This window comes from Halorubrum lipolyticum DSM 21995, assembly GCF_000337375.1.
Classification (GTDB): domain Archaea; phylum Halobacteriota; class Halobacteria; order Halobacteriales; family Haloferacaceae; genus Halorubrum; species Halorubrum lipolyticum.
Window position 1 is genome coordinate 115,344 of the sequence record NZ_AOJG01000009.1, and the last position, 51,713, is coordinate 167,056.

Genomic DNA, 51,713 nt, shown 5'->3' on the forward strand with positions numbered 1-51,713 from the left:
TCCCGGCGCGACCGGGGTCGCCGTGGGGGTCCGGGAAGACGGTAAACACGGATCCGGGCGAGCCCGTCGCGTCGCCGAAGTAGAGGTGGTACTGATGAACGTCCTCGTAGTTCACGGTCCGGCGCAGGAGCCGGAGCCCGAGGGCCTCCGCGTAGAACGCGGCGGCGGCCGCCGCGTCGCCGACGATTCCCGTCACGTGGTGGAGCCCGGACGTGTCAGAGGGCATGCACCCACGGTGGGTCGCGCGCAGCAAACCGGTGTCGGTCGGGGAGGGAGCGGGCGGAGACCGTCGGCCGGCGATCGCCTCAGGCGATCCACAGCAGTCGGACGTTGCTCGCGGTGAGGTAGGTACCGACGAGCGTCAGGAGAACGGGCGGGAAGTAGTAGAGGAGCGCGTCGCCGTCGCGGGCGCCCGCGACGCTGATCCAGAGCATCACGAGGTAGACGGCGATTTTCAAGAGGACGAGCCCGCCGAGCCCGAACGAGTCGAGCGCGACGGCGACCACCGGGTTCGCCTCTCGGATCGCCGGCACGTACTCCAAGAAGGCGATCGTCGAGACCACGTCGCCGACGCCGTACGTCGCCGTCGCGGCGATCCACAGCCAGTAGAACTCCTGTGGCCGACGGCGGTAGGCCGGGCGTCGCCGCCGTCGATCGCGAGACCGGGACACGCTTCGACCTGTCGGGGCGACGGCGTGAATCTGCCGGTTCGGGTCGTTGGGGCGGGGAGGCGAGGGGCGGGGAGACGGAACGGGGAGACGAGACGGGAGCGCTCCGCTTCCGGATCGTTCAATGGCGCCCGCGCGGAGGGATCGGCATGGGAACGCCACTGGAGCCACGGGAGGAGCAGGTCGCGGAGGTCCTCGACCGGCTCTACGAGGAGTATCCGGACTCGACCATCTCGCTGAACTACTCGAACCGGCTGGAGCTGCTCATCGCCGTGATCCTCTCCGCGCAGTGCACGGACGAGCGCGTGAACAAGGTCTGTGCCGATCTGTTCGAGACGTACGAGACGCCCGAGGAGTACGCGAACGCGCCCCAAGAGGAACTCGCGGAGGCGATCAACTCGATCACCTACTACAACAACAAGGCGAAGTACATCCGGTCGGCCTGCGCCGACATCGCCGAGAAACACGACGGCGAGGTCCCCGACACCATGTCGGAGCTGACCGACCTGGCGGGCGTCGGCCGCAAGACCGCCAACGTCGTGCTCCAGCACGGCCACGACGTCGTCGAGGGGATCGTCGTCGACACCCACGTCCAGCGGCTCACCCGCCGTCTCGGGATCACGGAGGAGGAGAGCCCGACGGCGATCGAGCAGGACCTCCTCGGCGTGGTCCCCGAAGGCGACTGGCAGCAGTTCACGCACCTCATGATCGACCACGGCCGCGCGACGTGTACCGCGATCAACCCGGACTGCGACGACTGCGCGCTCGCGGACGTGTGTCCCTCCGAGAAGGGCGACGGCGACGTGGACCTGGCGAGCGGCGAGGCGTGGTAAGCGGCCGAAACGGGGCTGTATAGGCGCATCCGGCGATCGGATGCGCGGGCGCGTTCGAGACGGGTATTTAAAGACCCAAACGACGCGGGGAGATCGCCGATCCGTTCCATCAGAAAGAGAACTCGCTTCCGAGTTTATGTGTGTCCCCGGCGTATTCGCAAGTGAGGAGAGACACAATGTCCACGAAAACCACAAACGAGTTCGGTGGGGAGATCGGCGGCGTCACGCTGTTGGGCAAGGCCCACTCGCTGTCGGCGCTGTTCATCGTCCTGCTTCGGGCGACCATCGGCGGGATGATCCTGTTCGCCGGCCTCGGGAAGGTTTCGGAGTGGCCGTTCGACGCGGCGGGGTACCTCGCGAACATCGACCCCGCGAGCCCGGTCAGCGGGCTGTACGCCGCGATGGCGTCGAACGCGGCGCTGATGGAGTTCGTCAACGTCTTCGTCCCGGCCACGCAGCTGCTCATCGGCGCGGCGCTCATCACGGGGGCGTTCGTCCGGCTGGCCGCCTTCGGCGGCGCGATGCAGATGATGCTGTTCTACCTCGGCGGGTGGAGCGGCGACGTGCTCGCGCTGTTCGACTCGACGCTGGTGTACGTGATCGTGTTCCTCACGGTCGCCGCGTTCGGCGCGGGCCGCGTCCTCGGACTCGACGCCTACATCGAGCGGTTCGAGGTCGGCGGGCAGGCGCTCGTCGAGAAGTTCCCGGCGCTCCGGTACGTCCTCGGCTGAAGCGGGGACGAGCGCGGGTGCGGAGAGAGACTGGGCGCGCGAACGCGCGCCGCCGACTCGTTTTCAGCAGACTTGGTTTTTAAGCGTCGTTTTGTCACAGAGAAGTGCCGTTGAGGGTATTCGCGTATCCGTTGAGGTCGGAGCGGTGGCTCTGTAGTGACCTGCTTCAAATCGCCGGTTGATCGCTTATAGACGGTTAACAGCGGATCGACGAGAACGACCTCCAAAGCCCCAGCTGCGAGGACTCGCGGCAGGGCGAGAGCCTCGCGCCCTGTCGGCACCGGCGCTCCGTTTCGGGTTCCACTCCTTATAAGACCGCGCGGGCGATACGGGGCGGTAATGGAACTCGGTTCGCGAGACGCGTTCGCCCGGATGGGGACCCTCGGCATCGAAGAGGAGTTCTACATCGTCGATGCCGACGGCCGCCCGACCTCGGGGACCGACGATCTCGTCTACGGCCGGGACCCTCCGGAAGAAGTCCCGGAGGGATTCGACCACGAGCTATTTAAATGCACTATCGAGGCGCAGACGGAGCTGATCGAGGACCCGTCGAACGCGGCCGACGCCCTCTCGACGGTGCGGGAGGCGCTCGTCGACCACGCCGCCGCCGACGGCTACCGGATCGCGGCCGCGGGCCTCCACCCGGCCGCGAAGTGGCGCGAGCTCGACCACGCCGAGAAACCGCGGTATCAGGCGCAACTCGACCGGATCCAGTACCCGCAACACCGCAACACCACGGCGGGGCTCCACGTCCACGTCGGCGTCGACGACGCGGACAAGGCCGTCTGGATCGCCAACCGACTCCGGTGGCACTGTCCGGTCCTGCTCGCGCTGTCGGCGAACTCTCCGTTCTGGAACGGCTTCGACACCGGGCTCGCGTCGGCTCGCGCGAAGATATTCGAGAACCTCCCGAACACGGGGATCCCTTCCGCGTTCGACGACTTCGACGCCTTCCAGCGCTACGAGCGCCGGATGGTCGAACAGGGCTCCATCGACGACCGCGGCGAGCTCTGGTTCGACGTGCGCCCCCACACCGGGCACGGCACGGTCGAGGTGCGCGCGCCGGACGCCCAGCGCGACCCGGCGGTCACCCTCGCGATGGTCGAGTACGTCCGCGCCCTCGTCGTCGACTACGCCGAGCGATACGCGGACGGCGAGTCCCCGCCGACCCTGCGCCGGGAACTGTTAGACGAGAACAAGTGGCGCGCGATCCGCCGCGGCCACGACGCCTCCTTCGTGACCCGCGACGGCGAGGGGACGGTCTCGCTCGGCGAGGTCGTCGACGACGAGTGCGACCGGCTCGGGATCGACGGGATCCGCGCGGTGTACGAGGCGGAGAGCGGAACCCGACGTCAGCGCCGGCTTCAGGAGGAAGGGGGCCTCGACGCGCTCTGTGACGACCTCGTGTTGTCACCGTAGGTCGGAAGAGTCGTCCGCCCCCGTTCCGTCGGAAGCGAAACGACGAGAAACGCTTTTGGGCGCGCGGACCGCAGTTTCCGGTATGACTACGGACGATTCCGTCGACGACCCCGACGACGATTTCGACGACGACCCCGCTTTCGACGACGACGGTCCCGATTCCGCTTCCGACGACGAGTCGCCGACCGAGCGCACCCGCGAGGAGCTCCGGAAGACCAAGGAGCGGCTCGGCGAGAGCGCGGACAAGGCCGTCAAGGGGTTCGACGACAACGTCGTCGACCTCCTCTCGTGGCTGCTCGACACCGAGACCCGCGCGCGGATCTACGTCTTCCTCCGCGACAACCCGAACAGCACCAGCGACGAGGTCGCCGACGGAACGGGACTCTACCCGAGCACGGTCCGCGAGGCGCTCGCGGAGCTCCACGACGAGGGGACCGTCGACCGCGACAAGCGGGAGGCGAGCGGCGCCGGCAACAACCCCTACGAGTACGAGGCGATCGCGCCGAGCGAGCTGGTACAGGGCGTCGTCGGCGACGTCCAGCGGGAGCTCAACGCCGTCTTCAACCTCGACCGCCGGCTGGGGGGAGAATCCCCCGACGGCGACACGGAGCCGGTGCAGATATCGGTCGGCGACGACGACGAGGACGAAGCCGAGGGCGATGAGAACGGTGACGCCGACGAGGAACCGATCGGCGACGACGAAACCGAGGGCGAAAGCGACGGAGACGAGGGCGACCGCTAGGCGAGACCGGCCGCTCTCGGTTCAAGACGTTTTAAGTCCCGCCCGCGCAACCGTTGTGCATGAACGTCGCGCTGGGTGGTACGTTCGATCCCGTTCACGACGGCCACCGGAAGCTGTTCGAACGGGCGTTCGAGCTGGGTGACGTGACCGTCGGGCTCACGTCGGACGAGCTCGCGCCGAAGACCCGACACGTCGAGCGGTACGTCCGCCCGTACGACCGCCGGAAGCGCGACCTCGAGGCAGAGCTGAGCGACCTCGCAGACGAGCACGGTCACGAGTTCGAGATCCGCGAGCTGACCGACCCGACCGGCATCGCCGTCGAGCCCGAGTTCGACGCGCTGATCGTCTCCCCGGAGACGAGAGAGGGAGGCGAACAGATCAACGATATCCGCCGCGAGCGCGGCCACGACCCCCTCGAACTCGTCGTGGTCGACCACGTGGAGGCCGAGGACGGCGAGCGCATCTCTTCGACCCGGATCGTCGCCGGCGAGATCGACGAACACGGAAACCTCACCCCCGACCGAGAGGGGCGGGGGGCGACTCGCCCGGAATGACGGGGGACGAGGACCACGACGGCTCCGGACGCTTCGCCGCCCTCGCTCGGGTCGCCCTCGGCGACGCGGGATTCGAGCGCGCCGCCGTCTGGAGCGCGGTCGGCTTCGCGGTCTCGTACGTCGCCTTCGACGCGGTCGGAATCGCGGCCGACGCGGCGGCCTCGCTGGGAGCGACGGGAGTTCCACAGGGCCTCGCGGCCCCCGTCGCAGGGGCGCTCGCGGCCCTGACCGCGGTCGGCGTCGTCGCCTTCGCCGCTGTCGGCGGTGGCGCGCTCCCCGCGGCCCTCCTCGCGTACGGCCCCTTCGCGGGGATTCTCCTGCGAACCTCGGGGCCGGAACCGTACGCGATACCGCTTTTCGACCCCATCCCCGTCTTCGTCGCGCTGGTCGAATCGTTGGGCCTGGCCGTCGCGGCCGCGGTCGCGGTCGGGGTCGCCGGCTACGCGGTCGGGCGCGTCGTCGCCGGAATCGGCGACGGTGCCGGCGAACGCGACGCGGAGGCGACCGAAGAGGCGACCGCAGACGACTGACGCGACCGCGAATACCTGACGCGACGACTCAGTCGCCGTCGAGCGTCCCGTTGAGCACCTTCGCCGCGACGAGGATCGGGTCCCACACCGGCGAGAAGGGCGGCGCGTACGCGAGGTCCAGCCGCTCGACTTCCGGGACGGTCATGTCCGCCTCCAGCGCCGTCGCGAGCGTGTTGATCCGAATGGCCGCGCGGTCGGGGCCCGCGATGCTCCCGCCGATGAGGCGCCCGGTGTCGCGGTCGGCGACGAGGGTCACGTCGGTCGGGGCCGCCCCGGGGTAGTAGCCCGACCGAGAGCCGGCGGTCACCGTCTCGCGGACCGGGTCGAAGCCGGCCTCGCGGGCCGCCTCGTCTCCGACGAGTCCGACGCGGCCGGCCTCCATGTCGAACCCCTTCACGACCGCGGTGCCCGCGATCTCGCCCACGGGCGACGGGTCGCCGGCGACGGTGGCGCCGATCGCCCGCCCCGCCCGGTTCGCGGTGAGCCCGAGCGGCATCCACGCCTCCTCGCCGGTGACGGCGTGAACCGCGGTCGCGCAGTCGCCCGCGGCGTACACGTCGGGGAGGTTCGTCCGCCCGTACTCGTCGGTGCGGACCGCGCCGCCCGCGCCGAGTTCCACTCCCGTCCCGTCGAGGAGCTCGGTGTTCGGGCGGATCCCGACGCCGACGATCGCCATGTCGACGGGGAGCGTCTCGGCGCCGTCCGCGCCGCCGAACGCGATCCCCTCGATCCGGCCGTCGCCGACGAGCTCCTCGACCGGGGCGCTCGTGTGGACCGTCACGCCCTTCGCGTCCAGCTCGGTCTCGACGCGCTCGCCGACGGCCTCGCCGAAGTCCGAGAGGATGTGCCCGGAGCGGTGGAAGAGGTGCACGTCGAGCTCCCGCCCGACGAGCGCCTCGGCCATCTCGACGCCGACGTAGCCGCCGCCGACGATCGCCGCCGTCTCGGGAGCCTCCATCGCGGCGTTTCGGTCGACGCGCTCGCGGTCGACCGCGCTCACGTCGGCGCGGTCGGGGTCGTACGCGTCCGGCTCGGCGACGTACGCGTCGATCGCGGCCGCGGTGTCCATGTTGTGAAGGGTGAAGGCCCCGTCCACCCCGTGCACGTCGAAGGGACCGGTCGACGCGCGGCCGCCGGTGGCCACGAGGAGGTCGTCGTACGCCTGCTCGAAGGAGTCGCCCTCGGTCGTCTCGACGGCGACGGTCTTCGCGTCCGGATCGACGCCGACGACCTTGTGGCCGCGCCGGAGGTCGATCCCGCGGTCGGCGACCTCGCTCGGCGACAGCGAGAGGAGGTTCGACATGCGCTCGACGCGCCCCTCGATGAAGTACGGCATCCCGCAGTAGGCGTACGAGATCCACTGGCCCATCTCGAAGACGACGACGTCGCGGTCGGGCGCCTCGCGGCGGAACTTGCTGGCCGCGCTCAGCCCTGCCGCGTCGGCACCCACGACGACGAACGGATCGCTCATGGAGCCATCGACGGCGGGCGGTAACAAAAAGGCACGCCGGGGGTGCGACGCGTGCGCGTCGACGGAACGAGGTGCCGGCTACGTATCGCCGTCGTCCCCGTCGTCGGCCAGCCGCCCGAGCGTCTCCCGGGCGTTCTCGACGGCCGCCTCCTTCTTCGCCGGGTACGCCTCGACCTTCGCGCGGACGGTGATCCCGGGACCGAGGCGGACCTCGCCGCGGAACGCGGCCTGCTTGTCGACGCGGAGGAACAGCGCGCAGTTGTCGTCGACCCGCTGGTCGAGCTCGTCGATCACGCGGTCGACCTCGTCGAGTCCGGAGAGCCGGTCGAGGACGTGACGCATCCCGTCGGCGTTCTCGACGCGGGCCGAGAGCACGACGATCCGGTCGCCGTGGTGACCGACGTTCTCGACGCGGTCCAGCTCGACCTCATCGGGGAGGAACGTCCGGAGGGCGTCCGCGACCCGCTTCTCGTCCTCGGTGGCGTACGCGAACGCCCGGAGGTCGACGTAGTGGAAGGGGACTTTGGGCATGCGGGTCGGAAAAGGGGAGAGCTACTCCTCGCTCTCGACGGCGTCGAGAGCGTCCTCGGGGACGCCGGTCTCCTGACCGTCCTCGAAGCTGACCGTGTAGGTCGCGTCGCCGAACATCGTCTCCATGACCTGCGTGATCGTGCCCGTCTCGCCGTCGTACTCGCTGTGTTTGTCGTGGAGCACGACCTCGTCTTCCTTCTCGAAGCTCATGCGCTTCCTTCCGCTGGCACGCTTAAAAGCGCCCGGATTCGCGGCGATCGGTTGTCGCCGTCGCGTCGCCCGATCCCCTCACCACGCCGCCAGCAGCGCCGCCCCGAGCGACACGACCAGGACGACGGCGACGACCACCGAGACGACCGCGCTGTCGAGCGCCAGCGCGATGGCGACCCCGGCTGCGAGCGCGAGGAACGCCGCGATCGCCGCGGGCACCCCGCCCCGCTCGATCAGCCGGTCGACCGCGTTCGCCGCGCGCTGCGAGGGAGAGACCTCCGGCGGGCGCTCCGGCGGCTTCGTGAACGCCTCGTCGACGGCGACCTCCTCGGGGACGGTCTCCTCGGGCGGGTCGATCCGGACGTTCACGTACCGGGTGTTGGAGCCGTAGCCGGTGACGATCTTCAGCTTCCCGCGGACCGGCTCCGTCACGTCGTCGACGGCGACGTGGACGTGTCTCGTGGACTCGTCGTCGACGAAGTGGTTCGTCTCGGCCACCGACGCGACCCGGTCGAGGTCGTCGTCGAAGTGGAGGTGGACGTGCGTGGAACGGCCCTCGTTCTCGAGCGCGACGGCGAACGGGCCGGTCGCCTCGAACCGGTCGGGCGCCCGGATCGAGTGGACCGCGTCCCCGTTCAGTTCGACGGAGAGTGTCGACACGCTCTGGTCGACGCACTCACACTAAAAAAAGGTGCAGTACGGAACGGGGCCTCGCTCCCTTACGCCGCCGCCTCCTCGCGCATGTCCGGCGGGAGGAGGTTCGGAATGCCGTCTTCGATCGGGTACGTCTCGCCGCACTCCGTGCACGTGAGCGTCCCCGCGAGGATCTCCTCGTCGTCGCGCTCGTCGACGTCGAGCTCCAGGTCGGCCTTGTCGAGCGGGCAGCAGACGACGTCCATCAGGGATTCCTTCATACCGCGTCGTTCGCGCGGGCCGTTAAAAAAGCGTGCGGGTTGGCGAGTGCGCGGCTCCGAGGGGGTTCGGGGGGCATCCGGAGGGCCGCTCCTCGATGGCAACGACTTTGCCGGTCCGTCACCCCCGGCGAGGTATGGGGATCCCGTCGGAACGGATCGACCGGCTGTTCTCGCTCGCCCGCGAGGCCGTCGTCGACGACGAGTACGACCGCGCGCGGGAGTACGTCGCGCTCGCGCGCCGGGTCGCGGAGCGGAACCGCTGCGGCGTCCCCGCCGAGTTCTCCCGGAAGACCTGCGACGACTGCGGCGTCTACCTCCGCCCGGGGAAGACGAGCCGCGTCCGGCTCCGCCCCGGACGAGTGGTCGTCCGCTGTCGCGAGTGCGGATCGACCGCGCGGTACCCGTTCGACTGATCGCGCCCGCCAAAGCGCTCGCGGACCGCCGAAGCGCCCGCGGACCGCCAAAGCGCCCGCGGACCGCCAAAGCGCCCGCGGACCGCCAAAGCGCCCGCGGACCGCCAAAGCGTCAGCGTTTATGGCTCGCCCCGCCTCATCGCGACAATGAGCGTCCCCTGCGTCGCGGTCGAGCGCGAACGCGGCGAAACCGTGCGCGAGCGGCTCGCCGACGCCGACGCCCTCGACGGCGACCACGAGATCGCGGTCGACGGCGACACGATCTACATCCCGGTCACTGACTCCGAGGCGGTCCCCGCCGACCTGGCCGCGACGGTCGTCGAGCGCGACGCCGCCGAGCGCTACCGCCCGCGGACCCCCGCCGCGATCCTCGGCTACGAGCCCTCGCTGGAGCGGCTCGGCGACATCGTCATCGTCGACGAGGACGACGAGGAGCGCGCCCGCGAGATCGCCGACGCGGTGATGGCCTCCGACGTGCCCTGCGAGACGGTGCTCAACCGGGCCTCCCCGATCGAGGGCGAGCTGCGCGTCCGCCAGTGGGACGTGCTGGCGGGAAACGGCACCGAGACCGTCCACCGCGAGTACGGACACGAGTTCCTGCTCGACGTGGCCGAGGTGTACTTCTCGCCGCGGCTCGCCACCGAGCGCCACCGCGTTATCGAGCAGGTCGCTCCCGAGGAGACGGTCGTCGACATGTTCGCCGGCGTCGGCCCCTACGCTGTCCCGATGGCCGCTCGCGGCGCCGACGCGGTCGCCTGCGATCTCAACGAGCGCGCGGTCGAGTACCTCCGGAGAAACGCGGAGCGCAACGGCGTCGCCGACCGCGTGACCGCGATCGCCGACGACGTGCGGGATATCGCCGACGAGTACGCCGACACGGCCGACCGGCTCGTGATGAATCTCCCCCACTCCGCCGACGAGTTCCTCGACGCGGCCGTTCGGCTGGCGGGCGACGACTGCGTCGTCCACTACTACGACATCCAACACGAGGACGACCCGTTCGGTCCCGGGACGCGGGCGATCCGCGCGGCCGCCGGCGACGCGTACGACGCGAGCGTCGAGACCGAGCGCGTCGTCCGGTCGTACGCGCCCCACGAGTACAACGTCTGTCTGGACGTCAGGCTGACGCGGGCGTGAGCCGGGTTCGGTCCGCTCCGCGCCGTGCTCCTCGCGGCCCGGCGTCCGCGGTCCGCTCGCCAATCGTTTCAGTTAGGTAACGGGTTTATCCCGCTGCAGCGCGTTTCAGTTCGTATGAGCGACACCACTGATCCGGAAGAGCGCATCGACGAGACGACGACGTGGCCCGACCTCGCCATCGGACTCTACGACAGGCTGACGGGCCGCAACGCAGAGATCGTCTACGAGTTCGAGGACATGAGCGTCGACGTCCCGAGCGGCACGGGAGACGACGTCGAACACGCCAGTTGGCGACTCGACGGCACCGTTCGGGTCACGACCCGTGAACAGGACTGACGCGAGGGCACCGCTCTCGGTCACCACGGAGGACCTGACGCTCACCGTCGCGGGCGTCGAGCTCGAGCTCCGCTCGACGGGCGACCGCCTGTTCGTCGAGGTGGCGACGGTCCGCGACGCGATCCGAGTCGCTCGGAGCCTGCCGGGCGACGCCGACGCCCGCGGTCCGGCCGCGCTGTTGACCGCGACGGACCTCACCACCGAGATACGGGTCCGAGGGCGAACGGTCGCCGTCCTCGGCGCCGACGCCCGCCCGGGGCTGCTCTCCCGCGAGCTCGGCGTCGCGCCGGCGGAGGCGCGGCTCGCGGGGGCCGTCGGAGCCGCGGTGAGCGGACTTTCCGCGGCCGCGAGCGCGCCGCGGCGGCTCTTCGAGTAAGGGGAGTCGTCGAGGCGGCCCGACGGTACCGCCGGGTTTCGAACGCGACGCCCGCCAGCAACCGCTGGCGAGATTGAGGGTACGTGTCGACAGCGTGACCGCCGCCCCACCCGGGAACGCCACGGGTCGGACGGCTGCGGGCCCGTCACATGACAAGAGTCCACGGCCGCGAGACGGTCGGGGCCAGAGGCGATTTCGCGCTTGGCACGTCGGAGACGTGGATCACACGCCAGCCGTGTCTGATCGCTGATAGGGGTGACTGCCGCGCCGAGTCGCGGTGGGGGTCGCGACCGACGGGACGAGCGACGCCCGGTACGGGCTCCGACCGGGCAGACACCGTCGGGGGAGTCGATCCCCGCCATCGCGGCGCACGATCGGTGTTGTCACACTTCGATCGAAGACCAATCAGGTATATATGCTTTTTCCTTATATTCCTGTGACGATCGCTCACTCTACACGGTGATCCGGACAATACCGAAGGAATTTCGGAACGAACGCAGATGACCGATCGAGCGCGATCGACGACCCCGACCCGGTCGGTGTCCCGTGATCTGCCCGTCCGTGGCGCCGCGGTTTCGGAACCCTTATTTTTCCGTTCGGGAATGGTAAGACGCGCGCCGGAGTAGCTCAGCTGGCAGAGCGATTCCTTCGTAAGGAATAGGTCGAGGGTTCAAATCCCTCCTCCGGCTCTTCTGACGGAACGAAGTGGAGTCGAAGAGCTGCGGGAGAGTTCGTCCGAGAGAGTTCGAATCGGGGAGGGAGAAAGCGAAGCAGAGTAGTCGTAATCTCCGTTTTCGCCGCTGAAATCGCTCGGCGGCCCGCGTTTTCCCCATCGAATCGATCATTCAGTCACGGAGGGACGGGAGACTGATTATAGTCTGTAAATAATATTAGGGCCGAATCTATACCCCTCGGTAACAATACTCACGATATGCGACCAGAATCAGAGACTCACGGTCGAGAAGTGTACGAGTGTTTCAAATGCGGCGCGCGCTCCGAGTCGGACGGTACCTGCGAGTGCGGCGGCGAGCTCCAACACCTCGGTCGGTCGCGAGACCTGTGACGGAGGACGGCGAACTCACTCCTCGTCGGCGTCGCGCTCGGCTCCGTCCCCACCGCCGTTGTCCTGCGCCGCGTCGTAGTCGGGCAGCGAGAGAACGTTCTCGCGCCCGAGTCGGAACCCGTCGAGGTCGCCCTCGTCGCGGAGCCCCGTCACGACCTGACTCGTCTTGGCGGCGGTCCAGTCGAGCTCCTCGGCGACCCGCTTCTGTTTCATTCGGCCGCCGTTGGCCTCGATGAGCCGGAGCACCTGCTCCTCGTTGCTCAACAGGTCGCCGTCGACCGGCGCCGCCGCGTCGGGCTCCCCGTCCGCGTCGCCGTCGTTTTCGGGCTCGGTCGTGTCGCCCTCGGGCTCCGAACCCGTCCCGTCGTCCGTCGGCCCGTTGACGGTCGCGCCCGGCGCGTCCGGCGGCGAGCTCGAAGCCGGGCTCTCCCACGGACGGCGTCGGTAGCCGATCACGGCGACGACCGCCGCGAGCAGCCCGAGCGCGATGAAGAGGAGCGGCCCGGTGGAGCGGCCTTCCGGCTCGATCGCCACGCGCGGCTGCCCCTCCGTGAAGTCGACCGGACCCTGCCAGACGACCGCGCCGTCGCGGGTTTCGGCCGGCGACGGCGACGCGTCGCCGAGCCGGTAGCCGTCGCCCCACGAGACGATGAGCGAGGTGGTCTCGTCGAGGAACAGCCCGTCGATCGCGTCGCCAACGACGAGTCGGTCGCCGTCGACGGCCGCGAAGTTGCGCCACTCGAACCGGTACGTGAGGACGCCGTACGACTGCGGGAGCTCGCGCCGCTCGGCGGTGACGGTCGTGTTCGTGACGGCCATCTCGCGCCCCGTCGCGTTCTCGGCGACGGCCGCGGTCGACGACATCCGGTCGCCGAACCGTCCCGTGTAGGCCGCCGGGTCCGACTCGACGTCCGCCCGGAGGTCCTCGAACGCCTGCTCCTCGTCGTCGCTCGCGAGGCGGATCCGGTACTGGGTCTCCCAGACCGCGTCGCCGTCGGGTTCGACCGCGACTTCGATCAGGATGTCGTCCGGGTCGACGTCCATCTGCTCGAAGCCGCCGGCGGGGACGCCGGCACCGCTCTGCGCGGCTCCGGTCGACGCGAGGCCGACGCCGGCGACGAGCACGGCGACGACGGCCAACAGGAGCACCGTTCGCTGCACGGACGGGCAGTTACGAGGCTCGGATAAATCGCTTCCTATCACGGCCGACGCCCGGACGCGGCTCGGCGGCTCGTCGCCGTCTTACGCATTCGGGAGCCGGCGATCGACTCCGGACGCGCCCCCCCGCCGTCCGGCCTATCCATCGACCCCGAGGGCGATCCGCCGGAGGGTATCGGTTCCGTGCGCCCACGACCCCGTCAGGCGACCGGCGAGGGTCTCGACCTCCGCCACGGCGGTGGCGGCGGCGGACCCGATCCCGGCCCGTCGGTCGCCGGCAGCGGAACGCGCTCCGGCTTCGGAATCGGCGGGAGCACCGTCCGATCCGTCCCCGCCGGACCCGGCGTTCGTGCCATTGTCACCGGGGGCAGCATTCGTCCCGTTGTCACCGGGGGCGGCATTCGTCCCGTTGTCGCCGGAGCCGGCGTTCGTCTCGTTGTCGTCAGTCATCCCGTCGTTCGGACCCGTCTCGTTTCCGGAGGTCGATCCCTCGACCGCTGCGCTCCGCGGAGTCGCGTTCCCGCCCGCGTCCGAACCGTTCCCCGCTCCGGCAGGACCGGTCGCGTTCCCCGACGGTCCGCCGCCGTTCCTCGGAGCGCGGTCACCGGCCGACGGGCCGCCGTTTCCCGGTCGTCCGTCGCCGCCGGGCGGGCCGCCGGCTCCCGGTCCGGTCCCGTTCCCGGTTTCCGGTCCACTCGCGTTCCCGGTTCCGGACCGGGCTCCGGGGGCGTCCGCGGGCGGCCCGCGGCGCTCCGACGCCAGCGGCCGGCCGACGCCCTCCCCGGCGACGCCGCGAGCGATCGCCGCGACCTCGGGACCGCCCACCCCGTTCGCCCGCTCGCGGACCGCGTCGAGCCGATCGGCGTCGAGGCCCTGTGCCCGCCGGACCGGCTCGGGGAGGTCGCGGGCGACGGCGGCGCTCCGGTTCGCCTCGCGCTTGACGGTCTCGGCTCGGGCGCCCGTCTCCGCCATGCGGGCGGCGAACTCGCCGCGGGTGAGCTCTCCGGCGTCGCGGAGCTCGCGGAGCTCGCGCTGTCGGCGTTCGATCGCGGTGAGCCGCTGCTCGGTCCGGTTGAGCCGCTCTGCGACGAGGGTCGCCCGCTCCTCGTCGGACTCGGTCCGGTTGAGCCCGACCTCGAAGGCCCGCGACTCGACCTCGCCGGCGATCTCGGCGCGTTGGACGCCCATCACGCCGGAGAGACGCTCTCCGGGGCTGATGTCGGTCTCGTTCGCCGTCCCCGTCTCGCCGCCTCCGTCCGTCTCGTTCGTCGCCGCCGGATCGTCCTGCGCGACGGCCGTCCCGACGGGGCCGGCCGCGGCGATCCCGGCGACGGCGACCAACACGACCGCGACGGCGACGAGCGCGATCCCTCGGTTCATTACCAGACGGTACGCGACGTATCCGTATATAAACCGATCTCCGTTAAGCCGGATCAACGCGGATTAAACGGGGGACTGCGGCGGGGTGAACGAGAGCGGGAGTCGAGCGGGGCGAGCTCCGGTTCAGTACGACTTCGCGAAGTACGCCGTCCGCTCGGCGTCGTCGTCGCAGATCGCGCAGGTCTCGTCGTGGTCCGCCTCGGCGAGGGGGTCGTCGTCCTCGAACGGGACCATCACGATCTCGGCGGCCATCGGCTCCTTGATCGGCTCCTCGCACGCCTCGTCGCCGCACCACGGGGCCTTCACGTAGCCGCCGTGCTGGCCGAGCGTCCCGAGGATGTCGGCGCGGTCGTCGGCTTCGCGCACCTCGCCGTCGAGGGTCTCCTCGGCGGCGGCGTACAGCTTCGCGTAGATCTCGTCGAAGTGGTCGCGGACCGTCTCGACGACCCCGTCACGGTCCTCGACGACGCTCTCGCCGTCGGGCCGGTGGACGAGGGTGAGCTCGCCGTCCTCGACCTCGTGGGGACCGATCTCGATCCGGAGCGGGACGCCGTTGAGCTCGTGTTCGTTGAATTTGAAGCCGGGGTTGCGCTCGTCGCGGTCGTCGAGGTCGACGCGGACCCCCGCCTCGTCGAGGTCGTCGACGACGCCCTCGGCGTACTCCAGCACGTCGTCTTTCGTGTCCTCCTGCCAGATCGGGACCACGACGACCTGTTCGGGGGCGACGCCGGGCGGGAGCACGAGCCCCTGCTCGTCGGAGTGGGTCATGATCAGCGCGCCGAGCGCGCGCCACGAGAGCCCCCACGAGGTGGTGTGGGCGAGCCGCTCCGCCTCGTCCTCGTCGGAGAAGGTGATGTCGAACGCCTCCGCGAACGACTGCCCGAGGTGGTGAGAGGTGCCCGCCTGCACCGACTTGCCGTCCGGCATCAGCGCCTCGACGGTCGTGGTCGTCTCCGCGCCCGGGAATTTGTCGTGATCGGGCTTCTGACCCTTTAAAACGGGCATCGCCAGCAGGTCCTCGTAGACCGATGCGTACTGGTCGAGCCGCGTCATCGTCTCGTCCCACGCGCCCTCCGCGGTCGCGTGCGCGGTGTGGCCCTCCTGCCAGAGGAACTCCTTCGTGCGGAAGAACGGCTTCGTCTCCGTCGCTTCCCACCGCACGACCGAGCACCACTGGTTCACGCGCAGCGGGAGGTCGCGGTGGCTCCGCACCCACTGGCTGATGTACGGCGTGATGATCGACTCGGAGGTGGGCCGGACCGCGAGCCGCTCTTCGAGCTCCTTGTTGCCGGCCTCGGTCACCCACGCGACCTCGGGGTCGAACCCTTCCACGATGTCCTTCTCGCGTTCGAGGTACGACTCGGGGATGAAGAGGGGGAAGTAGGCGTTCTGGACCCCGGTGTCTTTGAACTTCGCGTCGAGGAACCCCTGGAGGCGCTCCCAGACCGCGTACGCGCGCGGCCGGGTGACGATGAAGCCGCTCATTCCCTCCGGGCCGTAATCCGCCAGCCCCGCCTTCTGTACGACCTCGGCGTACCACTCGCCGGTGTTGTGTGACTTGGACTCGGTGATGCCGAGCTCCTGGTCGTCGTCGCTCATTGTCGTGTGAAGGGTCGGTCGCGTGCTTAAAACGTCCGAACCCGTGCGGACGCGTCCCGAACCGCCGCCCCCCTCCGACGGCCGCCCTTCCTCGTCGACCGCGCTCGCGATCGTTTCAGATCGCCGGAACACGGAGAAACGTTAACCCCGTCCGGGGACCTACCGCCGGTATGGACCTGACGGGGCTGCGTCGGTACACGCCCGAGGCGGTGACCCGGGCGCGCCGCGAGGCGGCCGTGCTGGCGCCCGTCATCGAGCGGGGCGGCGAGGCCCACCTGCTGTTCACCAAGCGCGCGGCCCACCTCGGCGAACACCCCGGACAGATGAGCTTCCCCGGCGGCGGCCGCGAGCCGATCGACCGGACCCTGACCGACACCGCGCTCCGCGAGGCCGACGAGGAGGTCGGGATGCGGCCCGACGAGGTCGACGTCGTCGGCCGGCTCGACGACACGCGGACCTCCTCCGCGTACCGGATCCGGCCGTTCGTCGGCGTCGCGCCCGACCGGGAGTACGTCCCCGACGAGTCGGAGGTCGCGGAGATCGCGGTCCTCCCCGTCAGCGGGCTGACCGACCCCGCGAACTACGAGACCGAGCGTCGCGTCGGCCATCCCGAGTACGGCGACCACCGCGTCCACTTCTTCCACGTCGACGGCTACACCGTCTGGGGCGTGACGGGCCGGATGGTCGTACAGCTCTTAGAACGGACGACCGACTGGCGCGCGCCCGAGGAGGTCGACCGAGTCGTCGGGGCCGACGCGGAGCTGCCCATTTAAACGGTTGGCGGCGTGGTGACCACTTTTGAGGATCGAGGCGATCGCTTATAGATAGCCGGCCGGAAATTCTCGACGAACGTCCCCAAAGCCCCAGCCGCGAAGGCTCGCGGCAGGGCGAGAGCGAAGCTCTCGCTTGCAACCGGCGACCTCGCGGGCACGAGCCGATCGCGGGCGTGGTCGTGTTGGGTCGCCGCCGGCCCCGCCGTTCCCGTTCGTTTATAACTGGCCGAAGCGCTCACCTCACTCCGCGGGCTCGACTTCCAGCCGCAGCGCCATCGGCGCGCCCGCGGCGAGCGCGTCGACGAGGTCGCGGTCGAGGTCGGCGGCGGCGCCGTCGCCGTCGACGAAGATCGTCCGCTCGTCGTCGGTGTAGCCGCTGGTCCGCCCGACCATCGACCGGTCGTCGAGGAGAGTGAGGTCGGGGTCGCCCCGGCCGACGATCTCGTCGACGTGGGCGGGATCCGCGAGGTCGACCGTGTCGGCGTCCGGCTCGCCGACCGCGAACGTCGCCGTGATCGCCGCGGCCGCGCCTTGGCACGCCTCGCGGAATTCGGCCGAGAAGTCGCGCGGCGCGCGGTCGGCCTCGACGCCGACGATGCAGTCGCCGGCGGGGGTGAGCCAGTCGTCGGTCGTGAGTTCGACGGTGCTCGCGTGCTCGGCGGTGACGTGCTCGTGGCCGACGGCGCGGACGACCTCGACGAGGGCGTCGTCGGTGTCGGTGTCGTCTTCGGACTCGGCGTCGTTCGAATCGGCGCTCTCGGCGTCGCTCATGCCAGCCCGCTCCGAGGCGGCGCGACAAATCGCCGTCGGTTCACACGTCGGCGCCCTCGGCGAGCGCGGGGATCAGCCGGGCGGGGTTCTTCGCGAGCACGCGCCGCATCAGGTCCTCGGAGACGTCGAGGGTGAGGACCTCCATCACGCCGACGTTCGGGTGCACGTCGGGCGCGCCGGAGCCGAAGAGGACGCGGTCCGGGTGTTCGAGGACGCCGCGTTCGAGCACCTCGCGGTACCGCACGGCGCTCGTCTCGACGTACAGGCGGTCGTACTCGTCCAGCAGGTCGAGCGTCTCGTTCATCAGGTCGGCGTCGAGGGGGTAACCGCCGAAGCTGGCGAGCACGATCGGCATGTCGTAGTCGAGCAGTTCGCGCTCGACCGCCTTGGGCGGGAACTCCCTGCCGGCGTGGACGATCACGGGGAGGTCGGCCGACTCCAGCCGGGTGAGCACGTCCTCGTTCGGGAGCCCGTCGGCGTGCGGGACGAGGGTGAACCCGTGGAACCGATCGTCGTAGGAGTACTGCTCGACGTCGTCGGGGCGGGCGTGGTGGTCGTCGCGCTCGGCGCGGAGGTTCCGCACCGCGGAGAGGGGGCCGCGGCCCGGGTCTCGGGGGCCGTTGATCCGGGCGAACGCGACGAACGGGCGGTCGATGGAGAGGCGCGCGACCGCGTTGTTCGCGCGGAGGTAGCTCCGTCCGGCGGCGCGCCGCCCCGGGCTCGCGACCGCGCGGACGACGCCGGCCTGCAGCATCTCGCGCTCCAGCCGCTCGGGGGAGATGTCCCGCCCGTGAGTCGCGACCGACGACTCGTCGGGGTCGAGCGTCGCGCGGGTGTCGACGATCCGGAAGTCGTGTTCGAGCCCGAGCATCTACCGGCCCGTCACGGGGGATCCGCATGTGCCTGTCGGTCTCACACCGGACGAATGTTGAAGGACGGGCGCCGCGGTTGGCCGACATGGAACTCGTCGAAGCGATCGAAGCCGACCTGGACGCCCTCGTCGAGCGGTGGTACGACCTCGCGACGTCGATGGAATCGTACTCGGAACTGAACAAGATTGTCTACGCGGACGCGGCGACGGTCCCGAACGACGGCTTCCGCGCGCACCTGGACGATCCGTCGGTGACCGACTACCTCATAGTCGACGGCGGCGAGACCGTCGGGTTCGTCACCCTCGAAACGGGCGACCGACCCTCCCGACAGCGGGGTCGGTACCTCAAGATCGTGAACCTCGAAATCGACAGGGAGCGCCGGAATCGAGGGTACGGCACGGCGGTCATAGAACGGGTGGTGGAGCTGGCTCGCGACGAGGGCCGCGACTACCTCACCGTCTCGTGCGAGTGGGGCAACGACGGCGCGCGCCGGTTCTACCGGGACGCGGGGTTTGAACCCAAGCAGGTGACGTACGCGCGGCCGCTGGAGTGAGTCGGGGGTCAGGAACGCCATCGGCGACGGCCTCCCCGCCCCGCGCCGCTCACGGCCCCGCGGTGGAGACGATCTTCACCACGTCGCCCTCGCTCAGCTCGTGGGCCTCGCCGATCCGGCGCGAGGAGCGCGCGTCGACGGCGTGGAGGTACCCCTCCCCGATGTCCGTGTGGACCGCGTACGCCAGGTCCGGCGGGGTCGCCCCCGACGGGAGGAGGAACGCGTCCGGGAGGACGTTCCCGGTCCCGTCCGTCCACTTCGAGGCGTCCTGTACCGGGTAGACGGTGATCCGGTCGAGGAGGTCGTACACCGCCGCGTTCAGCGCGGTCTGGACCCCGGTTCCGCCGTGCTCGTCCATCGCGCCGCGGATCGCCTCCAACCCCTCCCGCTGGCCCTCCGAGACGTCGCCGACCACGTCGAATCCCTCGTCGCCCGGATCGTAGCCGACGACGCCGGCCTCCGCCGCGCGGCGCAGGGCGAGCTCCCCGTCAGCGGTGGCCGGAATCACCGGCTTGTCGGTCCCCTCACGGAGCCGGTCGACCGCCCCCTCGGGCGCGGCGTCGACCTTGTTGGCGACGACGACGATGGGCTTGGTCCGGCGCCGGACCGCCCGCGCGAGCGCCTCGCGGTCCGCGTCGGTCCACACTTTCGGATCGTCGGGGTACTCCAGCTCGCGGAGGACCGCCGTCACGTCGTGTTCGGTCGCGCCGAACCCGGTCAACAGGTCGGTGACCGCCGCCTCCAGGTCGAAGTCGGGCGAGCGGGACTGCCGCTCGACGCCCTCCCAGTTGCGGTCGACGATCCCCGCGAGCCACAGGTCCATCTCCTCCTCGACGAAGTCCACGTCGTCGAGGGGGTCGTGCGCGCCCACCTCGACCGGCTCGCCCTCCGCGTTCGTCGCGCCCGAGGCGTCGACGACGTTCAACACCACGTCCGCGTTCGTCAGCTCGTCGAGGAACTGGTTGCCGAGCCCCTTTCCCTCGTGCGCACCCGGTACCAGCCCGGCCACGTCGAGGAGCTCGACGGGGACGTACCGCTTCCCGTCGCGGCAGTTCTCGTTGCCGCAGCGCTCGTCGCGAGCCAGACAGGGGCACTCGGTGCGGACGTGTGTCACGCCGCGGTTGGCGTCGATCGTCGTGAACGGGTAGTTCGCCACGTCGACGTCGGCCATCGTGGCGGCGGTGTAGAAGGTGGACTTGCCGGCGTTCGGCTTGCCCGCCAGCGCGACCGTGATCATGGTGGTGCGTCGCGGCCCCGCGAAAAGCGCCTTTCGGTCGGACGCGGTGACGCGTGCGCGAGCCAAATGGAGAGAGCGGAAGAGCAACCGAGACTGTCGCAGTGGCGCGTGCCTGCGAGCGCCCGCAGGGCGCGAGTCAGCACGCGCGAGGGAGTCGCTCGCCGGAGGCGAGCGACGAGGCTGGGGAGGTATGAGGTGCTGTGCGGAGCGGTGCGGGGTGGGACTCAAAGGGGCAGTCGCGATTCCCGCGAGCAACGCGAGCGGGAAGACGGGAGACGAAGTCTCCCGGAAGGACGAAGACGGGCGACGCTAGGACCGCAGGGAGGGAGCGCTAGCGACCGACTGAGGACCGCAGCGAGCCCATCGAGTCCTCGCGACTGGGGCTTTGGCGGTGTTCACAGCCGGTCTACTGGTCGCCATTTATAAGTGAACGTCTGGGGCCTCGGAGGCGTTCACCGCCGATTTGCTGTCAGCTATTCGGCTTTGCTGAATGCCTTTATAAGTGGGATATTTCGACGTACCGCGGTTAATTCAACCAGTATTCGGCACACCGCTTTTCGAGAATGTGCGAACTCAGTGGAAGCGATTCTCGGAATCCGCTTCGAGCCGTTCTATTCGTGCCCTCGTGGGTGGATGTGTCGAAAACAGTCGACGTTTGAATCTCGTAACCGGTCCGGGATTCCCTGCCGGATCACCCGCATCCGGCTCAACTATTGCGAAGGCCGCTATCGATGTTCGTCGGAAATCGGTGGTCGCGCGCTCGTTGAGCGAGCTGTCGATCGTCTTGAGCGCCGACGCGAGGGGCGCTGGCTCACCGGTGATCGCAACCGCCCCGCGGTCGGCGGCGAACTCACGGGTACGGGCGAAAGAGGACGACAGTAACCGAGAGAGTATCCAGAGCGGAAAGACGAGCGTGAGACCGACGGAGAGGACGGCGTCGGTATAATCCGCACGGCTGACGACGCCGTGTTCGATTCCGGACGTCGGACCGCTAAGTAGCTCTGTGACGCGTTCGGCGGCGGCTACCGGCTGGGTTGCGGAAGTCATGACCGCCGCGTCGTGATTCTTGACGTGAGCAACTTCATGCGCGACGACCGCGCGTAGCTCCGATACCTCAAGCGCGTCCAGCAGCCCCTCGCTGACGACTAACCGAGACGTACGGGCGGTGAAACCCGTGGTCAGCGAGATCGGCGTCTCGGTCGGTGCCACGTAGACCGCGGGGACCGGGACGGCCACCTGGTGTGCGATGTTGCGAACCGTCGAAAGCAGCTCTGGATACTCCCCCTCCGACACTCGCTGAGCACCGGTGATCGCGATCGCGTGGTCGGGTGCGTTACGCTCACCCCACAACAGGACGCTCAGAATAATGCCTGATGCGGAGACGACCAATACAGTACGTATGCCCTCGGTGAAGAGGTCGGCTCCGCTGCCGGCGAAGGTCCACAGAGTGAGCGCGACGAAGAACACGACGATTCCGCCGGCAAGCGCAGCCGCGAGCGTCGTCAGGACTAACACCGACAGCGAAAGCACGATCCACAACTGCAACCACCTGTTCGGGGACCATTCCATGGAAATACGTACGGATGAGTTTATTAAAGAGTTTAGTCGACCCCGCCGAACTCGGATCGAGTATATCTTCTATTGCGTCACTTCGTCCGGGACCGACACGGCCGCTACGTAGGCGTCCGAATTCCCCGGTTCCCGAGTCGCTTCCCACCCGTTGTATCGACCGGCCGGGGCTTTGCGGTGTTCCTCGCCGATTTCCCATCAGCTATTTATAAACAAGCGGCGAGAGCGTCGCAAGCGATCGCTCGCCCACACGGGTCCAAGCGCCTACTTCCGAGCGACGATCCGGAGCACGTCCTCGTCGGCCAGCTCGTGGCCCTTGCCGACCTGCTGGTCGTCGTGTTTCGCGCTCTGGCCCGACACCCGCGCGAACTTGAACCGCTCGTCGAACTCGCCGCCGATCTTCGCGCAGGCGTCGCCGACGGTGTCGCCCTCGAACAAGATCAGCGGCTCCTCGTAGTCGACGCCGCGCCCCGGCTTGTCCATGTAGATCCGGATGAGCCCGAGTTCCTTCCAGAGCCGGTCTTTCAGCCCGTCGAGTCCGAGCTCCTTCTCGGCAGAGATGAAGAGCACGTCGTCCGGGTCAAGGTCGCGCTCGCGGAGCTCCTCTTTCACCGTCGGGAGGTAGCTCTTGTCGATGAGGTCCGCCTTGTTGACGGAGACCATCGAGGGGAGGTACTCCCGGTTGTCCATCACGGCGTCGACCAGCTCGTCGATCGTGAGGTCGTGGGGGATCGTCACCTTCGCGTTGACGTAGCCGTACTCGCGGAGCACCTGCTTGACGGTGTCCTCGGCGAGGCTCACGTCGTCGCTCATCGTCACCCCGATCCCGTCTTTGTGGGTCTTCCGGATGTTGATGTTCGGCGGCTCCGTGTCGAGCCGGATGTTGGTGTTGTACAGCTCCTCGCGGAGCCGGTCGTACTGCTCGATCTCGAACACTGAGAGCATGAACACGACCAGGTCCGCGGTCCGGACGACGGAGAGTACCTCCTTCCCGCCGCCGCGGCCGCCCGCGGCGCCCTCGATCAGCCCCGGCACGTCGAGGATCTGGATGTTCGCGCCACGGTACTGCAGCATGCCGGGGTTGACGTCGAGCGTGGTGAACTCGTAGGAGCCGACCTCGCTGTCGGCGTTGGTGAGTGCGTTGATGAGGGTGGACTTGCCGACGCTCGGGAACCCGACCAAGGCGACCGTGGCGTCTCCGTGTTTCTCGACGGCGTACCCGTGGCCGCCGCCGGCCGAGGACTGGTTCTCCAGTTTCTCCTTCTTCTCCGCGAGCTTCGCCTTCAACCGCCCGATGTGGGCCTCGGTGGCCTTGTTGTAGGGCGTGTTGGCGATCTCCTCGCGGAGGTCCGCTATCTCGTCCTCCAGTCCCATTAGCGTACAGTCGGCCGCTCGGCTCGTTAAAGGTGTTCCTTCCACCTCGCGGCCGAGTCGTCCGTCTCGGAGCCGGTCGCCGGCGGCCGCTCCGACGCTCGAAGCGCGGTGTCACGTCGCCGACGCGGACGGCGGCGCCGGCCCCGATCCGGCAATCTTTCGACACGATTATACCGGCTTGCCGCGACGGACGACACGTCGAATGCCCGATCCGTCGAGCCTCCGTGACAGCACGCAGATCGTCCTCCCCCGCCGTGCGCTCGACGGGCTGCGAGACGGCGTCTGCGAGCGGTTCACCGTGACGGTGGTTGAGGACGACGACCACTACCGCATCATCGGGAGCCCCGTCGAGATCAAGGCCGCGAGCAACTTCCTCGCCCGGAACGGCGTCGCGGTCGCCTGATCGGGACGAAACGAGGCGAAAGGGAGAGGGCGGAGCCGTCTCAGAAACCGTCGTGAGGGGTCGGAACCGGCGATTGATGTCGAATTCGGTGAGCAGAGAGCGGAGCGGAACGCCGTTCGGCCGCCCCTTCGGTCGAGCTACCCGATGACGCCGACGAGCAGCTCGGTCACGATGAGCACGAGGAACACGAGTCCCGACGCGAACGACCCGGCCGCGACGCCGTGGGCGTTACCGAGGCCGCGGCCGCGGACGGCGAAGTAGGCGCCGAGGAAGACGAAGCCGGTCAACAGGAGTCCGACAGCGGCGTACGCGACGGTGAGGAGGCTCCCGGAGAGCCCCTCAGACACCCCGAAGTCGCCGACCGCGAGGAGTGCGACCGCGCCGATGCCGACCGCGATGGCGACGAAGGCGACGGCCCAGACCACCGGCGTCCGAGCGACGTCGCCGAGCGTGCCGGTTATCGCGTCGTACCTGCTGACCGATCCGGCACCGGGAGCCGTGCGTTTCGCGCCGATCTGCGCGACGGCGACGAAGGTGGCCACGACGAGCAGCCCCATCAGTGCCGTACTCAAGAGCGTGAGTGAGACCATGGTGAGTTCGTTGTTAGCTGGTCCGTTCCCGCGTACAAATAGCCTTCGTATGTTCCGGCGAGCGACGCCGCGTCGCTCCGCTACGTCACCCCGCCGTGAGCCACCGCGTCCGCGGATCCGGCCTCGGAGATACGCCGCTATTCGGGCCGCCACCGGGGGACGCGTCTCGCTCGGCTACACAAGAGATAAGTGCGCCTTCGCTAAGGAAGGTACAAGAGCAAAGAGACGAACATGATAGACTCACTTATCCTGCAACAGGGGAGCGACTGGCGCGCGCAGGCGGAGGTCTTTGACGAGATCTTCTTCGTCTTCCTCGCGTTAGGCACCCTCGTCGGCACGATCGTTGTCGCGTACACGCTGTGGAACGTGTACAAGTACCGCGACGACGGCAGCGAGCCGAAGGAGGACTTCGACGCGCCGGAGGTCGGCGAGCTCCCGACGGGACAGGGCGGTCCGAAAGCAAAGAAGCTCTTCCTGTCGTTCGGGTTGAGCGCGATCGTCGTCATCAGTCTCGTCGTGTACGCGTACGGGATCCTCCTCTACGTTGAGGAGGGACCGGACTCCGACGAGGACAACATCGAGATACTGGTCGAGGGGTACCAGTACGGCTGGGACTACGAGTACCCGAACGGCCACTCCGAGACCGGTGAGCTGATCGTTCCCGCCGACACGCGGATCGACATCTCGGTGACTTCACGGGACGTGTGGCACAACTTCGGCTCGTCGGAGTTGCGGATAAAATCCGACGCCATCCCCGGAGACAACAACACCAACTGGTTCTCCGTGAGTTCCGAAGAGGTCCAAGCGCAGGGCGGCGAGGCGACGTACACGGTCGAGTGCTTCGAGCTCTGCGGCCCCGGCCACTCCGCGATGGAGGGGCAGATCACCGTCATCCCCGAGGACGAGTGGGAGTCGTGGTACGAAGGAACCGGTAACGAGTCGAACGTCGAGGGCGCCGCAAGCGTTAACGGCGCTGCGTACGGGGGTGTGAGCGCATGAGCGAACTTCCGCCGACGACCTCCGTCAAGCGCTGGTTCGTCACCACGAACCACAAGGACATCGGAATCTTATACACGATCACCGCGCTGTTCTTCCTGCTGTTCGGCGGGGTGCTCGCCCTGCTGATCCGCATGCAGCTGTGGGACCCGACGAGTCAGATCCTCTCCGGACTGGCGTACAACGAGGCCGTCACCGCGCACGGGCTCATCATGGTGTTCTGGTTCCTCTCGCCGTTCGGATTCGGCTTCGCGAACTACTTCGTGCCGCTGCAGATCGGCGCCGACGACCTCGCGTTCCCCCGCCTGAACGCGCTGTCCTACTGGATGTACCTCTTCTCGGGGATCCTGCTCGGAATCAGCTTCTTCCAGGGCGGGACCCTCGACGCCGGGTGGACGATGTACGCCCCGCTCAACATCCCGATGTACACGCCGAGCATCGGGTCGACCGGGGCGGTGCTCGCGCTGTTCATGTTCGTCGTCGGCATCACGGCGTCGACGGTGAACTTCCTCACGTCCATCCACCACTCACGGGCAGAAGGGATGGGTATCATGGACATGCCGATGTTCACCTGGTCCATCCTCGCGACGGTGTGGATGATGCTGTTCGCGTTCGCGGCGCTGCTCGCCGTGGGACTGATCCTCGCGTCCGACCGCGTGCTCGGGAGCGTCTACTTCTCGGCCACTGAGGGCGGCTCCCTGCTGTGGGGCCACCTCTTCTGGTTCTTCGGCCATCCGGAGGTGTACATCGTCTTCTTCCCGGCGCTCGGCGTGATGTTGGAGCTGTTCCAGACGTTCTCCGGGCGGCGCCTCGTCGGTCGGAAGTGGGTGATCATCTCCATCTGCCTGATCTCCGTGCAGTCGTTCCTCGTGTGGATGCACCACATGTTCCTGACGACGATCAACCTGGAGATCAAGACGCTGATGATGGCGACCACCATCGGCATCTCGCTGCCCTTCGACCTACTGGTGTTCTCGCTGATCTACACGCTGATGAAGGGTCGCATCCAGTTCACGACCCCGTTCCTCTTCGCGTTCGGGGCGCTGCTGCTGTTCATCCTCGGCGGCATCACCGGGGTGTTCCTCGGCGCGATCGTACTCGACTACGAGTTCCGCGGCACCTACTGGGTGGTCGCGCACTTCCACTACGTGATGTTCGGCGGCGCGACCGCGCTGTTCGGCGGGGCCTACTACTGGTTCCCGAAGGTGACCGGGAAGATGTACGACGAGCTGCTCGGGAAGATCCACTTCGTCATCTTCTTCATCAGCTTCAACATGGTGTACTTCTCGATGTTCCTCGGCTGGGAGACCCCCCGCCGGGTGTTCGAGTACAACCCCGAGTTCCAGATCTTCCACCAGTTCGGGACGATCGGCGCGTTTATCCTCGGATTCTCATTCTTCATCATGTTCTACAACTTCGCGAAGTCCTACGTCTCCGGCGAACCCGCCGGGGACAACCCGTGGGACTACTCGCGGACCGCGGAGTGGGCGGTGTCGTCGCCTCCGCCGCTCGAGAACTGGCCGAACCGTCCCTCGTACGCGTCCGGCAAGCTCGAGTTCGTGAAAGACTACGTGCCGGACGGCGGCCCGGCGGTCAAGGCCGACGGCGACGGCAACGCCGCGACCGACGGCGGTGACACGCACGAGGAGCACATCTCGAAGTACCCGTACTGGGACAAACACCCGAGCCACGCGAGCATCTGGCCGTTCGCGCTCTCGCTAGCGCTCGGCGTCATGCTGCTCGGTCTCTCCGGGTTCAGCGAGTCGCTGTCGTTCGCTGTCGGCGAGTCGCTCGCGGCGACCACGCTCACGGTCTCGAACCCCGTCTACCCGATCCTCGTCGTCGTCGGCCTGGTCGGGCTGGTCTGGACCGGCGTCAAGTGGGGGTTACAGGACTTCTACGCCCCGCCCAGCGAGTTCGCCGAGCGGTGGCCCTTCGAGGGCGTCGAGAAGGTGAAGCTGGGGATGTGGTTCTTCCTCGCGTCGGACGTGATCGTCTTCGGCGCGTTCCTCTCCGCGGCCATCTTCGTCCGGTACAACGCCGGCTGGATGACGTGGGAGCCGCTGACGGAGTCGCTACCGGGACTCATCAACACGTTCGTGCTGATCACCTCGTCGTTCACGGTGATCCTCGCGCTGGTGTATTCCCACCGGAAGAGCCGGCAGGGAGTGCTCGCCTCGCTCGGCGCGACCATCGCGCTCGGCTTCACGTTCCTCGCGATCAAGATGTGGGAGTGGCACCACGAGATCTTCGAGGTCGGGGTCCGTCTCGCGCAGAACCCGTACGGCGACCCCGTTCAGGCGTCGATCTACTACGTGACGACCGGACTCCACGGGATCCACGTGGTCATCGGCCTCCTGATCGCCATCTTCCTGTTCGTCCGGACGTACCAGGGCCACTACCTGGACGACGAGCGGCCGATCGAGTACTTCGGCCTCTACTGGCACTTCGTCGACATCGTCTGGGTGTTCATCTTCCCGCTGTTCTACCTCTTCTGAGGGAACGGCGGACGGGGCGGCTCTTTTCGCGACGCACTCACTCGTCGAGCGGCTCGGCGCACCACTGACAGAACGCCAGCTCCGTGTCGGTCTCACGGCCGCAGTGGGGACACGAACTAGGGTCGACGCCCGAGTCCGCACCCGGTTCGGCCGACCCGAGATCGGCGTCGCTCGCGGCGGTCTCTGACGCGCTCCCTACGCCCCGCGACCTCTCGCGGTCAGGGAGACGCGATGCCGCTTTCGTGGAGTTCGCGGCCGCCGAGCGTCGCTCGTGCTTCCGGTTGTTCCGGACGGCGAGGACGTATGCGTCGACGACGCTGGCGGCGACGGCGACGAGCGCCGGGGCGATCTCGGCGATCGGTGGGCGGTCCCCGGCGACGACCTGATCGACCGCCGCGTCGGGGACGACGAACACGAGCGTCGCGGTGATCGCGACGTACCACCCGAAGGCCCGCGCCCACCGACGGAGGTAGGCGTGACCGAGTCCGGACACCACGAGCGCCAACACGGCCGCGAGCCACGGTCGTCGTCGACTGGTCTCGGGATCGCTCATGGCGTGCGCAACGGGCGCGACCGCCGAGAAGCTACCCCTCGCTCGGAGCGTTTATGTGGCCGAGACGCCGAGCGGGAGTATGTTCGGCGTGCCGACCGGAGAGTTCCTGATCGGAGTCGGGTTCGCGATCGCCGGAGTCGGGAGCTGGTTCGTCGGGCTCGGCGTCGCGTACCTCCTGTACCGGCGGTGGCGCGGGGACGGGCCGCGCGCCGACGGGGCGGACGGAACGGGAAACGACGAGCCGCGGACGGAGAACTGACCGTTCGTTCCGGTTCGGCCACGCTTTTGAGTCCGGTCCCCGGATGACCGGTATGACTGACACGGCGCTCGTCATCGGCGGCACCCGGTTCATCGGCCGGCATACGGTCTCCGACCTGCTCGCGAACGGCTACGAAGTCGGCATGTTGAACCGCGGCACCCACGAGAATCCCTTTTCCGACGACGAGCGGGTGACGCACGTCGAGGGCGACCGGAAGAGCGAGCGGGACCTCCGTACCGCGAAGCTCTCGATCGAGCCCGACGTCGTGATCGACTGCGTCGCGTATCAGCCGGCCGACGTAGAGACGGCGACGGAGGTGTTCGCCGACGCGGACGGGTACGTGTACGTCTCTTCGGGAGACAGCTACGCCGCCGAAGAGATCCCCAAACGAGAGGGAGAGACTCCGCTTCGACCGTGCACGCCCGAACAGGCGACCGACGACGAGTCGGAGACCTACGGGAACCGCAAGGCCGAGGGCGACCGCGCCGTCTTCGCGGCCGCCGAGGAGGGCGTCGACGCGACGGCGGTGCGCCCCTGTATCGTCTACGGCCCGTACGACTACACCGAGCGGCTCGACTACTGGATCGACCGAGTGCTCTCTCGCGACCGCGTCGTCGTGCCCGGCGACGGACAGAACCTCTGGCACCGCGCGTACGTCGAGGACGTGGCCAGCGCGCTTCGGATCGTCGCCGAGCGCGGCGAGGCGGGACGGGCGTACAACGTGGGCGACCGCCGGGCGCTCACGCTCGAAGAGACGCTGGAAACGATCGCCGACGCGGCCGGCGTCGACTGCGAGATCGTCACGGCGAGCGCCGACGCGCTGGCGGCCGGCGGCCTCGAACCGGACGACTTCGTGTTGTATCGGGAGTACCCGCACCTGCTCGACACGTGCGCGCTCGCCGATCTCGGGTGGGAGTCGACGCCCGTCGACGAGGCGGTGGCGCGGACCGTCGCCGAGCACCGGGACGCCGACCGCGACGGGAGCGAGTGGGACCCGGGTCGAGAGGCGGAGGAACGCGTGCTCGGCGTCAAAGAGACGCTGTAGGCCGGTAGCCGGGAAACACGGGAGCCCGTTCAGTACGCCGCGTCCCACCGAGCCGGCTTGCGCCGATTCCCGCAGTCGCGACACTCCATCCGGTCCATCGTGTCGATGGCGACGTTCGTCCCCTCGCAGTTCCCGCAGAGGAAGCCGTAGCGCCGCGTCAGATCGGCGTCAGCGTACGCGATGTAAAACGGGGCGTGAGAGCCTCGATCGCTCTCGTCGAAGGCGACGTGGACGGTCTCGCCGTCCTCCGTCTCGTAGGTGCCCTCCGAGATGCCGGTCAGCCGACCGACCTGCTTCCGGTACTCGCGCTCGGCGAACGTCTCGTCGCCGATCTCGACCGAGCGCTCGCCGTCGAGGTCGTACCCCTCGCGCTCGTAGAACGCCGTCCCCGCCTCGTTGTCGACGAGGACGCGCGCCTCGATGCGGTCGGCGTCGGCCGCGCGGAGCTCCGACTCCACCCGTTCCAAGAGTGCGGAGCCGATCCCCGACTCGCGGTGGTCCGGGTGGACGTGGAGCCAGTCGATCTCCCCGACGCGCTCGCGGCGACCGACGACGTAGCTCTCGGCGAAGCCGACGACCGTCCCGTCGACGACGGCCACCGGGAACACCGTGTCGTCGTCGCCGATGTCCGCGCTGAGCTCCTCCGGGTCGTACCACTCGTCGACCGCCTCGGCCAACAGCGGCTCGTCGACGGCGTGACCGTAGGAAGCGATCAGCGATTCGCGCGCGATCGTCCGGATCGCGTCGATGTCGTCGAGAGTCGCGGGTCGGAGATCCATACCGGCTCATTCACACGCGGCTACAAAAAACACACAGGCGGAACGCGTCGGCGACTGAGACGGAAACGAGACGGGAACGGGACCGAGGGAGGAAACGAGGCGTGCACGGAAACGCGCGCGAGAAGCCGCGAGCGGTCGTCGAGCGGTCTACGAGATGGAGTACGTCGCGGCGGCCATCAGTAGCATGGTGAGCGCGAGCGCGAGCCCCATCACGTAGGTGAGCGACCGGTTTTCCCACCGGAGGTGCTGGAAGTAGGCGACGATGAGCAGCGTCTTCACCGTCGCGATCACCAGCGTCCCGCCGAGCGCCTGGGCGTACGTGAAGTTGAGGAAGTCGGCCTCGAAGAGGACGAAGTTCAGGGCGGCCGCGACCAGGAGCGCGACGTAGATCGCCGTGTACAGTTTGAGCGAGTCGTCCGACATTGCTTGCCTTCGAGTTCGTCCGTACGCTTAAAGAATTAACCATCCGGGAGACGCGCTCGCCCCGAGCGACGGACCGGCTCACCGACGCTTCGCTCCGACCGATACCGGCGGTACCGAGCGCGCCGAGCGCGGATCCCGAAACGCATATCCGCGCGACGCGCCCACGTCGGGTCGGTCGCAGCAGCCGGCCGATATCATCGTGGACCCGCTCGAACCGACGGACGATCTGCTCGAATCGCTGTACGTCGTCAACAAGGTCGCGAAGCAGTTCGCCGACGAGGCGACCGCCGCCTACGAGCGCGGCGACCTCACCGAGAGCAACGTCCGTTCGGCCCGCAAGGACGCGCTGTACCGGACCAAGACGGCCGTCCTCTCCCGCGTCGTCGCCCACGACCCGTCCCGCGTCTCCGGGGAGTACCACGCGATCAACGGCGACGTCTGGCTCTTTCTGTCCGTCGACGGGTGGAAGTTCCATCAGCCGGCGTACGCGATCGGCAGCGAACTCACGGACGCGATCGAGATCTCGAACTCCCGATCCGACCCCCTCGACGCGCCGTACGAACGCGACTCGACGGTCGAGCGGTCCGATCGCACGCTAGCGGAGTCGCTCTCGGGACTGGCCGACGCCGGCGTCAACGCGAACGACCACCTCGCGCGCCCGACCGTCACGAGCGAACACGACCGGATCGTCGACGTGCGGTGGTCGTTCCTCCCGTAGGCGTCGAGCTCTCGCGTGGAGATCGCCACCGACACGACTAGCCGCGGCGCCGGCGGCTCTGTCACCGAATTGCACGAGGCGCGTCGCGCCGAGCGAGGCGAGCACGCGCTCTCGACTGCGGGTTTCGACGGACCTCGTTCTGTTTCGTTCCGTTCCGCTGTTCCGCCGCCGGTCGGGAGAGTTATGCCGCCGGGGGCCGACCGACGACGCGTGCAGAAGACGGTACTCATCACCGGCTGTTCCTCCGGCATCGGACGCGCCGCCGCGCGCGCGTTCCTCGACGAGGGGTGGACCGTGTACGCGACCGCGCGGAACCCCGCGGACATCGAGACGCTCGGCGAGGCGGGCTGCGAGCTGGCGACGCTCGACGTCACGGACCAGAGCGACGTGGACCGCGTCGTCGACCGCATCTTGGACGAGGAGGGCGCGATCGACGCGCTGATCAACAACGCCGGCTACGGCCAGTTCGGCCCGGTCGAGGACGTGCCGACCGCGAAGGTCCACGAGCAGTTCGACGTGAACGTGTACGGCCCGCATCGGCTCGTCAAGGCCGTCCTCCCCGGGATGCGCCGCGAGCGCGACGGGACGATCGTCAACGTCTCGTCGGTCGCCGGGCGGGTGTCGTTCCCGGGCGGCGGCGTGTACAGCGGCTCGAAGTTCGCGATCGAGGCGCTGTCGGACGCGCTCCGCAACGAGGTCGCCGAGTTCGGGATCGACGTGGTCGTCGTCGAACCCGGCCCCGTGTGGACCAACTTCTCGAAGCGCGCGGAGCGGGAGGCGGGACGCGGCGACGGCGAGGCGGCGGACGGGGCGACCGACGGCGGCGAGAGCGACGACGGACTCGACCGATCCGGCGCCTACGAGGAGTTCTACGCGATCTTCGAGGACACGCAGCTGATCGGCGGCGACGGCCCGGGCGCGATCGAGCCCGAGGTCGTCGCCGACGCGATCGTCAACGCGGCGAGCGCGACGCAGCCGCCCGCCCGCGTCCAGCCCGGTACGGTCGCCCGGATCGGCGTCCTCGCGCGGTACCTCCCCGACGCGATCCTCGACGCGGGGTACGACCTCGTCCGGAAGTTCACGTCGTAGGCGCGTCCGCGATCGCGTTCCCTGCGTTCGCTTACACGCCCGGCAGCCGACGGAACGCGGCTTTTTTCGATCGAAACAGGGTATTCGTTACCGGATTTACCAAAGAATTAAGTCACCGGATACGGTGGAGAATTCCATGTCATACGATGACATTCCACTCGATAGGCGCGAGCTGATGGCGACGACCGTCGGCCTGTTCGGCACGCTGGGGGCCGTCGGCGGCGCGTCCGCGGCGGATCTCGTCGAAGTGAACGTCGGCGTTCGGAACGACGCCGGTCGGTCGGCCGCGAAGCGTGCGGCGGCCGAGGTGAAACGCGAGTTCGCCTTCGACGCGCTGACGATCCGGGTCGCGCCGGCGGCGGCCGCGAACCTCGAGAACAACCCCAACGTCCGGTACGTCGAGGAGAACGGGACGATGGAGGCGTTCGAGCAGACGACGCCCTACGGAGTCGACATCACCGAGGCCGACCTGGCCATCGACGACGGCGACACGGGCGCGGGGGTCGACGTCGCGGTGATCGACACGGGGATCGACGCGCAACACGAGACCCTCCAGGCGAACCTCGGGGAGGGCTGGGCCGCCGTCGACGCCGCCTGCACGACGAACTGCGGCGGGGGCGGCCCCGGCGGCGGAGGGGGTAACGACATCGACGAGTGCCTCGCCGACTGGGACGACGACAACGACCACGGCACCCACTGCGCGGGCACGGCGGCGGCCGCGGACGACGGGACGGGCGTGCTCGGGGTCGCGCCGGAGGCGACCCTCCACGCCGTGAAGGTGCTCGCCTGTGACGGGTCGGGGTCGTTCGACGACATCGCGGCCGGGATCGAGTGGTCCGCGGACCAGGGCCACGACGTCCAGAGCATGAGCCTCGGCGCCGACACCGAGTCCTCGGTGGTCGCGGACGCGCTCGGGTACGCCGCCGACCGGGGCGTCGTGATGGTCGCCGCCGCGGGCAACAGCGGTCCCTGTACGGACTGCGTCGGCTTCCCGGCTCGGGACGACCGGGTCATCGCGGTGTCCGCGACGGACGAGAGCGACGCACTCGCCGACTTCTCCTCGACCGGGCCGGAGGTCGACATCGCCGCCCCCGGCGTGGACACGCTCTCGACCGTCCCCCGGGACGAGTACGCCGAGTTCTCCGGCACGTCGATGGCGTGTCCGCACGTCTCCGGAGCGGCCGCGCAGGTGATCGCCGACGGGACGACGGAACGCGACGCCGTCCGGACGGCTCTCCTCGACGCCGCCGAGGACGTCGGGCTCGACGAGAGCGAACAGGGGTCCGGGCGGCTCAACGTGGCGGACGCGCTCGGCGGTGACGACGGCGGGAACGCGGCCCCGGAGATCGACGACCTCGCGGTCTCCGAGGTCGAGACAGACGACGGCGACGCCGAGTTCGACGCGTCGTGGGCGGTCTCCGACGCGGACGCGGACCTCGACGCCGTCGAGCTCACGCTGGTCGACGACACGGCCGGCGCGACCGAGGACACGGCTTCCGAGAGCGTGAGCGGCGACGCCGCCAGCGGCACCACGCGGCTGGTCGCCGCCGGTGACGACGGCAGCGGGAACGGCTACACCGTCGAACTCGTCGCGACCGACACCGAAGGCGCGTCGGCGACGGACACCGCGACCGTCACGGAGACGGAGGACGGCGGTGACGGCGGAGACGGTGAGACCCCGCCCGCCGTCGACGAGTTCGTCGTCACCGACGACAGCAACCCGAACTGGTCGCGACACGCGGTCGAGTGGGCGGTCTCGGACGCTGACGGCGACCTCGCGACGGTCACGAGCGAGCAGCTCACCGACGGCGGGAGCGTCGCCGACGCGGTCTCGTCCGGCGCGAGCGGCGGCAGCGCGTCGGGCGTCGACGACCTCGAAAGCCGACGGACCTCCGTCACCGAGATCCGACTCACCGTCGTCGACGACGCCGGGAACGAGACGGTCGAGACTCGGAGCGTCTAGCGCTCGGAGGAGGCCGCCTCCGGGTCACCCGTCGCCGGAATCGTCGGATTCACCCGCCCGAACCCACTGCAAACGGGCTCTCTCCCTCCCGCCACTCCCACCCGGGGAGCCGCGTCTGGAACCCCGCCGCGAGCGCGGCGTCGAGGTCGTCGGCGCCGGCCGCGCCCGCGCCGTCCGCCGTCGCGTCCACGCGCACGTGCACGTCGACGAAGTGGAACGTCGCCTGCGCGAGCAGCGAGAGGGGCCGCCCCCCGGCGATAGTCGCCGCCAGCTCGCGGCCGAGGACCTCGTCGACGACGAACCCCGGGTAGTCGCCAGCCACGTCGAGGTCGCGGAGCAGGGCGACGCAGCCGGCGACGTTGACCGCGACGTCGCCGTCGGCGAACACCGCGTCGACCTCGCGCCGGTACGCCTCGGGGGTGACGGAGTCCACGTCGGTCTCGAAGAGCCGGCCCAACCGCTCGCGCGTCTCGTTGACGATCGGGACGACGACCGGTGCACGGTCGCGGATCCACGCGTGCTCGTCGCGGACCGTCTCGGGCGTGATACGCATGCGGTCGTCTTCGGAGGCAGGGGGTTTGCCATTTGCGAAGGGTTTTATAACGACCGGGCTAATCATCAGCTAAGCGGGTTTTCGCTGGCTGTTCCCGCACGGTACCACCTACGGACAGTACTATCACTATGCCTACTCCGTCACGGTCGACCGTTCGGCGCCGAGTCGCGCCCGGCACGCGACGCGGCTCGACGACGACGGCGGTCCCGACGACCCGCAGTGAGATATGAGTCAAGTCGATAAGCAACTCGATACCCTGAAATCAGAGATCGAACAGGAGATTCCGAACGACATCACGGTCACCGATGTGAAATACGAGGGACCGGAGCTGGTCGTGTACACCCGCGACCCCAAGGAGTTCGCCGGCGACGGCGACCTCATCCGACGGCTCGCCTCCAAGCTCCGGAAGCGGATCACCGTCCGCCCGGACCCGAGCGCCCTCGCCCCGCCGGCTCGCGCCGAGGAGGCGGTCCAGTCGGTTATCCCGGAGGAGGCCGGCGTGACCGACCTCGACTTCCACGAGGACACCGGCGAGGTCGTCATCGAGGCCGAAAAGCCCGGAATGGTGATCGGCCGCCGCGGCTCGACGCTCCGGGAGATCACCCAGGAGGTCGGCTGGACCCCCGAGGTCGTTCGAACGCCCCCGATCGAGTCCTCCACCGTCTCGAACGTGCGCGGCTTCCTGAAGAACGAACGCGAGGAGCGACGCGACATCCTCGAGCGCGTCGGCCGGCAGATCCACCGCGAGGAGATGTCCGACGACGAGTGGGTCCGGATCACGACGCTCGGCTGCTGTCGCGAGGTCGGTCGGGCCTCCTTCATCCTCTCGACGCCCGAGACGCGCGTCCTGATCGACTGCGGCGACAAGCCCGGCGCGGAGGGCGAGGTGCCGTACCTCCAGGTTCCCGAGGCGCTCGGCGCCGGCGCCGCGACCCTCGACGCGGTCGTGCTCACGCACGCCCACCTCGACCACTCGGCGCTCATCCCGCTCCTCTTTAAATACGGCTACGACGGCCCGATCTACACGACGGAGCCGACCCGCGACCTGATGGGCCTGCTCACCCTCGACTACCTCGACGTCGCCGCCAAGGAGGGGCGCACGCCCCCCTACGAGTCGTCGCAGGTCCGCGACGCGATCAAACACACCATCCCGCTGGAGTACGGCGACGTGACGGACATCGCGCCGGACGTGAAGCTCACCTTCCACAACGCGGGCCACATCCTCGGCAGCGCCGTCACCCACTTCCACATCGGCGACGGCCTCTACAACGTCGCCTTCTCCGGGGACATCCACTACGAGGACACCCGCCTGTTCAACGGCGCGGTCAACGACTTCCCGCGGGTCGAAACGCTCGTCCTGGAGTCCACCTACGGCGGTCGCGACGACTACCAGACCGATCAGGCCGACTCCGAGGAGGCGCTCAAGCGAGTCATCAACGAGACGTACGAGGAGGGCGGGAAGGTGGTCATTCCCGCGTTCGCCGTGGGGCGGTCTCAGGAGATCATGCTCGTCTTAGAGGAGGCGATGCGCAACGGGGACATCCCGGAGATGCCCGTCCACCTCGACGGGATGATCTGGGAGGCGACCGCGATCCACACCACGTACCCCGAGTACCTCCGGGACGACCTCCGCGACCGGATCTTCCACGACGACGAGAACCCGTTCCTCGCCGAGCAGTTCAACCACATCGACGCCGGCGAGGACGAGCGGCAGGAGGTCGCCGACGGCGACCAGTGCATCATCATCTCCACCTCCGGGATGATCGAGGGCGGCCCGATCATGTCGTGGCTCCGCCACATCGGTCCCGACCCGGACTCGAACCTCGTCTTCGTCGGGTATCAGGCGCAGGGGACGCTCGGCCGCCGGATCCAGAACGGCTGGGACGAGATCCCGGTCGACGGCTGGGGCGGCGGCAGCCGCGGCGACACGCTCACGCTGGAGATGGGCACCGAGGTCGTCGACGGCTTCTCCGGCCACGCCGACCGACAGGGGTTGGAGAACTTCGTGAAGACGATGAACCCCCGCCCCGAGAAGGTGCTGTGCGTCCACGGCGACGAGCGCTCCGTGCAGGACCTCTCGTCGGCGCTGTACCACGACTACAACATGCGGACGTTCGCGCCGAAGAACCTGGAGACGTTCCGGTTCAAGTAGGGCCTCGACGGTGAGGCCGCCGGGGGGACCGCACCCGCTCGTCCGTTGCGGCGACGCGAGTTTTTAAGCGCCGGCGCGGCGACCCTTCGCCCATGCGCATCGCGCTCATCGCTCACGACGAGTTGAAAGACGAGATGGTGGAGTTCGTCACCGCCCACGCCGACGCCCTCGGCGAGTGCGAACTCGTCACCACCGGGACGACGGGCAAACGCATCGCCGACGAGACGGGGCTGGCGGTGAACCGGCAGGCCTCCGGACCGTACGGCGGCGACCTCCAGATCGGGGGGATGATCGCCGACGACGCGATCGGGGGCGTCGTCTTCCTCCGCGACCCGCTCACCGCACAGGCCCACGAGCCCGACATCTCCGCGCTCCTCCGCGTCTGCGACGTGAAGGACATCCCGCTCGCGACGAACGTCGCCTCCGCGGAGCTGCTCGTCGACGGGCTCCTCGACGAGCGATAACGACGGGGGCGGCGTTCGCCGTCGCTTCCAGACGCGCTCCGACTTCCGTCGCTCCGAGTATCAGTCCGAATAACCGGCTCCGCGCCGTTTTTACCCGTCGGGTCGTACCCCTCGTCTATGACCAGTCGCTCTCGGGCCGGGCCCGCCGCCCTCGCGACGCTCTTCGTCGCGCTGCTGCTCGTCTCGGCGCCCGTCGCGAGCGGGGGCTTCGTCGGGGGCGCGGCGGCAGCGCCGGGCGGCGGCGCCACGGACGGCTCGAACGAGGGTGGCACCGATGCCGCGGCGGACCGGTTGGACCCCCCGACGCGGTGTTTCGCGGGCGAGGGGTACCCGATCTCGATCGGCGACGAGGGGCCGGCGATCGAGGCGCTCGTTCACCTCTCCGTGCTGACCGACCCCGCCGCCGGTAACGAGTTCGGACTGGAGGCGGCGGGGACGCTCGACGGCGAGCCGATCGTGACGCTCGGCGCCGGCGTCAGGCTGACCGCGCGGGAGGCCGTCGCGGACGGCGTCGACCCGTTCGCGGCGTTCGACGTGTTGTACGCCTACGAGCTCCGGCTCCCGATGTTCGACGGCTCGATCGGCGACTCGGAGTACCGCGACGAGGGGTCGCCGATCGAGTCGGGCGCGGGCGCGGTGCCCTGTTAGGCGTCGAAGGCGCTTCTCAGTCCGCCCCGGCCGGATCGCCGGGCGACGCGATCCCCCGCACGATCCCCAGCAGCTCTCGACGCGCGTCCCCCGGGGTCCCTCCGGACGGGTACGACGCCTCCTCGAGCGGGTACGCCCCGCCGCCGAGCAGGTACTCGTCGGTCGCCCAGACCGCGAGCAGCGCCTCGAGCGGGACGCCGCGGCGGTCGCCGACGCGCGCGACGCCGCGGAACGTCGAGAGCGTCGCGCGCGACGCGCTCGGGTCGTCGACCGAGATCCCCCGGTCACCGCGGTGTTCCACGCCCTCGATGTCGCGCTCGGCGAGGCGGTCGCGGAACCCCGACTGCGCCTGCCGCTCGACGAGCGCAGTGAGCGCGGGGTTCGGCGCGCTCGGCGGTCGAATCTCCAGCCGACTCGCGAAGCAGAAGGGGCGTGGCGGCTCGCTCGCGTCGCGCTCGTACCGCACCGTACACGCGTCGACGGAGACGGGACCGGCGGCGAACGCCCGCTCCGTGACCTCGTCGACGCGCCGCCAGCCGTCGAGGCGCTCACGGGGAACGACGGGCGGGTCCATGGGCGGCGTTCTCCGCCGAGGTAATTAAAAGGGACGCGGAGCGCGGTGGGGGTCGGCGGCCGCGGGCCGCCTCAGTGGTCGTCTTCGCGCCACTTGTGCTCGCACTCGGTACAGACGAAGAATCGGGTCTCGGACTCGTCGGCCGACCGGATCTGCTGCATGTACCAGTACGCGCGGTCGTTCCCGCACTCCGGGCAGTGGGCGGTCGTCTTCGGGAGCCCCTTGTCCTCCGCGTCGCTCACGTCGATGACCTCGGACTCGACCTGCGATTCGGTCGTCCACTCGTCGTCGTCGTCCTCGCGGCCGAGCTCGTTGTCGCAGTCCTCGGAGCTACACACCCAGTGGTCCTCGCCCTCGCCGGACATCATCATGGATCCGCACTCGTCGCAGAACTTCATGGCGGAACCAACCGCGGATCGTATATAAACGGCGGGATCGCTGGCGGAGAGTGTCGTCTCCGCGCGGCGCCGCCCCTCACCCGTCGTCGGCGACGTGGTCCGCGAGCGCGAACCGGACGCGCTCCTCGTCGCTCCCCTTCGTCTCCCGGCCGGTGACGACGATCTCGCCGATCTCGGCGGTGTCGCCGACGTGCGTCCCCGCGCAGGCGGTGCGGTCGTAGGGCTCCTCGTCGCCGTCGTCGACGTCCGCCCCCTCGGCCGCGCCGATCTCGACGATCCGGAGCTCCGCGATCGAGTCGGGCAGCAGGTCGATCCGGGTGCGGTCGGTGTCGAGCGTCGCCTCCGCCTCCTCGCGGTCCATCACGTAGCTCCGCACGGGGCGCTCGTCGGCCACGAGCTCGTTGAGCCGGGCTTCGATCCGCGCGAGGTCACCGTCGTCGAATCGGTCGTAGGCCGCGTCGAGGTGCGCGTGGTCGTCGTGGAGCTGGTTCCCCGTCGTCCGCGCGTCGAACTCGGCCAAGAGCAGCGCCGAGAGGAGGTGCTGTGCGGTGTGGTACCGAGAGTGCGCGCGGCGCCGCGCCGCGTCGATCTCGCCGACGACCCGCGTCCCGGGTTCGGGCGGTGAGACGGTGTCGGCACCCGAGGCTATCGGTTCCAGGGTGTGATACACGGTGTCCTTCTTCTGTACGTCGACGACGCGCCAGCCACGAGGAGCGGCGCTGTCGTCCTCTCCGGCGTCTTCGTCCCCGTCGTCGTCGACCCCGGCGCGGTCGTCCGCGACCCGGAGCGTCCCCGTGTCGTGCGGCTGGCCGCCGCCGGTCGGGTAAAAGTGCGTCCGGTCGAGGACGACCCGGTCGTCGAGCGCGCGCTCGACGGTCGCCTCGAACGTCGTCACCGTGTCGTCGGCGAGGTACAGCGCTTCGGTCATACCCGGACGGTGCGCCGCCGCGGGCTTCAGTCGTGCGTTCGGAGACGACGACGGACCGACGGTCAGCGCTGAAGACGGACGTTGACGGCGGTGTCGGGGACGAACACCTCGTCGCTGTGATCGAGGTCGGCGACGACGGTGCCATTGGCGGTGTCGGTCGCGGACTCGTTCACAGTGAACCCGTCCGTGCGCTCGAAGTACCGGCGCCACGCGTCGGCGTACGCCGACTCGATTCGGAGGTCGAAGGGGCCGTCGTCGGCGGCGTCGGCGACCTGAACGAGCCTCGGTCGGGAGGTCCGCTCCACCGCGACCTGCACGGTCCCGTCCCGCTCGGCGGTCTCCGGCCCGAGCGGGTACAGCCGGACGATCGGGAGCGTCGTCCGCCCGTCGGCCGCGACGAACCGCGGCTCCGAGCGCATCACCGCCGCGCCGCCGTCGCTCCGGAACCACGCCCCGCCCTCGTACGCGATCGTCGTGTCGCCGTTCGCGTAGGTCAGCGAGCGGAACGCGAACCCCCTGACCACCCCGTCGGAGGCGTTTCGCAGCTCCACGGTCGTCGTCTCCGCAACCGACAGCGTCCCGCCGCTGAGCCGGATCTCCGTCGACCGGCTCGGGTCGCCGTACCGCTGGACGTCTCGGAGGTTGTCGTCGAACACGTCGAAGGCGCGCTCGACGTTCGCGACGCGCTCGGCCTCCTGTCGCTCCTCGATGCCGGTGATGCCGACCGCGAACACCGTTCCGATCGTCACCGTGACGAGCGAGAACACCAACACGTAGCCGACGACGTTGCTCACGCCGCGCTCGTCCCCCGCGAACGCGGCGAGTCCGCCGTCGCCGACCGAGACGGTCGGCCGCCGGCGGTCGGTCATCGGCCGACCACCGTCAGGTTGCCGGCGCCAGCCCCGCCGTGGTCGTACTCGATCCGGATCGGCCCGCCCCGGACGCTCGTCGGCGTGACGTTCAGCCGCGCCGCGTGAGGGATCTCCAGGCTCGCTTCCGGGCTGTCCGTCCGCAGCGTCACGGCGTCGTCGTCGACCGCGATCCGGTAGGGGACGCCCGCCACCCGCGTCGGGAGGTCGACAGCGACCGAGACGGTGGCGTTCGCCGCGCCGGGCGCGGTCGACCGGTCGGCCTCCGCCGCGCGGGCGAGCCGGTCGGCGCTCTCGACGTTCGCGGCCGCGGTCTGTCCGAGGACGGCGAGGTCGCTCTGTACGGTCCGGTCGGTCTGCGAGTCGACGACGCCGCCGACGCCGATGACGACCCCCGAGAGCAGTATCGCCCCGATCGCGAGCGTCAACACGTACCCGACGGTGACGCTCACGCCGCGCTCGTCGCGGCGGAGGCGCGTCGACCCCGACCCGAGGCGGTCACGCATCGGGCTCACCCGGGGCGACCCGGACGGCGGTCTCGAACCGGAGCTCCGCGGTCCGGTAGCGGAGGTTGACCGTGGCCTCGTACACCGCCGGCGCCGCCGCGAGGTCGGTGCTGACCTCGTCTCCCGAGACGGGCCGCGCGGTCGCGGTCACCTCGCCGCCGACACCGCTCGCGTTCACGAGGGCGACGTCGTAGGGGTCGTCGGGCGCGACGAGGGACGACGGCCAGATACCCGGACAGGGCCGGTCGCCGAGTCGCTCGCCGGTCAGGTCGACGGTGACGCGGTCGCGTCCGCCCGGCGGCGTCTCGCACCGGACCGTCGGACCGGCGCCGTCGTCGCCGACCGCGACGGTGACGTTGCCGTCGGTCCCGTTGTACACGTACACCTGCCGGCTCCCGCCGGTCGAGTTGTCCAGGTCGACGTGGAACGCGTTCGTCTCGTTGTTGAGCGAGCCGGGGTTGACCTCGAGCACGAAGCCGCGCGTCCGGTCGACATCGCGGGCGAGGGTCGACGCGTTCGGGTCGACAGCGGCCATCTCGGCGGTGAGACGGCTCCCGTTCCGGACCGACACCAGCTCGACGTGCGCGACCCCGCCGCGCTCCGCGTACGACCGGGATATCTCCCCGTCGAGGTCCGCGACCCCGTCCCGAACCGTCTGAGCGGCGTCGGCGTGGCCGGCCGGCCCCGCGCGGTTGGTCGCGTCGATCAGCTCGCCGGTCCCGCCGACCGCGGTCGCTCGGACCTCCAGCGCCTCGCCGTCGGCCGACTCGATCCCGCGGGTCGCAACGTTCTCGCTGTAGATGGTCGCGTTTAACAGCACCACCAGCGTCACCAGCGAGACGGCCATCACTAGCCCCGCGACGAGCAGGAGCTGGGCGCGGTCGGCGTCGCCGTCGCCGTCGGTCCCGAAGAGGCGGTCCCGGTCCGGCGGGCCGACGCTCACATCCGCCATACGACGATGCGCACCTCCACGTGAGCGAACAGCGGATCGGACGCGGTCTCTGCCGCGTAGAACGCCCCCGAGTCCGTCCCGTCGGCCAACCCTCCGAGAGTCGAGTTCTCGTACCCCGGCGCGGTCAGGTTCGCGTCGGCGGCGAGCGCGACCGTCCGCGTCGCGGTCACGGCGTTGTCGCTCGGCGTCCCCATGTCGATCAGCGACGTCGTTCGCCGTTCCGTTCGGGCCGTCGTGTTGTAGTGGCGGAGCTCCACGTTGACGGCGATCCGCCTGTCGACGAACGTCCGATTCAGCGACTCTCCGAACCCGCCGAGCGCGGCGTCGAACCCGTTCGGCCCCGCGGCCCGCGTGTAGGCCTCGCCGTCCACCTCCGGCGGGCTCGACGCGAACGTCTCGTTCTCCGGGTTCCACCGCAGGATCGCGGCCTGCAGGTCGCCGTTCTCGGCGCTCGCCGCCAGCAGGTCGCCCGCGACCGCCCGCTGTTGGTTCTCGATGTGCTGGTTCGACGTGCTGGCCGACAGGGGCGTCACCGCGGTCGCCTGGAGGGCGAACGTGAGCCCCGCGACGAGCAGGATCGCCGCCGCGAACGCCTCGAGCGTGTGCGCCTGCGCGCGGTCGTCCGTCGCGCCGGCGCCTGCACGCCGCTCGTCTCTCGAACGCATGATCACCACACCCGCACCGTGAGCCGGTACTGCGCCCCGCCGATCGAGACGAGCCGCTGCGAGACGGTGACGTCCTCGCCGACCGCGTCGCTCGGGTCGGCGGTGGTCCGATCGGGCTCGACCGCGAACCGCCCGTGACGCGTCGCGATCGAGAGGGTCGACGCGTTCGTGCTCGGATCCCGCCGGTCGAGAGCGTGGATCACCACTTGCACGTCGCCGTCGACTCCGAAGGTGGCCGCCGGATTCGCGGCGACCTCCGGGTGACAGTCGGCCTCGGTCCCGAGCGTCGCGTTCGCGTCGAGGAACGCGACGGTACAGGCCGGCGACAGCACGCCCGGCTCCGCCGGCGACGCCGCGAGCAGATCGCCGGCGACGCCGGCCGCGACCCGGTCGCTCACGACCGGCGAGGCGGTCGCCGCCGCCGAGAAGGGGTCGAACAGCGTCGGGACGAAGGCGATCACGAACGCGAGCGTCAGCAGGAACACGCCGGCGCCGACCGCGAAGTCGATCGGGGTCTGCGCGCGGGACTCCTCATCCCACATAGATCCACACCCCCAGCGCGAGCGTCATCAGGACCACGGCGAACTTGACGCCGGAGACGATGTCGGCGTTCCGGATGTAGCCGCTGATGAACCCGGAGAGGATCGCCTGCAGCGTCACGGCGTGGAAGAACAACAGGGAGAGCACCTCCGGGTCGACGCCGCCGCCGCCCCCGAAGCCGGCGCCGCCCGCGCCCCCGGCCGACCCGCCGTCCGCCTGCGAGGAGAGCCCGCCCATCACGTCGATGAACTGGGTCTGGAGGATCGCCATCACGCCGAGCAGCGTGACGTACGTCATCACGATGATCGCCACCTGCATCCGGGTCTGTGAGATCCGATTGCGCTCGATGTCGTCCTGGTTCTCCGAGGCCTGCGCCGCCGTGGTCAACACGTCCGTGATCTGCGACGAGGCCTCCTGCGCCTCCGAGATGAGCTTCACCGTCCGGGCGAGCCGCGGGACCGCGTACTTGTTGTTGAACTCCACCAGGGCGTCCCGCAGGCTCATCCCGTAGTTCACCTTCGCGTGGACCACCTCGAACTCCTCGGCGAGCTTCCCGGTCGACGTCTCCGAGACCGTCTCCACCGATTCGAGCAGCGTCTGTCCGGTGTCGTTCGCGGAGGAGAGCTTCCGGAGGCTCTCGGAGAGCTTGCCCGTGATCGCTCGCTTTGACCGCTGGCTCCACTCGTGGAACACCGCGAGCGGCGTCAGCACGAGGTACGCCGGCACGTACACCCAGATGAACGTCGACCACACCGGGCGGTCCACCCAGCCGTCGAAGGTCGTCGGCGCGTTGCCCGAGGCGACCGCGACGCCGACGATGACCAGCGCGGCCGGCACTGTCAACGCGAGCGTGTACAGCGGGTTATCGCGCAGGAACAGGTGCGGCGCGGAGACGATCTGTTTGGTCTTGTAGGTCCCCTCGCGGTCCCGGATCCGGTCGAAGACGCCGAACCGACCGACGAACCCCTCGATCAGCCCGAAGTGAAGCAGTCCCTCTTTGCTCGTCTGCCGGAGCCGGTCGCTGCCGCCGTCGGGGCGGAGGTAGCCGTCGCCGGGCTCGTCCTGCTTGACCGTGGAGACGAGCACGAGGAAGCCGACCCCGGTCAGCGGGATGAGGGCGTAGACGGTCGCGTACAGCAGGCGCTCGTCGGACTCGCCCATCATGCCCATGATGACGAGGATGATGATGAGGAGCAGTGGGAACAGCGACAGCGTCATGTACATCTCGCCGAACAGCTCCAGCGTCTCCAAGGTCATCTCGCGCTCCTGTTTCGACGTGCGGAGGTGTTTCTCCTTTTTGTCCTTCAGGAAGCCCTCCATGTCGCCGCCGGAGTTGACGATCGAGAGCATGTCCGCGAGGAACTGCGAGAGCTCGTCCGAGGGGGTCTCGAGCGACTGCTGGCGGATCGCGTTCCGGTAGTCGGTGCCGAAGTACTCCGTCTCGTTGACGATGCTCTGGAACTCCTGAGACACCTCGCCGTAGGTGTCCTCCGCCGTCGCCATCGCGCGCAGGATCTCGAGCTGGTTGAGCCCCCCGACCGACAGCGCGTACATGAACGACACGGAGTCCGCGAGCAGGAGGTTGATCTCGCGTTCCCGCGCCGACGCCCGCGAGTACGGGATCGCGACCACGCCCCCGAAGCCGATCGCGAACCCGATCGATCCGAACACGAGCCCGCTGATGAGAACTGCGGTGGGCACGACGAGGGAGCGCAGGAACTCCTTGATCGCCGGCGTCGGTGCGGGCATCCCGAGCGAGAGCGTTTCGGGGTTGACCAGTCCGAGCGAGAACGCGCCGTACCCCGTCAGGGTTCCGAGCGCCCAGAGGGCCCCGCCGACGAGCAGGCCGACGCCGAGCGCCTTGGAGACGTACATCTCCACCTGGTCCGGCATGCGGGCCTCGGCGAGCTTGCGCTCGATATCGCCGACGAAGTCGCCGTCAGCATCGAAGAGGAACTCGAAGACCGGGTAGAACAGCTCCGCGAGGAGGTTCCCGCCGACGGAGCCGTCGCCGACGCCCGTGTCGAGGCTCATCCGACCCACCCCGATCGGACCACGGGACTACCGCTCCTCCGGGGATTCGACGGTTCCGAACCCCCAGTCACCGATGTCGTCGTCGCTTTCGGTGTCGTCGTCGCTTTCGGTGTCGTCGTCGCTTTCGGTGTCGTCGTCGCTTTCGGTGTCGTCGTCGCTTTCGGTGTCGTCGTCACCCTCGTTGTCCCCATCCTCGTCGGCGTCACGCTCATCGTCATCACCCTCGTCGTCGGTGGCGGCGTCACGCTCCCCGTCGTCGCTTTCGATGTCATCGCCGTCTCCGGTCTCGGGTTCGATCTCCCCGCCGTCGGCGTCCGCTTTGACGCCCGAATCGGCCCTTTCGGGCGTCGACTCCGGGGTAGGGTCAGGCGTCGGCTCTGGGTTAGGGTCGAGCACGTCGATCCCCTCGTCGAACGGCTCGTCGAAGTCGATCCCGCCCGCGGGGTCCGTGTCGTCCGTGTCGTCCGTGTCGTCCGCATCACCCGCGCTCGCCGCGTCGCTCGCGCGCTCCCCGTCCCCGATATTCTCGGCGTTCCCGGCGTTCCCGACATCACCGGCGTTCTCGGGACCCTCGTCGTCCGGACCGTCTGCGGTCGTCGAGGGGAGTTCCGCGAGCGCGACCGCCGCGTCGAGCGCCGCGGCCTCGTCTGCCGCCTCCGCGAGCGCCTCGCGGTCGACGCCGGGCTCCGCTTCCACGTCGCGAGCCGGCGCGACGTCGAGGAGAGCGTCGGCGACGGAGTCGGGCATCCGACCGCGGTACTCCGCGAACAGGTCCTCCGCCTCCGCCAGAATCCGTTCGACCTCCTCGCGGCCCGCCTCGTCGGGATCGGGACGCGGGACCATCTCCTCCTTGTCGCGGTCGACGTTGATGAGGACCGACTCCATCTCGCGGAGGTCCTCTAACGACCGCTCTAACTCCTCGTTCGCCATCAGCGCGAGGACGGTCTCCGGGTCGTTGATGAACGCCTGGAACGTCGCCGCCACCTGCGCGTAGCTGTTGAGCCCGCGGTCGATGAGGTACGCTAACACGACGCGTCGCTTCCGGAGCTCCTCGTCGAGCGTCTCGCGGCCCCACCCGCGGTCGAACATGATGTCCTCGAGGGTGTTCGAGTCGCCCATCTGGAGGAACTCGTCCGTCTCCGCCTGCCACTGGAACACGTCCTGAACGTTGATCTCGTCGTTCTCGGCGTCGTAGTGGTTGATCTCGGTCAGCGACTTGTTCCGGCGCACCTTCCTCCCCTGCACGCGGGTCGACGTCTGGACGGAGACCAGATCGAGCGCGGTGAACATCGTCTTCGAGACGTTGATCGGCTCCGTGGTGAACCGCTTGAGCACCTCGCCGACCGTGTCGGCGTGGAACGTCGTGTACGTGGTGTGGCCGGTCGACATCACCTGGAAGGCCGTGCGGCCCTCCTCACCCCGGATCTCGCCCATCACGATGTAGTCGGGACGCTGGCGGAGCGCGGCCTCCAGCAGGTCGAATTCGTCGATGTCGCCCTTGTCGTCGTCGGAGAAGGAGGGGCGGGTGACGGAGGCGATCCAGTTGCGCTGGGGGAGCTCGACCTCGCGGGTGTCCTCGATGGAGACGATCTTCGCGTTCGAGGGGATGAAGAGGGAGACCGCGTTCAGGCTCGTCGTCTTCCCGGAGGCGGTGCCGCCCGCGAAGATCAGGCTCTTGTGGTTCTCGATCGAGAGCCAGAGGAAGGCCATCTCGTCGAGCGAGAACGTCTTCCAGTTGATCAGGTCGATCGGGGTGAAGGGCACGTCGTTGAACTGCCGGATCGTGTAGTTGGTCCCGTGGTCCGACACCTCGCGACCGAGCGTGAGCTGGGCGCGGGAGCCGTCGGGGAGGGTGGCGTCCACCTGCGGACGCCGCTTCGAGATCCCCTTACCGGAGCGCTGGGCGAGCTTCACGACGAAGTCGTCGAGCTCGTCGGTCCCGTGGTAGACGTTGGTGATGATCTGCTCGTAGTCGGAGTGGTAGACGAAGACGGGTGAGTTGTACCCGTCACAGGAGATGTCCTCGACGTTGATGTCGTACTTGATCGGGTCGATGCGCTCGTACCCGATGAAGTCACGCTTGAGGTAGTACAGCAGCTTCTCGACCTGGTGCTCGGAGAGCGTCTCCGAGTCCTCCGCGAGCACCGCGGGCTCGGGCCGGGCGAGGACCTTCGTCGGCGTCGGCTCCGACTCCGCGGGCGGCTCGTACCCGAGCGATTCCGTGATCCGGTGAGCGATCCCCTCTGTGAGGTCGAAGCCGAACCGGTCGACGAGGTCGTCGACGAGGTCGTCCACGACCCCCCGGTCGTCGTCGTCGCGCTCGTAGAGGTCGTACCGGTCGAGCAGCGTCAGCGTCTCGTCGACGATCACGCCCTCGCGGAACGCCTCGTCGCCGCCCGCGATCGACTCGTCGGCGTACTTGATCGAGGTCCGGAGCTTCCCGGTGAGGAACTCGACGAGGTCCGTCTCGATCTCCGTCCGGTGCGGCTGGACCGCGTAGTACTTCACCTCGTTCTCCTTCGTCGACCGGAACACGATCACGAACGCGTACGGCTTGTTCACCCAGTACCGCTCGATCTCGCGGAAGTGACGCTTCTTCGGCATCGGCACCGCCTTCTCCAGGTCGTACCGGTTCGCGAGGGTGGTGTGACCCTCGTCGCTCGAGAAGAACGCGTCCTCGTCGACCTCCGGGTTCACGTCGACCGTGCGCTCGTCGACCAGCGCCGCGAGGTCGGCCGCCGCGCTCCCGCCGGCCCCCAACAGCTCCTCGGTCCGATCGGGGTCGAACCCCAGCGCGTCGACCTTGTCGTCGTGCGTGAACTCCAGCGGCTCCTCTTCGCCCTCCTCGTTCACCTCGGTCGGCGGGTTCCCGTCCTCGTCGAGGAAGTACTCGTCGCGGTAGTCGTCCCACGTGTAGTACCCCTTGAGGACCGGTACCTCGTAGAGGTTGTACCGGGCCGAACACAGGTCCCAGAGGACGTCTCCGACCGCCGCGGCCGCTCCGACGCGGTAGCCCGTCTCCGACGGGTCGAACCCGAGGAACTCGCTCGGGTCGACGCCGCTCCGGTCCCACTCCTCGTCGGTCGGGGCGCGGCGCGGCACCGCCTCGACGTCGGCGCCCGCGGCGACCACGACACCGGGAACGCCCGCGCCGTCGACCGCGATGCCGGGGCGATCCGCGGGTTCGTTCGGCTCCGCACGGTCGCTTTCGGCCGGCTGGTCGGCCGGTTCCGCCGGTTCGTCGACCTCGGCCGCCGCTTGATCGTCGTCCTCGTCGCCCTTATTGTCGCTATCGTCCCCGGCGCCGTCGTCGTCGCCATCATCGTCGCCGTCTTCTTCGTCACCCTCCTCGTCGCCGTCTTCTTCGTCACCCGCCTCGTCGCTATCGTCCTCGTCGACCGCCGCGACCCCGGGATCGGGGGCCACCGCCGCGGTCGAGGTCCCGGCGGGGACGACGGCCGCCCCGCTGAGGACGACGTGGTCCGGACCGATCACGAGGGTGCCCGCCTCGGGCGTCCCGTGTCCCGAAACCGCGGTGTCGCCGTCGGCCTCGTACGGCTCGTCGACGCCGGCTGCGCGGACGGCCCGATCGACGCCGTCCTCGAAGTGGGCGTCGACGGCGGTCGCGGGGACGACCGGCTCCTCGCCGATGTCGGCGTACAGCTCGGCCGCGGCGTCGTCGCGGCCGCGGTCGCGGAGGAACGAGCGCCACGAGTACCGCCCCACTGCGACCGGGGGATCGGACGCCGAAGATTCCGCCGTCTCGTCGGGCGAGAGGGACGAACGCTCGGCGTCCTCGGTTGCCATAGCTACGGGAACACTTCGACCGGTCAAAAAGGTGTCTCGCAAAAACCCGCGACTGATAATTCCCGGACGGAAGCTCGTGACACCCGTTTGAAAGGCATCTGGTGGTTCGTCAGTCGTCGACAGCCGACCCGCTGATCGAGAGCCGGCTTCGTGGCCGCCGGAGACGGCGTGGGGTCCGACGATTCCGAGCGACGCGGTCCTCGGCGGGAGCGCGTACTGGACGACGGGGGCGATGGGCGCGACCGGGGGAACCGCCGCCGTCGCGTGCGCGGCCGTGACAGTCGGAACCCGGCTGGCCGCGGTCACGTACGGCTTGAACCTCCCGACGGCACGGAACTCGGAACTGCAGCGGGAGTGACCCGGTTAGGGCCACAGCCCGCGGGTCTCGTGAGCTTCGGCGACCCGCGACAGCGCGACGATGTACGCCGCGTCGCGCCACGTCACGTCTCGCGCTTCGAACTCCTCGCGCACGTCTCCCCAGGCGTCGAGCATCTCCGTCTCGAGCTCCTCGTTGACGCGGTCGAGCGACCATGCCCGGCGATTGATGTCCTGCAGCCACTCGAAGTAGCTCACCGTCACTCCGCCGGCGTTGGCCAGGATGTCCGGGATCACCGGCACGTCCCGCTCGGCGAAGATCGCGCTCGCCGCGGTCGTCGTCGGACCGTTGGCGCCCTCGACGACGATATCGGCGGCGACGTCGCGGGCGTTGTCCGCCGTCAGGACGTTCCCGATCGCCGCCGGGATCACCACGTCCACGTCGAGTTCCAGCAGCTCGTCGTTCGTCACCGTCTCCGGCGCCTCGTGGGTCATCACCGCCTCCGCTTCCTCGTGGTGAGAGGGAATCGCGTGCGTGTCCAGCCCGTCCGGGTCGTACACTCCCCCGTTGACGTCGCTCACGGCCACGACGTTCGCTCCCCACTCGTCGAGTAGCATCGCGGCGTTCGCCCCGACGCTCCCGAACCCCTGCACCGCGACCGACGTCTCCTCGATCTCCTTCCCGTAGTAGTCGATCGCCTCGCGGGCGACGATCGCGACGCTCCGACCCGGCGCCTCGTCCCGGCCCTCGCTCCCGCCGACGACGGGCGGCTTCCCCGTCACCACTCCCGGGATCGTTTCGCCCTCCTGCATGGAGTACGCGTCCATCAGCCACGCCATCGTCTGCGGGTCCGTCCCCATGTCCGGCGCGGGGATGTCCTTCGTCGGGCCGATAACGGTCCGGATCTCGTCGGTGAATCGGCGCGTCAGCTGTTCCTTCTCGTCGACGCTCAGGTCCTTGGGGTTCACCGCGATGCCGCCCTTCGCGCCGCCGAACGGGATGTCCATCACGGCGCACTTCCAGGTCATCCACATGCCGAGGCCGACGCACTCCTCGCGCGTCACGTCGGGGTGATACCGGAGCCCCCCTTTATACGGCCCGCGGACGCTGTCGTGTTGCGCGCGGTACCCGGTGTACACCTCTACCTCACCGGTCTCCCGTTCGATCGGAACGGTGACCTCGTGGACTTTCTTCGGGTGTTTGAGCCGCTCGACGACGTTCCGGTCGATGTCGAGGTGGTCGGCGGCGTGCTGGAGCTGTCGACGCGCCGTCTCCAGCGCCGATTCCGACTCGCTCGGTTCTTCTCGGGTCGCTGCTCGCGTCTCGTCGTCGCGGGTCGTCGATGTGGAGGACATCGTCACTCGATGGGTGTGTGTCGGTTCCGCATCTCGCCGGCGCAGTCGGGACACTGGCCCGGGTTGTTCTCGACGAGCACGACGCTTCCGCACTCGAAGCACTCGTAGGGCGATTCTTCGGCCGGGGTCTGGTCGACGTCTCTCATTGGTGATCGAGAGTCCCAGCGGTCCGGTGCGGGGTACTCTACAAGGACATATAGGAGATATAAGGATATGATCGGTAGTTGACTATCAAACCGTATCTTAGTAGTAGTGGTTTACAATTAAATGGCTCCGTTGGAATCCCCGACCGGTGAGAAACCCGCTCCCGTACATGCAGCGCGGACACAACGACGTGAGAGAGTACGGGAGTGAGTATTGCAGATCGGTGACGGCGATAGGGTATTTAAGCAACTGTGAGCGACGGCGACGATCGTTTATAA

56 protein-coding genes, 1 tRNA gene and 1 pseudogene (1 of these 58 only partly in view) are annotated in these 51,713 nt (G+C 69.0%); 26 read left to right on the plus strand and 32 right to left on the minus strand.

Annotation, left to right across the window (positions count from 1 at the left end; translation table 11 throughout):
- On the minus strand, nt 1-226 hold the 5' portion of the coding sequence (locus C469_RS03655) for a VOC family protein (RefSeq protein ID WP_008003957.1). Its footprint begins 776 nt before the window's first position; the window shows 226 of its 1,002 coding nt (coding positions 1-226); it begins with the start codon at nt 224-226; its stop codon lies beyond the left edge, outside the window.
- 79 nt (nt 227-305) lie between these two features.
- On the minus strand, nt 306-671 hold the full coding sequence (locus tag C469_RS03660; protein WP_008003959.1) for a hypothetical protein: 366 nt from the start codon (nt 669-671) through the stop codon (nt 306-308).
- A 146-nt stretch (nt 672-817) separates the two neighbouring features.
- Between C469_RS03660 and nth the strand changes: the two genes are divergently transcribed.
- The 6 genes from nth (at nt 818) to C469_RS03690 (ending at nt 5,477) form a co-directional block, all read left to right on the plus strand.
- Nucleotides 818-1,501 carry an endonuclease III gene (gene nth, locus C469_RS03665; protein WP_008003963.1) on the plus strand — a complete coding sequence of 228 codons (684 nt, stop codon included), beginning with the start codon at nt 818-820 and terminating at the stop codon, nt 1,499-1,501.
- 176 nt (nt 1,502-1,677) lie between these two features.
- Nucleotides 1,678-2,232, plus strand: a complete 555-nt coding sequence (locus C469_RS03670) for a DoxX family protein (RefSeq protein ID WP_008003965.1) — start codon at nt 1,678-1,680, stop codon at nt 2,230-2,232.
- Nucleotides 2,233-2,571: 339 nt separating this feature from the next.
- Complete coding sequence (locus C469_RS03675) at nt 2,572-3,651, plus strand: glutamate--cysteine ligase (protein WP_008003967.1); 1,080 nt, start codon at nt 2,572-2,574, stop codon at nt 3,649-3,651.
- Between the two features lie 82 nt (nt 3,652-3,733).
- Complete coding sequence (locus C469_RS03680; RefSeq protein WP_008003968.1) at nt 3,734-4,393, plus strand: winged helix-turn-helix domain-containing protein; 660 nt, start codon at nt 3,734-3,736, stop codon at nt 4,391-4,393.
- Between the two features lie 59 nt (nt 4,394-4,452).
- Nucleotides 4,453-4,947, plus strand: a complete 495-nt coding sequence (locus tag C469_RS03685) for a phosphopantetheine adenylyltransferase (protein ID WP_008003970.1) — start codon at nt 4,453-4,455, stop codon at nt 4,945-4,947.
- Nucleotides 4,944-5,477, plus strand: coding sequence for a hypothetical protein (locus tag C469_RS03690; protein ID WP_008003972.1), 534 nt, complete (start codon nt 4,944-4,946; stop codon nt 5,475-5,477). Before C469_RS03685 ends, C469_RS03690 begins: the two co-directional genes overlap by 4 nt.
- A 28-nt stretch (nt 5,478-5,505) precedes the next feature.
- Here the strand turns inward: C469_RS03690 and C469_RS03695 are convergent, their stop codons facing one another.
- The 5 genes from C469_RS03695 to C469_RS03715 all read right to left on the minus strand — a co-directional run bounded on the left by C469_RS03695 (nt 5,506) and on the right by C469_RS03715 (nt 8,603).
- A complete protein-coding gene (locus tag C469_RS03695) occupies nt 5,506-6,948 on the minus strand; it encodes an FAD-dependent oxidoreductase (protein ID WP_008003974.1) in 1,443 nt (480 codons plus the stop codon).
- A 78-nt stretch (nt 6,949-7,026) separates the two neighbouring features.
- Nucleotides 7,027-7,479: an RNA-binding protein gene (locus tag C469_RS03700; protein WP_008003975.1), complete on the minus strand. Its 453-nt coding sequence runs from the start codon at nt 7,477-7,479 to the stop codon at nt 7,027-7,029.
- 21 nt (nt 7,480-7,500) lie between these two features.
- Entirely contained in the window at nt 7,501-7,689 is a 189-nt protein-coding gene (locus C469_RS03705) for a hypothetical protein (RefSeq protein ID WP_004050211.1), read from the minus strand.
- A gap of 78 nt (nt 7,690-7,767) precedes the next feature.
- A complete protein-coding gene (locus C469_RS03710; protein WP_008003977.1) occupies nt 7,768-8,349 on the minus strand; it encodes a DUF7524 family protein in 582 nt (193 codons plus the stop codon).
- Between the two features lie 59 nt (nt 8,350-8,408).
- Nucleotides 8,409-8,603 carry a methytransferase partner Trm112 gene (locus tag C469_RS03715; protein WP_082230107.1) on the minus strand — a complete coding sequence of 65 codons (195 nt, stop codon included), beginning with the start codon at nt 8,601-8,603 and terminating at the stop codon, nt 8,409-8,411.
- A gap of 134 nt (nt 8,604-8,737) precedes the next feature.
- Between C469_RS03715 and C469_RS03720 the strand changes: the two genes are divergently transcribed.
- From C469_RS03720 to C469_RS16695, 6 genes are all read left to right on the plus strand, one after another.
- On the plus strand, nt 8,738-9,016 hold the full coding sequence (locus C469_RS03720; protein WP_008003981.1) for a ribonuclease P protein component 4: 279 nt from the start codon (nt 8,738-8,740) through the stop codon (nt 9,014-9,016).
- Nucleotides 9,017-9,163: 147 nt separating this feature from the next.
- Nucleotides 9,164-10,153: a class I SAM-dependent methyltransferase gene (locus C469_RS03725; RefSeq protein ID WP_008003982.1), complete on the plus strand. Its 990-nt coding sequence runs from the start codon at nt 9,164-9,166 to the stop codon at nt 10,151-10,153.
- 114 nt (nt 10,154-10,267) lie between these two features.
- Nucleotides 10,268-10,489 (plus strand): hypothetical protein, encoded by a 222-nt coding sequence (locus tag C469_RS03730; protein ID WP_008003984.1) that lies wholly within the window; start codon nt 10,268-10,270, stop codon nt 10,487-10,489.
- On the plus strand, nt 10,476-10,865 hold the full coding sequence (locus C469_RS03735; RefSeq protein ID WP_008003986.1) for a hypothetical protein: 390 nt from the start codon (nt 10,476-10,478) through the stop codon (nt 10,863-10,865). Before C469_RS03730 ends, C469_RS03735 begins: the two co-directional genes overlap by 14 nt.
- 616 nt (nt 10,866-11,481) lie before the next feature.
- A tRNA-Thr gene (locus tag C469_RS03740) sits at nt 11,482-11,554 on the plus strand.
- Between the two features lie 242 nt (nt 11,555-11,796).
- Nucleotides 11,797-11,928, plus strand: a complete 132-nt coding sequence (locus C469_RS16695) for a rubrerythrin-like domain-containing protein (RefSeq protein ID WP_147587247.1) — start codon at nt 11,797-11,799, stop codon at nt 11,926-11,928.
- A 15-nt stretch (nt 11,929-11,943) separates the two neighbouring features.
- Here the strand turns inward: C469_RS16695 and C469_RS03745 are convergent, their stop codons facing one another.
- The 3 genes from C469_RS03745 to proS form a co-directional block, all read right to left on the minus strand.
- A complete protein-coding gene (locus tag C469_RS03745; protein ID WP_008003988.1) occupies nt 11,944-13,089 on the minus strand; it encodes a helix-turn-helix transcriptional regulator in 1,146 nt (381 codons plus the stop codon).
- Between the two features lie 135 nt (nt 13,090-13,224).
- Complete coding sequence (locus C469_RS03750; RefSeq protein ID WP_008003989.1) at nt 13,225-14,466, minus strand: hypothetical protein; 1,242 nt, start codon at nt 14,464-14,466, stop codon at nt 13,225-13,227.
- 123 nt (nt 14,467-14,589) lie between these two features.
- Nucleotides 14,590-16,065: a proline--tRNA ligase gene (proS, locus tag C469_RS03755; protein ID WP_008003992.1), complete on the minus strand. Its 1,476-nt coding sequence runs from the start codon at nt 16,063-16,065 to the stop codon at nt 14,590-14,592.
- A 170-nt stretch (nt 16,066-16,235) separates the two neighbouring features.
- Between proS and C469_RS03760 the strand changes: the two genes are divergently transcribed.
- Nucleotides 16,236-16,838: an NUDIX hydrolase gene (locus C469_RS03760; RefSeq protein ID WP_008003994.1), complete on the plus strand. Its 603-nt coding sequence runs from the start codon at nt 16,236-16,238 to the stop codon at nt 16,836-16,838.
- A 240-nt stretch (nt 16,839-17,078) separates the two neighbouring features.
- Here C469_RS03760 and C469_RS03765 read toward each other — a convergent pair whose 3' ends face one another.
- Both C469_RS03765 and C469_RS03770 read right to left on the minus strand, forming a co-directional pair.
- Nucleotides 17,079-17,609 carry a DUF371 domain-containing protein gene (locus C469_RS03765; protein ID WP_008003995.1) on the minus strand — a complete coding sequence of 177 codons (531 nt, stop codon included), beginning with the start codon at nt 17,607-17,609 and terminating at the stop codon, nt 17,079-17,081.
- 40 nt (nt 17,610-17,649) lie between these two features.
- Nucleotides 17,650-18,480, minus strand: coding sequence for an amidohydrolase family protein (locus C469_RS03770; protein WP_008003996.1), 831 nt, complete (start codon nt 18,478-18,480; stop codon nt 17,650-17,652).
- An 86-nt stretch (nt 18,481-18,566) separates the two neighbouring features.
- Here C469_RS03770 and C469_RS03775 point away from each other — a divergent pair, with 86 nt between their 5' ends.
- Entirely contained in the window at nt 18,567-19,034 is a 468-nt protein-coding gene (locus C469_RS03775; RefSeq protein ID WP_008003997.1) for a GNAT family N-acetyltransferase, read from the plus strand.
- 49 nt (nt 19,035-19,083) lie between these two features.
- Here the strand turns inward: C469_RS03775 and C469_RS03780 are convergent, their stop codons facing one another.
- The 3 genes from C469_RS03780 to C469_RS03790 form a co-directional block, all read right to left on the minus strand.
- A complete protein-coding gene (locus tag C469_RS03780) occupies nt 19,084-20,271 on the minus strand; it encodes a redox-regulated ATPase YchF (protein WP_008003998.1) in 1,188 nt (395 codons plus the stop codon).
- Nucleotides 20,272-20,844: 573 nt separating this feature from the next.
- Nucleotides 20,845-21,840 (minus strand): M48 family metallopeptidase, encoded by a 996-nt coding sequence (locus tag C469_RS03785; protein ID WP_008003999.1) that lies wholly within the window; start codon nt 21,838-21,840, stop codon nt 20,845-20,847.
- Between the two features lie 264 nt (nt 21,841-22,104).
- A complete protein-coding gene (locus tag C469_RS03790; protein WP_008004000.1) occupies nt 22,105-23,214 on the minus strand; it encodes an OBG GTPase family GTP-binding protein in 1,110 nt (369 codons plus the stop codon).
- Between the two features lie 202 nt (nt 23,215-23,416).
- On the opposite strand from C469_RS03790, the gene C469_RS03795 reads away from it, so the two are divergent.
- Nucleotides 23,417-23,617: a VNG_1110C family protein gene (locus tag C469_RS03795; RefSeq protein WP_008004001.1), complete on the plus strand. Its 201-nt coding sequence runs from the start codon at nt 23,417-23,419 to the stop codon at nt 23,615-23,617.
- A 137-nt stretch (nt 23,618-23,754) separates the two neighbouring features.
- Here the strand turns inward: C469_RS03795 and C469_RS03800 are convergent, their stop codons facing one another.
- Nucleotides 23,755-24,207, minus strand: coding sequence for a hypothetical protein (locus C469_RS03800; protein ID WP_008004004.1), 453 nt, complete (start codon nt 24,205-24,207; stop codon nt 23,755-23,757).
- Nucleotides 24,208-24,438: 231 nt separating this feature from the next.
- Between C469_RS03800 and coxB the strand changes: the two genes are divergently transcribed.
- Together coxB and C469_RS03810 are read left to right on the plus strand one after the other, a co-directional pair.
- Nucleotides 24,439-25,206 (plus strand): cytochrome c oxidase subunit II, encoded by a 768-nt coding sequence (coxB, locus tag C469_RS03805; protein WP_008004006.1) that lies wholly within the window; start codon nt 24,439-24,441, stop codon nt 25,204-25,206.
- A complete protein-coding gene (locus C469_RS03810; protein ID WP_008004008.1) occupies nt 25,203-27,701 on the plus strand; it encodes a cbb3-type cytochrome c oxidase subunit I in 2,499 nt (832 codons plus the stop codon). The genes coxB and C469_RS03810 overlap by 4 nt, the downstream gene beginning before the upstream one ends.
- A 37-nt stretch (nt 27,702-27,738) precedes the next feature.
- On the opposite strand, the gene C469_RS03815 is transcribed toward C469_RS03810, so the two are convergent.
- On the minus strand, nt 27,739-28,254 hold the full coding sequence (locus tag C469_RS03815; RefSeq protein ID WP_008004010.1) for a zinc ribbon domain-containing protein: 516 nt from the start codon (nt 28,252-28,254) through the stop codon (nt 27,739-27,741).
- 79 nt (nt 28,255-28,333) lie between these two features.
- On the opposite strand from C469_RS03815, the gene C469_RS03820 reads away from it, so the two are divergent.
- Both C469_RS03820 and C469_RS03825 read left to right on the plus strand, forming a co-directional pair.
- A complete protein-coding gene (locus C469_RS03820; RefSeq protein ID WP_049911000.1) occupies nt 28,334-28,513 on the plus strand; it encodes a hypothetical protein in 180 nt (59 codons plus the stop codon).
- Between the two features lie 52 nt (nt 28,514-28,565).
- A complete protein-coding gene (locus tag C469_RS03825; protein ID WP_049911001.1) occupies nt 28,566-29,558 on the plus strand; it encodes an NAD-dependent epimerase/dehydratase family protein in 993 nt (330 codons plus the stop codon).
- A gap of 29 nt (nt 29,559-29,587) precedes the next feature.
- Here C469_RS03825 and C469_RS03830 read toward each other — a convergent pair whose 3' ends face one another.
- Together C469_RS03830 and C469_RS03835 are read right to left on the minus strand one after the other, a co-directional pair.
- On the minus strand, nt 29,588-30,337 hold the full coding sequence (locus C469_RS03830; RefSeq protein ID WP_008004014.1) for a GNAT family N-acetyltransferase: 750 nt from the start codon (nt 30,335-30,337) through the stop codon (nt 29,588-29,590).
- 147 nt (nt 30,338-30,484) lie between these two features.
- Nucleotides 30,485-30,760 carry a cytochrome C oxidase subunit IV family protein gene (locus C469_RS03835; RefSeq protein ID WP_008004015.1) on the minus strand — a complete coding sequence of 92 codons (276 nt, stop codon included), beginning with the start codon at nt 30,758-30,760 and terminating at the stop codon, nt 30,485-30,487.
- Between the two features lie 199 nt (nt 30,761-30,959).
- Here C469_RS03835 and C469_RS03840 point away from each other — a divergent pair, with 199 nt between their 5' ends.
- From C469_RS03840 to C469_RS03850, 3 genes are all read left to right on the plus strand, one after another.
- On the plus strand, nt 30,960-31,478 hold the full coding sequence (locus C469_RS03840; protein ID WP_008004017.1) for a hypothetical protein: 519 nt from the start codon (nt 30,960-30,962) through the stop codon (nt 31,476-31,478).
- 183 nt (nt 31,479-31,661) lie between these two features.
- The gene (locus C469_RS03845; RefSeq protein WP_049911003.1) at nt 31,662-32,567 is read left to right on the plus strand and encodes an SDR family oxidoreductase; all 906 of its coding nucleotides are present in this window, start codon (nt 31,662-31,664) and stop codon (nt 32,565-32,567) included.
- Nucleotides 32,568-32,703: 136 nt separating this feature from the next.
- Nucleotides 32,704-34,530, plus strand: coding sequence for a S8 family serine peptidase (locus C469_RS03850; protein WP_241429979.1), 1,827 nt, complete (start codon nt 32,704-32,706; stop codon nt 34,528-34,530).
- A gap of 49 nt (nt 34,531-34,579) precedes the next feature.
- Here C469_RS03850 and C469_RS03855 read toward each other — a convergent pair whose 3' ends face one another.
- The gene (locus C469_RS03855) at nt 34,580-35,083 is read right to left on the minus strand and encodes a hypothetical protein (protein ID WP_008004023.1); all 504 of its coding nucleotides are present in this window, start codon (nt 35,081-35,083) and stop codon (nt 34,580-34,582) included.
- Nucleotides 35,084-35,309: 226 nt separating this feature from the next.
- On the opposite strand from C469_RS03855, the gene C469_RS03860 reads away from it, so the two are divergent.
- From C469_RS03860 to C469_RS03870, 3 genes are all read left to right on the plus strand, one after another.
- Nucleotides 35,310-37,235 (plus strand): beta-CASP ribonuclease aCPSF1, encoded by a 1,926-nt coding sequence (locus tag C469_RS03860; RefSeq protein ID WP_008004026.1) that lies wholly within the window; start codon nt 35,310-35,312, stop codon nt 37,233-37,235.
- A gap of 92 nt (nt 37,236-37,327) precedes the next feature.
- On the plus strand, nt 37,328-37,699 hold the full coding sequence (locus C469_RS03865; RefSeq protein ID WP_008004027.1) for a methylglyoxal synthase: 372 nt from the start codon (nt 37,328-37,330) through the stop codon (nt 37,697-37,699).
- A gap of 117 nt (nt 37,700-37,816) precedes the next feature.
- Nucleotides 37,817-38,347 carry a DUF7332 family protein gene (locus C469_RS03870; RefSeq protein WP_008004028.1) on the plus strand — a complete coding sequence of 177 codons (531 nt, stop codon included), beginning with the start codon at nt 37,817-37,819 and terminating at the stop codon, nt 38,345-38,347.
- Between the two features lie 16 nt (nt 38,348-38,363).
- Here C469_RS03870 and C469_RS03875 read toward each other — a convergent pair whose 3' ends face one another.
- The 10 genes from C469_RS03875 to C469_RS03920 form a co-directional block, all read right to left on the minus strand.
- Nucleotides 38,364-38,921 carry a hypothetical protein gene (locus C469_RS03875; protein WP_008004029.1) on the minus strand — a complete coding sequence of 186 codons (558 nt, stop codon included), beginning with the start codon at nt 38,919-38,921 and terminating at the stop codon, nt 38,364-38,366.
- Between the two features lie 71 nt (nt 38,922-38,992).
- A complete protein-coding gene (locus C469_RS03880; protein WP_008004030.1) occupies nt 38,993-39,319 on the minus strand; it encodes a transcription factor S in 327 nt (108 codons plus the stop codon).
- 76 nt (nt 39,320-39,395) lie between these two features.
- On the minus strand, nt 39,396-40,247 hold the full coding sequence (locus tag C469_RS03885; protein ID WP_008004031.1) for an alanyl-tRNA editing protein: 852 nt from the start codon (nt 40,245-40,247) through the stop codon (nt 39,396-39,398).
- Between the two features lie 62 nt (nt 40,248-40,309).
- Nucleotides 40,310-41,116 (minus strand): DUF7289 family protein, encoded by an 807-nt coding sequence (locus tag C469_RS03890; protein WP_008004032.1) that lies wholly within the window; start codon nt 41,114-41,116, stop codon nt 40,310-40,312.
- Complete coding sequence (locus C469_RS03895) at nt 41,113-41,622, minus strand: DUF7266 family protein (RefSeq protein WP_008004033.1); 510 nt, start codon at nt 41,620-41,622, stop codon at nt 41,113-41,115. The genes C469_RS03890 and C469_RS03895 overlap by 4 nt, the downstream gene beginning before the upstream one ends.
- A complete protein-coding gene (locus tag C469_RS03900) occupies nt 41,615-42,574 on the minus strand; it encodes a DUF7261 family protein (RefSeq protein ID WP_008004034.1) in 960 nt (319 codons plus the stop codon). Before C469_RS03900 ends, C469_RS03895 begins: the two co-directional genes overlap by 8 nt.
- The gene (locus C469_RS03905) at nt 42,562-43,239 is read right to left on the minus strand and encodes a DUF7288 family protein (RefSeq protein ID WP_049911005.1); all 678 of its coding nucleotides are present in this window, start codon (nt 43,237-43,239) and stop codon (nt 42,562-42,564) included. The genes C469_RS03900 and C469_RS03905 overlap by 13 nt, the downstream gene beginning before the upstream one ends.
- A 2-nt stretch (nt 43,240-43,241) precedes the next feature.
- On the minus strand, nt 43,242-43,781 hold the full coding sequence (locus C469_RS03910) for a DUF7287 family protein (RefSeq protein ID WP_008004037.1): 540 nt from the start codon (nt 43,779-43,781) through the stop codon (nt 43,242-43,244).
- A complete protein-coding gene (locus C469_RS03915) occupies nt 43,771-45,813 on the minus strand; it encodes a type II secretion system F family protein (RefSeq protein ID WP_008004038.1) in 2,043 nt (680 codons plus the stop codon). Before C469_RS03915 ends, C469_RS03910 begins: the two co-directional genes overlap by 11 nt.
- Before the next feature lie 27 nt (nt 45,814-45,840).
- A complete protein-coding gene (locus tag C469_RS03920; RefSeq protein WP_008004039.1) occupies nt 45,841-49,620 on the minus strand; it encodes an ATPase, T2SS/T4P/T4SS family in 3,780 nt (1,259 codons plus the stop codon).
- Nucleotides 49,621-49,807: 187 nt separating this feature from the next.
- Here C469_RS03920 and C469_RS17455 point away from each other — a divergent pair.
- Nucleotides 49,808-49,978, plus strand: a pseudogene (locus C469_RS17455) (trimeric intracellular cation channel family protein); the annotation flags it as partial.
- Nucleotides 49,979-49,983: 5 nt separating this feature from the next.
- Here C469_RS17455 and gdhB read toward each other — a convergent pair.
- On the minus strand, nt 49,984-51,291 hold the full coding sequence (gdhB, locus tag C469_RS03925) for a glutamate dehydrogenase GdhB (RefSeq protein ID WP_008004040.1): 1,308 nt from the start codon (nt 51,289-51,291) through the stop codon (nt 49,984-49,986).
- 2 nt (nt 51,292-51,293) lie between these two features.
- Nucleotides 51,294-51,437 (minus strand): rubrerythrin-like domain-containing protein, encoded by a 144-nt coding sequence (locus tag C469_RS16705; protein ID WP_008004041.1) that lies wholly within the window; start codon nt 51,435-51,437, stop codon nt 51,294-51,296.
- Nucleotides 51,438-51,713: the final 276 nt, after the last annotated feature.

Bases quoted from the DNA above. Each gene is read 5' to 3' on its own strand.
- nth (WP_008003963.1), top strand. From the start codon at position 818: ATGGGAACGCCACTGGAGCCACGGGAGGAGCAGGTCGCGGAGGTCCTC.
- C469_RS03670 (WP_008003965.1), top strand. From the start codon at position 1,678: ATGTCCACGAAAACCACAAACGAGTTCGGTGGGGAGATCGGCGGCGTC.
- C469_RS03675 (WP_008003967.1), top strand. From the start codon at position 2,572: ATGGAACTCGGTTCGCGAGACGCGTTCGCCCGGATGGGGACCCTCGGC.
- C469_RS03680 (WP_008003968.1), top strand. From the start codon at position 3,734: ATGACTACGGACGATTCCGTCGACGACCCCGACGACGATTTCGACGAC.
- C469_RS03685 (WP_008003970.1), top strand. From the start codon at position 4,453: ATGAACGTCGCGCTGGGTGGTACGTTCGATCCCGTTCACGACGGCCAC.
- C469_RS03690 (WP_008003972.1), top strand. From the start codon at position 4,944: ATGACGGGGGACGAGGACCACGACGGCTCCGGACGCTTCGCCGCCCTC.
- C469_RS03695 (WP_008003974.1), bottom strand. From the start codon at position 6,948: ATGAGCGATCCGTTCGTCGTCGTGGGTGCCGACGCGGCAGGGCTGAGC.
- C469_RS03700 (WP_008003975.1), bottom strand. From the start codon at position 7,479: ATGCCCAAAGTCCCCTTCCACTACGTCGACCTCCGGGCGTTCGCGTAC.
- C469_RS03705 (WP_004050211.1), bottom strand. From the start codon at position 7,689: ATGAGCTTCGAGAAGGAAGACGAGGTCGTGCTCCACGACAAACACAGC.
- C469_RS03715 (WP_082230107.1), bottom strand. From the start codon at position 8,603: ATGAAGGAATCCCTGATGGACGTCGTCTGCTGCCCGCTCGACAAGGCC.
- C469_RS03720 (WP_008003981.1), top strand. From the start codon at position 8,738: ATGGGGATCCCGTCGGAACGGATCGACCGGCTGTTCTCGCTCGCCCGC.
- C469_RS03725 (WP_008003982.1), top strand. From the start codon at position 9,164: ATGAGCGTCCCCTGCGTCGCGGTCGAGCGCGAACGCGGCGAAACCGTG.
- C469_RS03730 (WP_008003984.1), top strand. From the start codon at position 10,268: ATGAGCGACACCACTGATCCGGAAGAGCGCATCGACGAGACGACGACG.
- C469_RS16695 (WP_147587247.1), top strand. From the start codon at position 11,797: ATGCGACCAGAATCAGAGACTCACGGTCGAGAAGTGTACGAGTGTTTC.
- C469_RS03750 (WP_008003989.1), bottom strand. From the start codon at position 14,466: ATGAACCGAGGGATCGCGCTCGTCGCCGTCGCGGTCGTGTTGGTCGCC.
- proS (WP_008003992.1), bottom strand. From the start codon at position 16,065: ATGAGCGACGACGACCAGGAGCTCGGCATCACCGAGTCCAAGTCACAC.
- C469_RS03760 (WP_008003994.1), top strand. From the start codon at position 16,236: ATGGACCTGACGGGGCTGCGTCGGTACACGCCCGAGGCGGTGACCCGG.
- C469_RS03765 (WP_008003995.1), bottom strand. From the start codon at position 17,609: ATGAGCGACGCCGAGAGCGCCGATTCGAACGACGCCGAGTCCGAAGAC.
- C469_RS03770 (WP_008003996.1), bottom strand. From the start codon at position 18,480: ATGCTCGGGCTCGAACACGACTTCCGGATCGTCGACACCCGCGCGACG.
- C469_RS03775 (WP_008003997.1), top strand. From the start codon at position 18,567: ATGGAACTCGTCGAAGCGATCGAAGCCGACCTGGACGCCCTCGTCGAG.
- C469_RS03780 (WP_008003998.1), bottom strand. From the start codon at position 20,271: ATGATCACGGTCGCGCTGGCGGGCAAGCCGAACGCCGGCAAGTCCACC.
- C469_RS03785 (WP_008003999.1), bottom strand. From the start codon at position 21,840: ATGGAATGGTCCCCGAACAGGTGGTTGCAGTTGTGGATCGTGCTTTCG.
- C469_RS03790 (WP_008004000.1), bottom strand. From the start codon at position 23,214: ATGGGACTGGAGGACGAGATAGCGGACCTCCGCGAGGAGATCGCCAAC.
- C469_RS03795 (WP_008004001.1), top strand. From the start codon at position 23,417: ATGCCCGATCCGTCGAGCCTCCGTGACAGCACGCAGATCGTCCTCCCC.
- C469_RS03800 (WP_008004004.1), bottom strand. From the start codon at position 24,207: ATGGTCTCACTCACGCTCTTGAGTACGGCACTGATGGGGCTGCTCGTC.
- coxB (WP_008004006.1), top strand. From the start codon at position 24,439: ATGATAGACTCACTTATCCTGCAACAGGGGAGCGACTGGCGCGCGCAG.
- C469_RS03810 (WP_008004008.1), top strand. From the start codon at position 25,203: ATGAGCGAACTTCCGCCGACGACCTCCGTCAAGCGCTGGTTCGTCACC.
- C469_RS03815 (WP_008004010.1), bottom strand. From the start codon at position 28,254: ATGAGCGATCCCGAGACCAGTCGACGACGACCGTGGCTCGCGGCCGTG.
- C469_RS03820 (WP_049911000.1), top strand. From the start codon at position 28,334: ATGTTCGGCGTGCCGACCGGAGAGTTCCTGATCGGAGTCGGGTTCGCG.
- C469_RS03825 (WP_049911001.1), top strand. From the start codon at position 28,566: ATGACTGACACGGCGCTCGTCATCGGCGGCACCCGGTTCATCGGCCGG.
- C469_RS03830 (WP_008004014.1), bottom strand. From the start codon at position 30,337: ATGGATCTCCGACCCGCGACTCTCGACGACATCGACGCGATCCGGACG.
- C469_RS03835 (WP_008004015.1), bottom strand. From the start codon at position 30,760: ATGTCGGACGACTCGCTCAAACTGTACACGGCGATCTACGTCGCGCTC.
- C469_RS03845 (WP_049911003.1), top strand. From the start codon at position 31,662: ATGCCGCCGGGGGCCGACCGACGACGCGTGCAGAAGACGGTACTCATC.
- C469_RS03850 (WP_241429979.1), top strand. From the start codon at position 32,704: ATGTCATACGATGACATTCCACTCGATAGGCGCGAGCTGATGGCGACG.
- C469_RS03855 (WP_008004023.1), bottom strand. From the start codon at position 35,083: ATGCGTATCACGCCCGAGACGGTCCGCGACGAGCACGCGTGGATCCGC.
- C469_RS03860 (WP_008004026.1), top strand. From the start codon at position 35,310: ATGAGTCAAGTCGATAAGCAACTCGATACCCTGAAATCAGAGATCGAA.
- C469_RS03865 (WP_008004027.1), top strand. From the start codon at position 37,328: ATGCGCATCGCGCTCATCGCTCACGACGAGTTGAAAGACGAGATGGTG.
- C469_RS03870 (WP_008004028.1), top strand. From the start codon at position 37,817: ATGACCAGTCGCTCTCGGGCCGGGCCCGCCGCCCTCGCGACGCTCTTC.
- C469_RS03875 (WP_008004029.1), bottom strand. From the start codon at position 38,921: ATGGACCCGCCCGTCGTTCCCCGTGAGCGCCTCGACGGCTGGCGGCGC.
- C469_RS03880 (WP_008004030.1), bottom strand. From the start codon at position 39,319: ATGAAGTTCTGCGACGAGTGCGGATCCATGATGATGTCCGGCGAGGGC.
- C469_RS03885 (WP_008004031.1), bottom strand. From the start codon at position 40,247: ATGACCGAAGCGCTGTACCTCGCCGACGACACGGTGACGACGTTCGAG.
- C469_RS03890 (WP_008004032.1), bottom strand. From the start codon at position 41,116: ATGACCGACCGCCGGCGGCCGACCGTCTCGGTCGGCGACGGCGGACTC.
- C469_RS03895 (WP_008004033.1), bottom strand. From the start codon at position 41,622: ATGCGTGACCGCCTCGGGTCGGGGTCGACGCGCCTCCGCCGCGACGAG.
- C469_RS03900 (WP_008004034.1), bottom strand. From the start codon at position 42,574: ATGGCGGATGTGAGCGTCGGCCCGCCGGACCGGGACCGCCTCTTCGGG.
- C469_RS03905 (WP_049911005.1), bottom strand. From the start codon at position 43,239: ATGCGTTCGAGAGACGAGCGGCGTGCAGGCGCCGGCGCGACGGACGAC.
- C469_RS03910 (WP_008004037.1), bottom strand. From the start codon at position 43,781: ATGTGGGATGAGGAGTCCCGCGCGCAGACCCCGATCGACTTCGCGGTC.
- C469_RS03915 (WP_008004038.1), bottom strand. From the start codon at position 45,813: ATGAGCCTCGACACGGGCGTCGGCGACGGCTCCGTCGGCGGGAACCTC.
- C469_RS03920 (WP_008004039.1), bottom strand. From the start codon at position 49,620: ATGGCAACCGAGGACGCCGAGCGTTCGTCCCTCTCGCCCGACGAGACG.
- gdhB (WP_008004040.1), bottom strand. From the start codon at position 51,291: ATGTCCTCCACATCGACGACCCGCGACGACGAGACGCGAGCAGCGACC.
- C469_RS16705 (WP_008004041.1), bottom strand. From the start codon at position 51,437: ATGAGAGACGTCGACCAGACCCCGGCCGAAGAATCGCCCTACGAGTGC.